The organism is Pseudoalteromonas sp. SS15, assembly GCF_049257195.1.
Classification (GTDB): Bacteria; Pseudomonadota; Gammaproteobacteria; order Enterobacterales; family Alteromonadaceae; genus Pseudoalteromonas.
This window is the reverse complement of sequence record NZ_JBMMUD010000002.1, coordinates 1-57,671: the sequence shown is the minus strand read 5'-3', so window position 1 is coordinate 57,671 and position 57,671 is coordinate 1. Positions and strand designations below refer to the sequence as shown.

Annotated in this window: 45 protein-coding genes and 11 tRNA genes; 39 read left to right on the top strand and 17 right to left on the bottom strand. The window is 41.9% G+C overall.

Features of this window, described 5'->3' with window-relative positions:
- The first annotated feature begins 188 nt into the window (after positions 1–188).
- The 4 genes from AAEU28_RS04495 to AAEU28_RS04480 all read left to right on the top strand — a co-directional run bounded on the left by AAEU28_RS04495 (position 189) and on the right by AAEU28_RS04480 (position 2,713).
- On the top strand, positions 189–758 hold the full coding sequence (locus tag AAEU28_RS04495; RefSeq protein ID WP_421963129.1) for an elongation factor P hydroxylase: 570 nt from the start codon (positions 189–191) through the stop codon (positions 756–758).
- Positions 748–1,875 carry an ATP-NAD kinase family protein gene (locus AAEU28_RS04490; protein ID WP_421963128.1) on the top strand — a complete coding sequence of 376 codons (1,128 nt, stop codon included), beginning with the start codon at positions 748–750 and terminating at the stop codon, positions 1,873–1,875. The genes AAEU28_RS04495 and AAEU28_RS04490 overlap by 11 nt, the downstream gene beginning before the upstream one ends.
- Positions 1,876–1,883: 8 nt before the next feature.
- Positions 1,884–2,159: a YfcL family protein gene (locus AAEU28_RS04485; protein WP_058030579.1), complete on the top strand. Its 276-nt coding sequence runs from the start codon at positions 1,884–1,886 to the stop codon at positions 2,157–2,159.
- A 104-nt stretch (positions 2,160–2,263) separates the two neighbouring features.
- The gene (locus tag AAEU28_RS04480; protein WP_421963127.1) at positions 2,264–2,713 is read left to right on the top strand and encodes an MBOAT family O-acyltransferase; all 450 of its coding nucleotides are present in this window, start codon (positions 2,264–2,266) and stop codon (positions 2,711–2,713) included.
- Between the two features lie 83 nt (positions 2,714–2,796).
- Here the strand turns inward: AAEU28_RS04480 and AAEU28_RS04475 are convergent, their stop codons facing one another.
- On the bottom strand, positions 2,797–4,770 hold the full coding sequence (locus tag AAEU28_RS04475; protein WP_421963126.1) for a collagenase: 1,974 nt from the start codon (positions 4,768–4,770) through the stop codon (positions 2,797–2,799).
- A gap of 176 nt (positions 4,771–4,946) precedes the next feature.
- Positions 4,947–5,801, bottom strand: a complete 855-nt coding sequence (locus tag AAEU28_RS04470; RefSeq protein ID WP_421963125.1) for an HDOD domain-containing protein — start codon at positions 5,799–5,801, stop codon at positions 4,947–4,949.
- A 190-nt stretch (positions 5,802–5,991) separates the two neighbouring features.
- On the opposite strand from AAEU28_RS04470, the gene AAEU28_RS04465 reads away from it, so the two are divergent.
- The gene (locus AAEU28_RS04465) at positions 5,992–7,542 is read left to right on the top strand and encodes an AbgT family transporter (protein WP_421963124.1); all 1,551 of its coding nucleotides are present in this window, start codon (positions 5,992–5,994) and stop codon (positions 7,540–7,542) included.
- 106 nt (positions 7,543–7,648) lie between these two features.
- Complete coding sequence (locus AAEU28_RS04460) at positions 7,649–8,332, top strand: hypothetical protein (RefSeq protein ID WP_421963123.1); 684 nt, start codon at positions 7,649–7,651, stop codon at positions 8,330–8,332.
- On the opposite strand, the gene AAEU28_RS04455 is transcribed toward AAEU28_RS04460, so the two are convergent.
- The 6 genes from AAEU28_RS04455 to AAEU28_RS04430 all read right to left on the bottom strand — a co-directional run bounded on the left by AAEU28_RS04455 (position 8,329) and on the right by AAEU28_RS04430 (position 17,210).
- On the bottom strand, positions 8,329–9,108 hold the full coding sequence (locus AAEU28_RS04455) for a nucleoside-binding protein (protein ID WP_421963122.1): 780 nt from the start codon (positions 9,106–9,108) through the stop codon (positions 8,329–8,331). The two genes, AAEU28_RS04460 and AAEU28_RS04455, sit on opposite strands and share 4 nt — an antisense overlap.
- A gap of 343 nt (positions 9,109–9,451) precedes the next feature.
- Positions 9,452–10,765: a Na+/H+ antiporter NhaC family protein gene (locus AAEU28_RS04450; protein ID WP_138478064.1), complete on the bottom strand. Its 1,314-nt coding sequence runs from the start codon at positions 10,763–10,765 to the stop codon at positions 9,452–9,454.
- Positions 10,766–10,959: 194 nt separating this feature from the next.
- Positions 10,960–13,179 carry a TonB-dependent receptor gene (locus tag AAEU28_RS04445; protein WP_421963121.1) on the bottom strand — a complete coding sequence of 740 codons (2,220 nt, stop codon included), beginning with the start codon at positions 13,177–13,179 and terminating at the stop codon, positions 10,960–10,962.
- A 5-nt stretch (positions 13,180–13,184) separates the two neighbouring features.
- A complete protein-coding gene (locus AAEU28_RS04440) occupies positions 13,185–14,483 on the bottom strand; it encodes a lysine N(6)-hydroxylase/L-ornithine N(5)-oxygenase family protein (RefSeq protein ID WP_421963120.1) in 1,299 nt (432 codons plus the stop codon).
- Entirely contained in the window at positions 14,477–15,430 is a 954-nt protein-coding gene (locus AAEU28_RS04435) for a GNAT family N-acetyltransferase (RefSeq protein ID WP_421963119.1), read from the bottom strand. The genes AAEU28_RS04440 and AAEU28_RS04435 overlap by 7 nt, the downstream gene beginning before the upstream one ends.
- A 10-nt stretch (positions 15,431–15,440) precedes the next feature.
- Complete coding sequence (locus tag AAEU28_RS04430) at positions 15,441–17,210, bottom strand: IucA/IucC family protein (RefSeq protein ID WP_421963118.1); 1,770 nt, start codon at positions 17,208–17,210, stop codon at positions 15,441–15,443.
- Between the two features lie 40 nt (positions 17,211–17,250).
- On the opposite strand from AAEU28_RS04430, the gene AAEU28_RS04425 reads away from it, so the two are divergent.
- The 6 genes from AAEU28_RS04425 to AAEU28_RS04400 all read left to right on the top strand — a co-directional run bounded on the left by AAEU28_RS04425 (position 17,251) and on the right by AAEU28_RS04400 (position 26,042).
- Positions 17,251–18,396, top strand: a complete 1,146-nt coding sequence (locus AAEU28_RS04425) for a hypothetical protein (RefSeq protein WP_421963117.1) — start codon at positions 17,251–17,253, stop codon at positions 18,394–18,396.
- A 75-nt stretch (positions 18,397–18,471) separates the two neighbouring features.
- Complete coding sequence (dapB, locus tag AAEU28_RS04420) at positions 18,472–19,278, top strand: 4-hydroxy-tetrahydrodipicolinate reductase (protein WP_421963478.1); 807 nt, start codon at positions 18,472–18,474, stop codon at positions 19,276–19,278.
- A gap of 211 nt (positions 19,279–19,489) precedes the next feature.
- Positions 19,490–20,623, top strand: a complete 1,134-nt coding sequence (gene carA, locus AAEU28_RS04415) for a glutamine-hydrolyzing carbamoyl-phosphate synthase small subunit (RefSeq protein ID WP_138568079.1) — start codon at positions 19,490–19,492, stop codon at positions 20,621–20,623.
- Positions 20,624–20,639: 16 nt separating this feature from the next.
- On the top strand, positions 20,640–23,858 hold the full coding sequence (gene carB, locus AAEU28_RS04410) for a carbamoyl-phosphate synthase large subunit (protein ID WP_421963116.1): 3,219 nt from the start codon (positions 20,640–20,642) through the stop codon (positions 23,856–23,858).
- Positions 23,859–23,972: 114 nt separating this feature from the next.
- A complete protein-coding gene (gene greA, locus AAEU28_RS04405; RefSeq protein ID WP_421963115.1) occupies positions 23,973–24,449 on the top strand; it encodes a transcription elongation factor GreA in 477 nt (158 codons plus the stop codon).
- Between the two features lie 330 nt (positions 24,450–24,779).
- Positions 24,780–26,042, top strand: coding sequence for a hypothetical protein (locus AAEU28_RS04400; RefSeq protein ID WP_421963114.1), 1,263 nt, complete (start codon positions 24,780–24,782; stop codon positions 26,040–26,042).
- Positions 26,043–26,054: 12 nt separating this feature from the next.
- Here the strand turns inward: AAEU28_RS04400 and AAEU28_RS04395 are convergent, their stop codons facing one another.
- Positions 26,055–26,495 carry a VOC family protein gene (locus AAEU28_RS04395; protein WP_421963477.1) on the bottom strand — a complete coding sequence of 147 codons (441 nt, stop codon included), beginning with the start codon at positions 26,493–26,495 and terminating at the stop codon, positions 26,055–26,057.
- 158 nt (positions 26,496–26,653) lie between these two features.
- On the opposite strand from AAEU28_RS04395, the gene AAEU28_RS04390 reads away from it, so the two are divergent.
- The 6 genes from AAEU28_RS04390 (at position 26,654) to ihfA (ending at position 33,440) form a co-directional block, all read left to right on the top strand.
- Complete coding sequence (locus tag AAEU28_RS04390) at positions 26,654–27,847, top strand: diguanylate cyclase (protein WP_421963113.1); 1,194 nt, start codon at positions 26,654–26,656, stop codon at positions 27,845–27,847.
- Between the two features lie 65 nt (positions 27,848–27,912).
- Complete coding sequence (locus tag AAEU28_RS04385; RefSeq protein WP_421963112.1) at positions 27,913–28,968, top strand: DUF2066 domain-containing protein; 1,056 nt, start codon at positions 27,913–27,915, stop codon at positions 28,966–28,968.
- A complete protein-coding gene (gene hda, locus AAEU28_RS04380; protein WP_390442390.1) occupies positions 28,965–29,675 on the top strand; it encodes a DnaA regulatory inactivator Hda in 711 nt (236 codons plus the stop codon). Before AAEU28_RS04385 ends, hda begins: the two co-directional genes overlap by 4 nt.
- 83 nt (positions 29,676–29,758) lie before the next feature.
- On the top strand, positions 29,759–30,739 hold the full coding sequence (gene pheS / locus AAEU28_RS04375) for a phenylalanine--tRNA ligase subunit alpha (RefSeq protein ID WP_058030551.1): 981 nt from the start codon (positions 29,759–29,761) through the stop codon (positions 30,737–30,739).
- 14 nt (positions 30,740–30,753) lie between these two features.
- Complete coding sequence (pheT, locus tag AAEU28_RS04370; RefSeq protein WP_421963111.1) at positions 30,754–33,141, top strand: phenylalanine--tRNA ligase subunit beta; 2,388 nt, start codon at positions 30,754–30,756, stop codon at positions 33,139–33,141.
- A 2-nt stretch (positions 33,142–33,143) separates the two neighbouring features.
- Complete coding sequence (gene ihfA, locus AAEU28_RS04365; RefSeq protein WP_058030549.1) at positions 33,144–33,440, top strand: integration host factor subunit alpha; 297 nt, start codon at positions 33,144–33,146, stop codon at positions 33,438–33,440.
- 244 nt (positions 33,441–33,684) lie between these two features.
- On the opposite strand, the gene AAEU28_RS04360 is transcribed toward ihfA, so the two are convergent.
- From AAEU28_RS04360 to AAEU28_RS04345, 4 genes are all read right to left on the bottom strand, one after another.
- Positions 33,685–34,539, bottom strand: coding sequence for a Tim44 domain-containing protein (locus AAEU28_RS04360; protein WP_421963110.1), 855 nt, complete (start codon positions 34,537–34,539; stop codon positions 33,685–33,687).
- A 123-nt stretch (positions 34,540–34,662) separates the two neighbouring features.
- A complete protein-coding gene (locus AAEU28_RS04355; RefSeq protein WP_421963109.1) occupies positions 34,663–35,550 on the bottom strand; it encodes a substrate-binding periplasmic protein in 888 nt (295 codons plus the stop codon).
- A 124-nt stretch (positions 35,551–35,674) separates the two neighbouring features.
- Positions 35,675–36,643: a cysteine synthase A gene (cysK, locus tag AAEU28_RS04350; protein WP_130256988.1), complete on the bottom strand. Its 969-nt coding sequence runs from the start codon at positions 36,641–36,643 to the stop codon at positions 35,675–35,677.
- A 141-nt stretch (positions 36,644–36,784) separates the two neighbouring features.
- Positions 36,785–39,124 carry a DUF5916 domain-containing protein gene (locus AAEU28_RS04345; RefSeq protein ID WP_421963108.1) on the bottom strand — a complete coding sequence of 780 codons (2,340 nt, stop codon included), beginning with the start codon at positions 39,122–39,124 and terminating at the stop codon, positions 36,785–36,787.
- Positions 39,125–39,334: 210 nt separating this feature from the next.
- Here AAEU28_RS04345 and AAEU28_RS04340 point away from each other — a divergent pair, with 210 nt between their 5' ends.
- The 15 genes from AAEU28_RS04340 to AAEU28_RS04270 all read left to right on the top strand — a co-directional run bounded on the left by AAEU28_RS04340 (position 39,335) and on the right by AAEU28_RS04270 (position 45,273).
- On the top strand, positions 39,335–40,483 hold the full coding sequence (locus tag AAEU28_RS04340; RefSeq protein ID WP_138478035.1) for a dicarboxylate/amino acid:cation symporter: 1,149 nt from the start codon (positions 39,335–39,337) through the stop codon (positions 40,481–40,483).
- Positions 40,484–40,667: 184 nt separating this feature from the next.
- Positions 40,668–41,318 carry a UvrY/SirA/GacA family response regulator transcription factor gene (gene uvrY, locus AAEU28_RS04335; protein ID WP_058030543.1) on the top strand — a complete coding sequence of 217 codons (651 nt, stop codon included), beginning with the start codon at positions 40,668–40,670 and terminating at the stop codon, positions 41,316–41,318.
- Positions 41,319–41,327: 9 nt separating this feature from the next.
- Positions 41,328–43,151 carry an excinuclease ABC subunit UvrC gene (gene uvrC, locus AAEU28_RS04330; protein ID WP_421963107.1) on the top strand — a complete coding sequence of 608 codons (1,824 nt, stop codon included), beginning with the start codon at positions 41,328–41,330 and terminating at the stop codon, positions 43,149–43,151.
- 41 nt (positions 43,152–43,192) lie between these two features.
- Positions 43,193–43,738, top strand: a complete 546-nt coding sequence (gene pgsA / locus AAEU28_RS04325; protein ID WP_421963106.1) for a CDP-diacylglycerol--glycerol-3-phosphate 3-phosphatidyltransferase — start codon at positions 43,193–43,195, stop codon at positions 43,736–43,738.
- Positions 43,739–43,906: 168 nt separating this feature from the next.
- Positions 43,907–43,982 (top strand) — tRNA-Gly (locus AAEU28_RS04320).
- 13 nt (positions 43,983–43,995) lie between these two features.
- Positions 43,996–44,069, top strand: a tRNA-Cys gene (locus AAEU28_RS04315).
- A 34-nt stretch (positions 44,070–44,103) separates the two neighbouring features.
- Positions 44,104–44,190 (top strand) — tRNA-Leu (locus AAEU28_RS04310).
- Between the two features lie 99 nt (positions 44,191–44,289).
- Positions 44,290–44,365, top strand: a tRNA-Gly gene (locus AAEU28_RS04305).
- Positions 44,366–44,396: 31 nt separating this feature from the next.
- Positions 44,397–44,483 (top strand) — tRNA-Leu (locus tag AAEU28_RS04300).
- A gap of 22 nt (positions 44,484–44,505) precedes the next feature.
- Positions 44,506–44,581 (top strand) — tRNA-Gly (locus AAEU28_RS04295).
- Positions 44,582–44,612: 31 nt separating this feature from the next.
- A tRNA-Gly gene (locus tag AAEU28_RS04290) sits at positions 44,613–44,688 on the top strand.
- Between the two features lie 110 nt (positions 44,689–44,798).
- A tRNA-Gly gene (locus AAEU28_RS04285) sits at positions 44,799–44,874 on the top strand.
- A 104-nt stretch (positions 44,875–44,978) separates the two neighbouring features.
- Positions 44,979–45,054, top strand: a tRNA-Gly gene (locus tag AAEU28_RS04280).
- Between the two features lie 18 nt (positions 45,055–45,072).
- Positions 45,073–45,146, top strand: a tRNA-Cys gene (locus AAEU28_RS04275).
- A gap of 40 nt (positions 45,147–45,186) precedes the next feature.
- Positions 45,187–45,273: transfer RNA gene (locus AAEU28_RS04270), tRNA-Leu, on the top strand.
- 179 nt (positions 45,274–45,452) lie between these two features.
- Here the strand turns inward: AAEU28_RS04270 and AAEU28_RS04265 are convergent.
- Positions 45,453–45,785 (bottom strand): ribonuclease E inhibitor RraB, encoded by a 333-nt coding sequence (locus tag AAEU28_RS04265; RefSeq protein WP_421963105.1) that lies wholly within the window; start codon positions 45,783–45,785, stop codon positions 45,453–45,455.
- A 138-nt stretch (positions 45,786–45,923) separates the two neighbouring features.
- On the opposite strand from AAEU28_RS04265, the gene AAEU28_RS04260 reads away from it, so the two are divergent.
- Genes AAEU28_RS04260 through AAEU28_RS04245 form a run of 4 tightly spaced genes read left to right on the top strand, consistent with a single transcriptional unit; the run spans position 45,924 to position 53,143 of the window.
- Entirely contained in the window at positions 45,924–47,645 is a 1,722-nt protein-coding gene (locus AAEU28_RS04260) for an autotransporter assembly complex protein TamA (RefSeq protein WP_421963104.1), read from the top strand.
- Positions 47,645–51,424, top strand: a complete 3,780-nt coding sequence (locus AAEU28_RS04255) for a translocation/assembly module TamB domain-containing protein (protein ID WP_421963103.1) — start codon at positions 47,645–47,647, stop codon at positions 51,422–51,424. The genes AAEU28_RS04260 and AAEU28_RS04255 overlap by 1 nt, the downstream gene beginning before the upstream one ends.
- Complete coding sequence (locus tag AAEU28_RS04250) at positions 51,421–52,251, top strand: substrate-binding periplasmic protein (protein WP_421963102.1); 831 nt, start codon at positions 51,421–51,423, stop codon at positions 52,249–52,251. The genes AAEU28_RS04255 and AAEU28_RS04250 overlap by 4 nt, the downstream gene beginning before the upstream one ends.
- Before the next feature lie 4 nt (positions 52,252–52,255).
- The gene (locus AAEU28_RS04245) at positions 52,256–53,143 is read left to right on the top strand and encodes a peptidylprolyl isomerase (RefSeq protein ID WP_421963101.1); all 888 of its coding nucleotides are present in this window, start codon (positions 52,256–52,258) and stop codon (positions 53,141–53,143) included.
- Between the two features lie 10 nt (positions 53,144–53,153).
- Here AAEU28_RS04245 and queF read toward each other — a convergent pair whose 3' ends face one another.
- Positions 53,154–53,999, bottom strand: a complete 846-nt coding sequence (queF, locus tag AAEU28_RS04240) for an NADPH-dependent 7-cyano-7-deazaguanine reductase QueF (RefSeq protein WP_421963100.1) — start codon at positions 53,997–53,999, stop codon at positions 53,154–53,156.
- Positions 54,000–54,059: 60 nt separating this feature from the next.
- Between queF and syd the strand changes: the two genes are divergently transcribed.
- Positions 54,060–54,599 (top strand): SecY-interacting protein, encoded by a 540-nt coding sequence (gene syd / locus AAEU28_RS04235; RefSeq protein ID WP_421963476.1) that lies wholly within the window; start codon positions 54,060–54,062, stop codon positions 54,597–54,599.
- A gap of 71 nt (positions 54,600–54,670) precedes the next feature.
- On the opposite strand, the gene AAEU28_RS04230 is transcribed toward syd, so the two are convergent.
- Together AAEU28_RS04230 and AAEU28_RS04225 are read right to left on the bottom strand one after the other, a co-directional pair.
- A complete protein-coding gene (locus AAEU28_RS04230) occupies positions 54,671–55,444 on the bottom strand; it encodes a Zn-ribbon-containing protein (protein WP_421963099.1) in 774 nt (257 codons plus the stop codon).
- 2 nt (positions 55,445–55,446) lie between these two features.
- Positions 55,447–55,731, bottom strand: coding sequence for a hypothetical protein (locus AAEU28_RS04225; RefSeq protein ID WP_421963098.1), 285 nt, complete (start codon positions 55,729–55,731; stop codon positions 55,447–55,449).
- A 245-nt stretch (positions 55,732–55,976) separates the two neighbouring features.
- Between AAEU28_RS04225 and AAEU28_RS04220 the strand changes: the two genes are divergently transcribed.
- Positions 55,977–56,627: a GNAT family N-acetyltransferase gene (locus AAEU28_RS04220; RefSeq protein ID WP_421963097.1), complete on the top strand. Its 651-nt coding sequence runs from the start codon at positions 55,977–55,979 to the stop codon at positions 56,625–56,627.
- Positions 56,628–57,671: the final 1,044 nt, after the last annotated feature.

Genomic DNA, 57,671 nt, shown 5'->3' with positions numbered 1-57,671 from the left:
TAAGTTATACAAACAGTTATTTCCCTACATTGTTTTGAATCTAAAGGCGTCGTCAGACGCCTTTTTTCGTATCAGCAGAAATGGATGAGGCTTAACCACTTACTTTTACTTTCACGGTAAAAAACCTTACAATGCGGCGCAATTATCGACACCAGCATTTTGGATCTCTAGCCCCTTTGATACACCCAATGACAAACCCAATATCACACCATATTTCGGATCTGACGCAAATCTTTGATGACCTGTTTTCTGAGGCGTATAACACGCGCTTGATAAAAGGTGAGCATGAGCCGATTTATCTACCTGAAAATGCCGACACCTCATACAACCAAGTGGTTTTTGCCCATGGCTTTTATGCCAGTGCGCTGCACGAAATCGCCCATTGGTTAGTGGCAGGAGAGCGTCGCCGTGAGCTTGAAGATTATGGGTATTGGTATTGTCCTGATGGTCGAAGTGCAGAGCAACAATATGAATTTGAAAAAGTTGAAATCAAACCGCAAGCCATTGAATGGGCGTTGAGCGCAGCTGCCGGGTTTGACTTTAATGTGTCGGTCGACAATTTAAATGGTGAGCAAACCTGTCGTTTTAGCTTTCAAAAGCGCGTACAGGCGCAAGTGTTCGAGCTATTAGAAAAGGGCTTTAACATTCGCACCGAACAATTATTAAAAGCACTGAGTGACTTTTATAAAACCCCATGGCCGTTAACTGAAGCGCAGTTTGATTGGCAGTGTCCAGAGGAGTTTTTAGATGCAGTTTAAACTAGGATTGATCATTAACCCAGTTGCCGGATTGGGTGGCAGTGTGGCGCTTAAAGGTAGTGATGGTAGTGATACTGCAGCCAAAGCGATGGCATTAGGCGCTGAGCCAAAAGCCAATGCGCGTACTGCATTGGCCCTGGAACAACTAAAAGAAAACCAAGCAAACATTCATATTTATACCGTTAATGGTGAAATGGGCGAGCGACTGGCTAAAGAAATGGGCTTTGAGACGCATGTGGCTTATCAAAGTGCCACTCCGACAACCCCTGAAGACACTGAAGCCGCTGCAAAAGCGCTGTTAGCCGAAGGTGTTGATATGATCCTATTTGCAGGGGGCGATGGCACTGCACGTAATATTTGTGCTGCCGTTGATGATTCAATTCCTGTTTTAGGTGTACCAGCTGGCTGTAAAATTCACTCTGGGGTATATGCAATCACACCAAAAGCTGCGGGCCGTGTTGTCGATATGCTTGTAAAAGGCGAGCTTGTCACGCTTGGTGAAGCCGACGTGATGGACATTGACGAAGATGCGTTTCGTCAAGGTACGGTAAAAGCAAAACGCTACGGTGAGATGCAAGTACCGAGCGAGTTGCGCTATGTGCAAAGCGTTAAAAATGGCGGTAAAGAAAGCGATGAATTAGTGCTTGCTGATATTGCCGCTTACGTGATCAGCGAGATGGAAGATGACGAGCAATATATTATGGGCTCAGGTTCAACAGTCGCAGCGGTTATGGAAGAGCTCGGCCTTGAGAATACCTTACTAGGTGTTGACCTTATCTGTGATCATGAGTTGATTGGTCAAGACATGATCGCCGCAGATTTATTGGCTGCCGCAGAAAAAATGCCAACCAAATTAGTGATCACCTTAATTGGTGGGCAAGGTCATATATTTGGTCGCGGTAACCAGCAATTAAGCCCAGCGCTTATTCGCAAAATTGGCAAAGAGAATATCATGGTCATTGCTACAAAGACCAAGCTGCAAGCGCTGAATGGCAGACCGCTTATCACCGATACAGGCGATGAAGCATTAGATAAAGAATTAAGTGGTTACATCAAAGTGATCACAGGCTATAACGACCATGTAATGTATGCCGTTGGCCACGAAGAATTAAACTAGGAGATAAGATGTTATTTCAACAATACGTAGAGTCAGCGCAGCAGTTTTTTGATGATTTAGTAGATAGAGCCAGTGATGATGAACTATTCGCTGGTGGTTACCTACGTGGTCATTTTGATTTGGCTGTCGGTTACGCACAGGTTGAGGGTGAAGATTTAACACCTGAAGAGCTAAACGAGCAAATCGAAAAAAGTTTGGTCAAAGCGTATCGCAATGGCGAACTCACAGAAGATGACAAAACCCATGTTGTAAATATCTGGGAGCAGGTAAAAGCCCTAGCTTGATCTGAGTTTTAACTGTCAGATTAAAATAAAAAACTGCGATCATTTCGCGGTTTTTTAGTTTTGCGATAGGGTAGGGTCTGTAATAGAGCCTAGTAGGGGACTAAATGGCAACTAAAATCACTTTGGCGCAGTTTGTAAAACTACGTAATGGCGTACCCTTAGGCCATACTGACTCATTAAAAAACATGTTATCTCGCTCTCTCGGGGCAGGCTCTTTTGCTCAGTTCTGGCAATATTGGAATCCAGTGTGGGGTTACTACTTATCTCAATGTGTTTATCAGCCAATTAAACGTTTCTTTGGAAAGTCAATTGCGGTCGTTGCGACTTTCTTCGTTAGTGGCTTTTTACACGATTTGGCCATTATGCTGGTCAAGCAACAAAGCAGTATTTTGCTGACGGCCTGGTTTACTTTGATGGGGTTAATCGTCGTGCTGAGTGAAGCCGTAAAACTGAGATATGGCGCATTACCTTGGTTTGTCAGAGCACTAATAAATGCAGGCTTTATAGGTGCTAGTTTTTATGTCGCTAAGCAATTATTGAGTTGGGTGCTTTAAAAAGTAAAAAAGGCCATCTACTTGCGAAGATGGCCTTGAATACACTGTAATGAACAATGTTAACTCAAAGGGAAATTGAGACCTTAATCTTGTTGCTTAGCTTTTAGCGCATTTTCATGCCAGTACTGCCAATGCATATGTGCTTTGTCTTCAACTAAATGCTTAGGTTGTAAGTAGTCTTTATACGTATAGCGATAAAACTGACGCGGCTTTTTCGGATCTGTTTTCGCTTCGTCTTTTGTTTGCTCTGTTTTGTGTGCTTGCAACCAAGTTTTGAATTCAGCGCCATATTTTTTACCAGACTCATCTAGCAGTTTTTTATAGCCATCGAAGAAGTCAGTTCGTAAGAAGTGCGCCAGCTTTAAATAATCGTCACGGTGCTTTTCAAACATAAAGCGTACCGCCAAATAGCCCCATTTATACACGCGGTCTTGCCCATCTTTATATTCAGTATCGAATACCTCTTGTAGGCTCGGCCAGTCTTTCTCATCAAGCTCAAATGCTTTTTTAAATGCACGTGGATTATTGTCGCCTTCAGCAATATATTCGGCCAGGCCTTCAGACCACCAAACCATGTTGCTTGGGAAGTGGTTAAACGTGTCGTATTTATTGAAGCGGCCATCTAAATAATGCACAAACTCGTGATTTAGATTCCATACCGCAAACTTAGGGCGCACCCAGAAGTGCTCAAAAGTATAGAAGGTTGCGATGTTATCTGGGTTTTGGGTTGTGCCTTCGATATACATCCCGCCGTTGTCAGTATGAATATCAAAGATAAGTTGACCCCAGCGGTTGTACTCGGCGTGGTTATCAAAAATAACGATACGAAGCTGGTCGTTGAAATCATTCGCGACCGGTTGGCGTTTAGTTGCGAGTTTCTCATGGAAGGTATCAACTTGCTCGTTTAAGCGCTGGCATGAATCATTCAACTCTTTTTTGCTCATCGCTTGCGCTAAGATGTAAGCACTTTTTGAGCACTCATGCTTAATCGGTAATACATCGGCAATTTTAGGTTCAATACAACGTCCTTCTAACGGCGTTTCACCGCACTCTGACTTACCTCTAAACGACGTCACCACATAAGGAATGCTGTAAAGAGTCTGCTTTTCAAGCTCTGTAAGCGCGCTGTCTTTGCCAAGTGCTTGCCATACTTGGTTGTCGAGCTGCTCTAGTTCCGCTTCAACAGGCAAGCTGGTTTTATCGTCGTTTAGGCTCTTTTGGGCTTCTTCGTCTAAGGTGTAGTATTCGTTCCAATATTGCGTGACGTATAAGTTGTAATGCTGTGCCAATGCCCATAGTGCATGTTGCTTAGGCCAGTCATCTCCCTCTCGCACTGCATTTTTGCTGCTAATAAAATTAACTAATGCAGTTTGTAAATGGTTTTGTTGTTGAACGGCTGCTGAAAATGCTTCTTTGTTTTTACGTCTTGCTTCATAAGGCAGTACCGCACCGGCTCTAAGTACTTCCCACATCGCATAATCGACGGCTTTGCTTTGAGATGTATTGCCTTGAGGTAACGCACTTTCACCATAAAGCGCAATCAACTGAGAGAGTGGTTGAATGTGCTCGGCAGTTTTACTTTGTAGCGCCTCATTGAAGTACAAGCGAAATAACGCCGTTGCGTAGTTCTCATGAATGCGAGCAACCGTCTCGTCGATGGTGTAAAAGTCACTATGCTCAGCAATGGCAAGCAAAGCTTGGTTTAATGATTCAGCAGTGCCTGCTTGCCAGTCTTTAGCAGGGCCAAAGCTGCTAAAAATGCGAAGATAATAGGTTAAACGCTCTAACTTTTGGCTCGCTAACCCGTGTTGTTTCACTTCTTCACGAATGGCTTCTGAGACAGCAAGCAACAAACCTGCTTGGTGATGATCAAATTGAGTGGTCCATAAAGTATCAAGCTCGGCGTTAACAATGTTTTGCACCGCAACTTGGGCTTCATCACTTACGGCGACAATAGGCGTTTTTGATTCATCTGATGTGTTTTTAGTATCAAGGGTATTACAGCCAACAAGGCCAAGTGCGACACTGGTCGCTAAAGCAAGTGCTCTTATTTTCATTGTTATCTGCTCAATAATAAATATTGAATACAATATACATATTTTTATGGTAGTAGGAAACCTTGTTGGGATAAAACAACTAAAGTTCTGGTTAAATGAATTTAATATATGGGAAGGAAAAGACTAGAGCTAACTGAATTGTCAGCTCTAAACATTGAAATAATTAGCTTTTAAAACTAACCAAACTTCTCTTGAAAATAATCTTCAACATCTTCTTTGATGTCTTGATAATCATCTTCATCTAGTTGCAGCGCATTTAATACTTTGTCTTTAATAAACGGCCAATCTGGGTCGGCAATAAAGCGCTTTTGCGTATGCACAAGGTTTTCGGCCATCTTTAAAGTTGCCAGCGTCATGTGCTCTTCGTCTGTGTGCTTTTCGGTAAAGTATTCGGCATCATGGTGTCGCAAAATAAGCTGACAAGTGCTTTTGGGTAAGTGCCAACTACTCGCTAAGAAGAAGCCAATGACGGCATGGTTAGTTTTGTATGTTTCTTCTTCGTGTTGTACAAGGTTTTTGTCATAGTCACGATTTGCCGCACCGAGCACTTTGACATAGTTGTTATATTTTACTGCCAGAGCAGGAATGCCAGCATCATGGAATAACCCCAGCATATGCAGGTTTTCGGTAGGCACTTTAGATTTTATTTTCTTGCCAATTAATGTTGCGACATCAGCAATTTCTGTCGCTGTATCCCAAAAGCGTTCAAGTTTGATACAACAACTTTTTTGGTCGAACGCTTGTTTTAGCAAGAAACCCGTCACTAGCGTGGCGATACTGTTTAAACCTAAAAACATCACCGCTTGGCGAATATCAGTGATGGTTCTCGCAAGGCCATAGCTTGGTGAGTTAATGACTTTTAATACCGCTGCTGATGTCGCAACGTCAGTTGAGATTAAATTTGCGATGTCATTCAAATCAGGCTCTGGATCTTTGAGCGTTTGCTGAAGCTGAGTCAGTAGTTCTGGTTTAGGTGGTAGATTAAAACCAGATTTAATGTCTTTAAGCACTGAATCATCAATATCTATCATGGTAAGTCGGATCCCTTTAATGATTTGTGCATATTTTAGTGGAATTTTTATTCTTAATTATTGCGATAACGCAAAAAAATAATTTTATGGTTATTAACTAAGCGGATCGTATGGCCTTTGGGGACGTTATCTTGCTTGAGAGTAGCAATCTAAGTTAAGGTTAAGTAATTTTGTTTTATTGGAAGAAAGCATGACTCAACAAGCGAATACGGCTCAGCCAACCGGTGCTGTGGCCAAGTTTCTTAATGGCATTGAGCGGGTAGGTAATAAACTGCCAGATCCAGCCATTATCTTTTTATCTGCCATGTTACTTATATGGTTACTCTCTTGGTTATTTTCAAGTACGACGTTCGATGCAATCGATCCGCGTACTGGCGAAGCAATCGTTGTACACAACCTGTTAAGTGGTGATGCACTGGCAGGTTTCTTAGCCTCAATGGTTAAAACTTTCACAGGCTTCGCACCATTAGGTGTAGTGCTAGTAGCTATGTTAGGTGTGGGTGTTGCTGAGCACTCAGGCTATATCAATGCTGGCTTAAAAATGATGCTTAAGCGCACGCCGCAGGCATTACTAACACCGTCAATTATTTTAATCGCGATTGTGAGCCACACAGCCACTGATGCAGGTTATGTATTGGTTATTCCAATTGCGGGTGTAATTTACTATGCCATGGGTCGTCACCCTCTTGCGGGTATTGCTGCGGCATTTGCAGGCGTAAGTGGTGGCTTCAGTGCCAACTTCGTACCATCTGGTATTGACCCGTTACTGCAAAGCTTCACACAAAGCTCAGCACAAATCATTGACCCAACGATTGCGGTTAACCCGTTAAATAACTGGTTCTTCACCTCTGCGTCGAGCGTATTTATCATCCTACTAGGTTGGTACATTACTGATAAAATCATTGAGCCACGTTTACAATCAACAAAAGTAGATGGCGACACTGACAACCTTCCTTCTTTTGATGAAGTCACTTCTAAAGAGCGTAAAGCATTCTTGGTTGCGTCTTCGGTGATGATTGCAGGTCTTGCATTATTAGCGTACGCATCAAGTGGTGAAGATTCAGCGCTTCGCAGCCCGAATGGGTCACTGACTGACTTTAGTGCACCATTAATGCAATCAATCGTGCCACTTATCTTCTTACTATTTTGGATCCCTGGTGCCATCTTTGGTTTCATGGTTGGTACTTTCAAGTCGTCTAAAGACATGATTGATGCAATGAGCAAAGCAATGGGTAGCATGGCTTACTACATTGTTATGGCGTTCTTCTGTGCCTTGTTTATCTCTGCGTTCAGCCAGTCAAACCTTGGTGCATTATTGGCAATTGAAGGTGCGGAAGTACTTAAAGCACTTGCTTTACCAAGTTACATTACTGTGATTGGTATCATTTTCTTAACTGCATTTGTTAACTTATTTGTTGGCTCAAGCTCTGCAAAGTGGGCGTTACTTGGTCCAATCTTTGTACCTATGCTAATGCAACTTGGTATTTCACCAGACTTAAGCCAAGCGGCTTACCGTGTTGGTGATTCTAGCTCAAATATCATTACACCGCTGATGCCTTACTTCCCGCTGGTGGTTGTATACTGTCAGAAGTATGTGAAAGACACAGGTATCGGTACATTGATTGCGATGATGCTACCTTACTCTATTGCTTTCTTAATTGGTTGGAGTTTGTTCTTATTGGCTTACTGGGGTCTTGGTATTCCACTAGGTCTGCAATCAAGCTACACCTACCCAGGTTAAAGTTTAAGAGATAAAAAAACGCGCCAATCGGCGCGTTTTTTGTGGCAATAATACTTAGAAAGTTTAAGGGCTATGCTATGGTTAAGCAGAGAATAAAGGAAGGTGTATGTTTTATTGGATTTTAATTGTTATTAGCTGCGCATTGTCTTTTAAGAGCTTTGCAAGTACCCATAAAGTAGATGTAATAGCGATTGATTATCCGCCCTTTATTACGCAGACAGAGACCCGCCATGGTATCACCTATGAGCTTTTAGAAAGAAAATTATCAAACCTAAAACTTATTAAGTTACGTCCTCGATTTCTACCACCTGCAAGAGCGCAAACTGAGCTGACTAAATCGGATTGGTGTCTAAGTTTTTACCCGCCGGCACCGAGCGAATTTATTGAACGCATTCCCCTCAGTGAAGATAAAGTTTTGCTCGGTTTTGTTAGCAAACAACAGCAGGTTGCTTGGCAGGATTTCAAATACTTTAAACACAAACGGTTAGCCATGTTACGAGCAACGATTACCGAAGGTATACAAGGGCAATTGAAACAAGCAGGTGCGGTTATTGTGCCGGTTGAAACCGTTGAACAGGGCATAAACCTGTTGCTAAAGAGACGTGTTGATTTTGCATTTACAGATAATATGAGCTTTTTGGAAAAGCAAAAGACCAATAAAGAATATGCTCAGCTCGCTTTTGCAAAAACGCCCTTGTTAGAAGTACAAGTAGGTGTGTATTTTAATCGCCAATGTAACTATGCGGGGCTGCTTGCCCCACATCTTCGTAAATTAGAAGTCAAAAATTAGAAATGCCAAACCACATGGAGTTGCGGTGAAGACTCAGTGATATCTGTGCCAAGTTTGTTACGCCACCATTGCCACTCAACGCCAAGCATAAGCTGTTTTTCTTTGCCCATTAAAGCATGACCTATATCCCAGCGCACAGCAGGCTGAGCTAAGATCCAACCTTTTACATCATTGCCAAATTCATCTTCACGACTGGCAATGTATTCCACATGACCGGTAAAGTAAAACTTATGTTCAGCGATATTAAATGGCATGCCCCAAGCAACATCGAACATCCAGCTGTTGGTTTGAGTAGGCGCGCCGCCTTTTGCAACGCCTTCACTGTCATCAATATACGCCGTAAAAGTCGTTGAAAGAAAATCAAATCCTGATGCCTTCCAGTTTAACTTTACGCCCGGTAAATACTTAATGACTTTAGCATCGCCAGACACATTAATACCCGCCACAAAGCTGGCACTTTGCATTGCTGAATTCGCATTTGGTTGCCACGCTTTTGGCATTAAGAAGCTTGAATACCACTCGCCATAAAAGTCGTTGTTATTAAAGCCGTCATCTAAATCATCTTTAGTAAAGTCGATAAAAAAGAAGTTATCACCATAGTCATATCCAGATGCATGTTGCACTGAATAAATTTGCGTTTGCACACTTTGCTGACTAAATGGGTTTTTTACATCACCAGAGTTAAAGTGAAATTGCGTGTCGCTCCAATTCGCCGCAGTAGCAGAAAAAGAACCACATAGTGCGATAGAGGCTAATAAGCGGATGTTTTGATTCATAATAAATTATTCGCAGAGGGTAGATAATGTGAATTATATACCCAAATTACTTCAAGTGACGAGGTTCAGCGAGAATTGATTGGCTTTAAGACAAGGAATCTATTTGATGATTTAGTGGTTCTAAATCGAAAATAGATGACGCAGTATGAAAGTCAATCAAACTCGTCCAAAGAAGCGCTTATTCACTTATGTTAAGTATTAAAGAGCATTGAATGTAGAAAGGCATTGCAACTTCTAGAGCTAATAAGAAGCGCTCTGAACATTGTTTTGAGGTATTTTGGGTATACATATAGCCCCAAAGAAATTGGGGCTATAAATCAAGAAAAGTGGTTTTTAATCGTCTTTATGCTTTATTTCTGCGCAAGCAGATAACTGTGATGGCGGTGAATGCCAAAATGAAGCAGTAGAAAGATGATGTTGAGACATCCCACGGGCTGATCTTGAAGGTCGCGCCAAGTAATAGTGCTTGCGCACCATAAGGTAACGAACCTTGCATTACACAAGCAAAAATATCGAGTAAGCTTGCTGAGCGTTTCGCAGAAATTTTACCATCTTCAGCTAGCTTCTTAGCGACCGGGCCTGCAACAATGATACTTACTGTATTGTTAGCAATACATAGGTTAGAGGTCAGTACCAATGCAGCAATGCCTAATTGATCAGCTACTTTACGGTGAAACTTTGCAATAAACGCCGTTAAACCTTGGATTTTATGTGCAAGATAATCAAGACCGCCATTCACACGGATAAATTCAGACAGACCGCCAATGAACATAGATAGCAAGAAGATCTCTTGCATATCGCTAAAGCCTTTGTAAACATCTTTAGCGAAACTGCCAACTTCATAATTGGCTGTGAAGCCCATTGCTGCAGCGAAGATAATGCCACTAAATAGCACCACGAATACATTCAGACCGGCAACCGCAAGCACTAAAATAAACGCATAAGGCAATACTAATAACCAATCAAAGTCTTTGGTTTCTACTGCTTGTGGTTCAGGAGTTAAGAAAGTCAGTAGGGCGATAGTCAAAATAGCTGCGGGGATGGCAATCTTTAAGTTTTCTTTAAACTTATCTTTCATTTCACAGCCCTGCGTGCGCGTTGCAGCAATGGTGGTGTCAGAAATAATCGATAAGTTATCACCAAACATAGCTCCTGAAACTATGGTGCCCGCCATAAGTGCTGGGTCGATACCTGTTTTAAGTGATACGGCATATGCAATCGGACCGATAGCACCTATGGTACCCATTGATGTACCCATGGCAGTTGACACTACGGCAGCAATTAAAAATAGGCCTGGTAGTAACATTGAAGGTGGAATAAGCGATAAACCGGCATTTACAACCGCATCAACACCACCCGTTGCGCCAGCAACAGCAGAAAACGCACCTGCAAGTAGGTAAATTAAACACATGGTGATGATGTTTGAATGACCCGCACCTTTTATAAAGGTTTCAACACTGTCATTGATTGGTTTGCGGTTAACCCAAAATGCGATAACGATGGCAGGTAAAATCGCTACAGGCGCAGGCAACTGGTAGAACGCATAATCTACGCCTTGCGATTGTAGGTATAAGCCTGCACCTAAAAAGAGTGCCACAAAGGTTAGTAAAGGCAGTAGCGACAACTTGGCTGCTACCTTGTTTACAGACGCCTGCATGTAAACCTCATATTAAGAAATAGTTATTTTTATTATGCAACCATTGTTCACACAATTGCGTGCATAATTCAAGCGATAAAAAAGGATGTGTGAATGTATAGATGGCTAGATGTTTTGTCAAACTTAATCCATGAAAAAAGCCGCAGAGTGCGGCTTTTATCTCTTTCTCTCATTAAAATAGAGAAAATTTATGCTTAGAAATTATATTGGTACGTCAGAGCAAAGCTTCTGCCACGGCCTTTATGGTCATATAAGCTCTCAGGGCCATATTTCGGGCTATAGAAGTAAATTGCACGTTTACCCCATTGTGTCGTGTAAGTTTTGCCGAACACGTTGTTAACAGCAAACTGCACTTTACCATTAGCCAATGGGTAGTCGGCGGTTAAATCTAATAAGGTGTAACCATCGATTTGACCGTCAGCATCGTCTTCTAAATCAAGCATGGTTTTGCTTTGTAAACGCACGTTTAAATCGTTACCTTGCCAAGCTAAATAACTAGTAAATTTAGAGCTTGAAGCTTGTGTTACACCAACTTTTTTCCAATCGCCTTCTTTGTCTTGTGCTTCTGAAGAAATTAAGTGCGTTGAAATACCCGCTCGCCAAGCGGCGTTAATATCGTAGTCAAGCTGCGCTTCGATACCTTGAGTACGAGTTTTTGAGTCTGTTACTGAAATAAGTAATGTTTTCTTATCATAAGAAATCTTATGATCTGAGCTGCTGTAGTAAGCTGCAATTTGTGCGCTGAAAGCGCCTTCACTAAAACGCCAGCCTAGTTCCATTGAATCAGTTTTAATACCAGCAAGTGCGGAGTTATTCACATCAACTACCGTACCTTCAACTAAGGTTAGGCTGTTTGCACCACCTTTTTGCTCATAACTTCCTTTTCCATAGAATTTAGCTACATTTGGTAATTCAAAGGCTTCGGCTGAGTTGAACCAAATTTGCTGGCTGTCATTTAAGTCATACACTAAGCCAAGGTTGAACAAGTTAACACTATAATCTGTACTGCCGCCTTTAATGGCCTCAGCAGAAGATACCGCACCTGTTGTTACTTTTATTGCTGCGCTAGTACCGACAAAATCATGTACTGTGTTATCCATATTTTGACGGCGGTAACCGGCCGAAACTGCAAGGTTGTCTAACGCTTGATATTGAAGTTGCGCAAATAAAGCACTGGCATCAACTTCAAAACCTGGATAACGGTCTACAGCATAAATAGACTTCATTACAAGACCACCAGAGTTTTGTGCAATGTCAGTGTCGTAATATGTCTGTAATGCATCAAACTCTTCAGTGTCGTAATCAAAGCCATAAGCGAAGCTTAATTTGTCAGCCTGACCTGATAACACAAATTTAAAACCTGATGCATCGGTGTTTTGTTCTGAGCTTGAGAAATTCGCAATCGTACCTTTACTTAAACGTGGGCGAGGATAAAAATCAAAAATCTCTTCACGAGCAAATGCTTGAATATTCAGCGTCTGTGAGAAAAAGTCGCTGTTAACATAGTTAAGGTTGATTAAAGTACGTTCAGTTTTTGGCGTGTGTGCAGAGTCTAACCCTTTACGGATCTCAACGCCTGTCATATCACCAAGCAACGCATTGGCCTGTGGTCCAAAATACAAGCCATGTTCGCCATCGCTTTCATTATTATATTTTTGCACCATGGCTGATACAGTTTGTGAGTCAGTAAATTTATGGGATATGGATGCCATCAAATCTAAGCTATCAGTGTATTGCAAGCCACTTTGTGTGGTGTCCATAACAATCGCGTCGCCGTCGCCATCGTATAGTGCATTCACTTTAGTATAAGCAAGTGACACACGGGCTTTGGTTTGGGCGTTTGCAAAACCATAGGCGCCTGCAATTGACGTATCGAAATCATCACTGCCAGCAAAGCCAGAGTGAATACCTACTTTTAGAGCATTATCTTCATTACCCTGCTTGGTGATGATGTTGATTACACCACCGGTACTACCGCCACCGTAGATTGCAGTGGTACCAGAAAGTACTTCAATACGAGAGATATTAAATGGGTCAATGGCATCAAGATGACGACTAATACCGCGTGAAGAGTTCAGCGAAACACCGTCGATCATCACGACCATCTTTCTGCCACGCATATTTTGGCCATAGTTGGTTCTTGTCGTACTTGCTAAGTCTAAGCTTGGGATCAATTGCGCCAACGAAGTTTTAAAGTCATGACCTGAATTGATTTGTGATTGAAGTTCTTCAAGATCGACCAGCCATACTGTGCCTGCAATATCAGAGATTTTTTGCTCAGTACGGTTAGCGGTAACTAAGATACGCTCATGATCATGGGTAGCTTGGGCGTCATCCGCAAGTACCGCATTAGAGTTAAGCGCACATAAAAGGCTAGAAGCGATAAGAGTTAAGGTCGTTTTTTTCATATCCATGTTTATTAAACTGCTGTAGTTAAGGTTAAAGGTTGGGTGGATTCGGGCAGTGTCCAATCAATGAAATTCTGCGTTTCACTTAAATCGAACACATTTTTCCCTGCTAAATGGTTAATAATTTTGGCACTTCGCCATGCCATCAGGCTTAGCTGCGGCTCGGCAATACCATGACTGCTTAAACCTGCATTCACGGCATAGATCTGATTGCCAGCTTGGTGTTGCCATTGCACGTTAAAGTGACGGTCAAGTTGCAGACCGCCGTCTTTACTTAAATGTAATAGAGGTTTAAGTGGCTCAAGATATTGCGGCAGCACTGACTCAAATCCTGTGGCTAAGATCACATAATCTGCATCAAGCACTTCTTCGCTTTGGTTTAATGAGTTGTAGCACTGCACCGCATAGCCATCGTTATGTGGCGTCAATTGTTGAGCGGTACGATTCGGTAATAAATGCACCCATTTACGTTCACCATTTACTTCGAAATGCTGATACAAATATTGATAAATCTGTTTTAAACATTCTGTTGTGATGCCATCACTGGCCAGCTTTTGTGCTTTTACTTCGCGCTTTTTACTCAACTCAGGGAGCTCAAAGAAGCACTCAGTATATTGTGGCGTGAAGAATTCGTTGGTGAAGGTCGCTTCATCCAATGGCTGGTAGTTTGGTCTGCGAGAGATCCAATAAAGCGCTTTAGGTTTACCCCAATAATGCTGTAAAGCATTAAGCACAATGTCAGCACCTGTTTGACCACCACCAATCACTGCAACACGCTTGTTGGTTAAATCGAGATCTTTGCCCATGATCTCGCATGCGTGAAACACTTTGGTACCAAGTTGGGCCTTAAACTCTTCAGGCACATGTGGCTTTTTACCAGTACCAAGACAAATGTTCTTAGCTTGATACTCACCTTGCTCTGTGGTGATAACAAAGTGATCTTTGTGGTAATGAATGCTTTGTACACCTTCATTAAAATTCAGATTTTGTAATTTGCTCGCCGCCCACGCCATGTAATCTGAGAACTCGGTGCGGCTGATCATGCTGATGTCAGTAGATAAAAAACGATAAAAGCGTTTTTTATCTACCAAATAGGAGAGAAAGCCAACACGACTAGTCGGTACAACCGCAGTTACTAGGTCTTTGAGGTAACAAGTTTGCATATGTGCTTCCGGTAGTAGTAAACCTGGATGCCAAGCAAATTCAGCTTTGTTATCAAAGAAGCGATACTCTAGTTCATTGGTTTCATTGAGTAGGGCAGCAATACTTAAATTAAATGGACCAATTCCGATCCCAGCAAGATCTAACATTGAAAATTCTCCTTGTAGAATTTAACTTTTTCGATTGAAACAAGCGCAGCGCGCTTATGTGGAAACTCGAATTCATATTCCTTTATGAATCCCAGCTTTGTAATTTGATTAAGTAGTCTTTGATTATCGTGTCTTGGCTCGAGCACAATTTTTTGTGTCTTTGGACAATCTAAAAATATGAAGTGACTGATAGCAGTGCACCAAGCCTTAAAGTAACGGCTACCTCTAAAAGCTTCATTACCGACCAATAAGTGCAAACCTCTGTCGTGGGCTTGCCATGGATAATAAGGTGCAATTCTGTCTTCACCTGCCCAGTACACCTCAAAATAGCCAAAAGCTTGGTCGTCGAAATAGCCGATTAATGGCAAGTTAAAGGGGGTATGAAGTTTGTTAGCCAAATAACTTTGCAGTTTTTCTTTTGACCAGTCTTGCTCCCAAAATTTGCTGACTCTTGGATTGTGCATCCAGGTGTGGAATACATCTAAATCAGTAAGGGGATCGGCTACTTTAAAACTGATGAATTTGCCAATATCGTGATTAAAGCGGCGATACACCTCACCACTTAAATTTACTGGGCGAGTAGGGCAAGCTCTATCTTCAAAGCGCTCTGTAAATAGGGCTCTTGTATGTTCTTTTAATCCATTAATGGGGTTTGCGTAAAACTCAAAACGAGAAACGCTTTCACTGTTGAATGCGTTAATCAACCCTTGCCAAGCTTGTGAAGCATGCCATTGAGACGTTGGCAACTGAATATGTTGAATACTTGGGTGGTGGTAAAACACTCCATCGATTAAAAATAGCAGATGCTCTAAGCTATTAATTCGCTCATCGAATTGCGCCACAAAGCAATGACCAAAGGCAATTTCACCTTGTAAGGCGAGTTTTTGGGCGTGACTTATGACACCCGACTCAGACTTTTGGAGCGGGAAACTATGTTCTAATAACATCTCAATTCACCTATTGCTGAGTCTGGGCTAGTAAATTTGCCATGTCGAAATAAATCACAGCAGGATCTTCTATGGTGTTCTCGTTATCACCAGTGAGATAGCAATAGAAATTACCTTTACACTGGAAAGCAGCTTGCTCGAGAATTTGTTGTAAGCATTGCTTGTCTTTTGCTGTGCTTAAAATGCTCGATAGCGTTGAATGCAACTGTTGGCACCAAGTATGTTCATCTTTAAAGCCTAGCTGGCTCAAAGCGGCAATCACGGCATAGCCACTATTGATAATCACATAGTAAGGAAAATATCGGGTGATCTGTGCTTGGCTCCAGTGGTGCTCGATATCACTGTGAATGTCTTTACACTGGGCGGAGAACTGCTTGATCCCAAGTTCAGAAAAACCAAAGCCTTGGCAATCACGAATGAAGGTTTTACTGGGTAAACCTTGTGCAAATTCAATGACAATATTTTGCTGATGAGCCAGGCAAACAAGGCCTAGATTGGCTTGCAGGTCACATAATGGCAAGATGACTTTTTGACTAAAATCTTTAAACCACAGTTCGGCAGCTTCTTCTAAAGTCACTTGATAATTCTTGCTAACGCGTTTGAGTTGCTCGCGTAATAAGTGACTTTGATCATCAATAGGAAGCTGACCAAGCGTAGCAAGCACTAAGCTCTCGCTATTTTGGTTAAGTTGTTGGTTTTCTCTGAATAAGAAAATGCTTTCTTCTATCACTTCATCATTAAAGCTCAGAGCGCACCAAGCAGGCTCTTGCAATACCACAAATTCAGGGTAGTGTGACTGCCAGTCTTTAAAGGTGTCAGTTTGGCAGGCATCAAAAACGCGTAGACCGCGTTTACACTCTTTGACTGATAGGGTTCTGACAGAATTAGTCAGCTTAATATTTAAAGAGTATTTCAGCTGGTAGTCTACTTCGGGTTGGCAGATAGCACGAACTGATGATGTCGCTGACCAGGCAAGACCATGTTCACCTAATTCACTGATTAACTTATCGCTTAGCAGTGTTTGAATACTGCTTAGACCCCGCAGGTATTGCCATTGCCATGGGTGCATAGGCATGACAGCAAAATCGTTGTTTACCTTTGCAGCTAATTCAGGTGCGCTTTGTGTAACAAGAGTATCTAAATAACTTTCAAGTGCTTGACCTTCAGCATCACCCACTAACACAGCGCGAGAGACCTGCAACCAAACTAATTGAAATTTCGCGCCAAACTCAGGGCTATATTTGGCCCATTCATCATGTGCTAATTGCTGACGACTCTTTGCTGCCGGATGAAAATTATGTCCAGCGAGCAGTCCTTGCTCAGCTTCTATAAAATTCAAAGGGCCAGTTGTTAAGTGCGAGATATTTGGGTGATTTTGTAATGAGGCCTCGATAAACTTTTGGCTTTGCAATACCTGTGCACTGAACTGTTCAATTTGCGGGCGTGAGAAAGCTGCAATTTTATCTGCATGAGGTAGCAGTAAGTGCAGGGCTTTTTCAAATGAGATGGTTTCAATTGAAGCAGAGTGAGCATCTTTTAGTAGGATCTCTCCAGTAAAATGATGAATGCCAACTTCTGAAAAATAATGAATGGGTAGCAAGATGTCATGATGATCATCAAGCGAAATCGTAATAGCAGGATGCTGCTGAAATTGGGTGTGCGCCCAATTGGTATTTTCTCGTAAATAGGCGTTGGCAAAACTCGACCAACTAAAGCTTTTATTTAACACCGTTTCAATCCTTGGGTTATAAAACTGGTTGCGAATGATAACGGTTTGCATTATCGTGTCAACAAAAATTTGACCCTAAGTTAAGAACATAATGAATAAACAGATTTCATGGCTAGTCGTCGGGGGCGGTTTGCTGGGTGTCAGTCAGCAAATTGCGCTGGTGGTTTTACCTTTACTAGCCGACATCATGTCGGTGCCTTACGAAACCTTGGTTAATTGGCAGGCAGCAGGGTCTTTCTTATTTCTATTCTCAAGTGTCTATTGGGCCAAAATCATGGCCAAAAAAGGCGTCTCATATGTGGTAAAGCTGACAACTGCAGGCTTCTTATTGAGTAATCTTATACTGCTGTTTTTATGGCTTGAATATGACTGGCTATCAGTGGAAGTAATGTTAGGGATATTTATTGTCAGTCGTATCGTGCATGGCATTTTTAGTAGTGGAATTGTGCCGCAGTTACAGATCAGTGCCCTGATGTTGTATCCACAAAACACCATTGGTGCACTTGCTAAGGTGAGTCTAGGGGGGACACTGGCAAGATGTTTAACGCCCTTAGCTTGTATCGGACTCCTTATGATTTCACCGACCTGGGTGTTTGCATTGCCTTTAATACTAGGCTTGTACGTGCTTTTAACTACCCCAAGTTTGTCAAAAGGCAAAAGCAAAGAAAAAGTAAGCGACTCACCACACCAGCATTGGGGGTTGCTTGTTGTGGCGTTTATCTGCGCATTTAGTTTGTGCTTTGGTCAGTTTAGCTTGGTTCAAGTGCTCACACGCTTCATTCCAGATAATAGCGCACAAGTCAGTCAATGGGTGGCGATTAACCTAGCTATCACTGCCTGTCTCAGTACCCTTAATCAGGTTTACTTTATTAAAAAACAAAAAGTAGATTCAGAACGTTTACTGGTACTGAGTTTAGCCGTTGCATTTGTCATGGCTGGGGCGAGCAGTATGGCAAGCCATATAGTGGTTATGTGTATCACAGTCTCTTTGATCTTCGTAGCGCTTAATAGTGCAACCTTGGCCTATACCAATGTAATTGTGGCAAAAGCGGGTAAACAATATACCAATTACATTACTACCACACACACTTTAGGTTATGCACTAGGGGCTGTGTTTGTGAACTTTTCTCTTACTCTGCCTTATGTATTAGTTTGTGCAGCCTTGTTTATTGCGTTTAGTTTTATTATTCGTCGATTTATCCGCTATGTATATCCAAAACAAGCTGAAACAACTTAATTGTATGGCATATGAAATTTTTAAAGATGATTTATGGCTACAAAATCTGTATAAACACAGGAAATTTGAATGGGGATGAATATGACTAACATCGCAATTTTTGGCGCTAATGGCCGAATGGGCAAAGTGTTGTGTGAAGCAGCGCTTATTTCAGGTAATACTTCACTCGCGGCGGCTTATGTACGTGACCAACATGATTTAATTGGCACTAAAGTGCAGCATTTTATTAATCAGGGTGAAACGAACGTTGCTTTCTCAACAGAAGCTGTGATTGCCGAAGACGTCGATGTAGCCATTGATTTCACTTTACCTGCGGGTATGAAAAAGCACTTAGCAACAGCGCTAGCGCGTAAAACGCCTTTAGTTATTGGCACAACAGGTTTAACCGCTGAAGATATGGCTGAGCTTGAACAAGCGGCGAAACATATTCCTATCGTGTTCTCTCGTAATTTCTCTGTGGGTATCAACTTATTAGAAAACCTTGTAAAACAAGCTGCAAAAACGCTGAGCGATGATGTAGACATTGAAGTGTTCGAGTTGCACCATAGACATAAAATAGATGCCCCATCGGGTACTGCTTTAATGATTGGTGAAGCGATTGCTGAGGCCAAAGGCTGGGATCATGATGAAGTAGCTGTTTTTGATCGTAGTCAAGATGAGCATGAAAAATCTCAAAAAGAGATTGGCTATTCGGTGATGCGTGGCGGTGACATAGTAGGTGAACATACAGCTTATTTTGCTGCAGAAGGCGAAAGACTTGAATTAACGCACAAAGCAAGTTCTAAAATGACCTTTGCTAAAGGTGCTGTAAGGGCTGCAGCTTGGTTAAAGGACAAGCCTGTTGGACTTTATACTATGCAAGATGTGCTAGGATTCAGATAGAAAAGTTACTTTTTTAACCGTTTCAAGTAAAAAAACAGTTAAAGGGGATATTTTTAATTTTTTAAGGTTTTCTCATAGACCTTTCTCAAGTTTTCATCTAAAATACTTGGAATTTGCCAAATTTTTATAAGTGGCGTGTTACCAAGCGCTTTTTAAACGGGTATTCCGGCTTTGTTGGCTGGGTCCCGTTTTTTACCATTAGGAGGTTAACTTGACTAAATCCGCTCTGTTAGTCCTAGAAGACGGCACAGTGTTCCGCGGTACAGCTATCGGTGCTGACGGTATGTCAGTTGGTGAAGTTGTATTCAACACTTCGATGACTGGTTATCAGGAAATTTTGACTGATCCATCGTACGCAGAACAGATCGTAACTCTGACTTACCCACATATCGGTAATACGGGTACTAATAGCGAAGATGAAGAAGCGAACAAAATCTGGGCGAAAGGCCTAGTAATTCGTGATTTACCTTTGCTTGCTAGTAACTTCCGTAACGAGCAATCACTAGATGATTACTTAAAGCAGCGCAATATTTTAGGTATCGCAGATATCGATACACGTAAGTTAACGCGTATTTTACGTGATAAAGGCGCGCAAAACGGTTGTATCATCGCTGGTGATATTGACGAGCAAAAGGCACTTGAAGCTGCACAAGCTTTCCCGGGCCTAAAAGGTATGGATTTAGCCAAAGTTGTGTGTACAAAAGAGCAGTACACATGGAACGAGACAAGCTGGACGCTTGGCGAGGGCTTTAAAACACTTGCTGATGAAGATGCAAAATTCCACGTTGTTGCTTATGACTTCGGTGTGAAGAAAAACATCCTTCGTATGCTAGTAGACCGTGGTTGTAAACTAACAGTTGTTCCTGCAGAAACCTCCGCTGCAGACGTGTTAGCACTAAACCCAGATGGTATCTTCCTTTCAAATGGCCCTGGTGACCCAGCGCCGTGTACTTACGCAATCGAAGCAATCAAAACTTTCCTTGAAACAGACACGCCAATTTTTGGTATCTGTTTAGGTCACCAGCTTTTAGCACTAGCTTCAGGCGCGCAAACGGTGAAAATGAAGTTTGGTCACCACGGTGGTAACCACCCGGTTAAAGACCTAGACCGTAATGTTGTTATGATCACTGCACAAAACCACGGTTTCGCAGCTGATGAAGCAAGCCTACCAGAAAACTTACGTGCGACGCACGTATCGTTATTCGATGGCACATTACAAGGTATTCACCGTACTGATAAGCCAGCATTTAGCTTCCAAGGTCACCCAGAAGCGAGCCCAGGTCCTCACGACGCTGCGCCACTGTTCGACCATTTCATTGAACTAATGCAAGCACGTAAAGCGTAATTAGAGCGGAGTAACCATGCCAAAACGTACCGACATACAAAGTATTCTAATTTTAGGTGCAGGCCCGATCGTTATCGGTCAGGCGTGTGAGTTTGACTACTCAGGCGCGCAAGCTTGTAAAGCACTTAGAGAAGAGGGTTACCGAGTTATCCTAGTAAACTCAAACCCTGCAACTATCATGACTGACCCAGAAATGGCTGATGCGACTTATATCGAGCCAATTCACTGGGAAGTTGTTGAACGTATCATTGAAAAAGAAAAGCCAGATGCTGTACTACCTACTATGGGTGGTCAGACTGCGCTTAACTGTGCACTTGACCTAGACAAGCACGGCGTACTTGCAAAGCACGGCGTTGAGCTAATCGGTGCAACAGCAGATGCAATCGACAAAGCAGAAAACCGTGAGCGCTTTGATGCAGCGATGAAGGCCATTGGCCTTGAGTGTCCTCGCGCAGAAATCGCACACACAATGGATGAAGCACGTGACACGTTAACGCGTATCGGCTTCCCATGTATTATTCGTCCTTCTTTCACTATGGGTGGTACCGGTGGTGGTGTTGCTTACAACATGGAAGAGTTCGAAGAGATCTGTACTCGTGGTCTTGACCTTTCACCTACAAGCGAGCTTCTTATCGATGAAAGCTTACTAGGTTGGAAAGAGTACGAGATGGAAGTTGTTCGTGACAAAAACGACAACTGTATCATCGTATGTTCTATTGAGAACTTCGACCCTATGGGTGTTCACACAGGTGACTCAATCACAGTAGCTCCAGCGCAAACGCTAACAGACAAAGAATACCAGCTAATGCGTAATGCATCGATGGCGGTTCTTCGTGAAATTGGTGTTGAAACAGGTGGTTCAAACGTACAGTTTGGTGTAAACCCAGCTGACGGCCGTATGGTTATCATTGAGATGAACCCGCGTGTATCTCGTTCATCTGCACTTGCTTCAAAAGCAACGGGTTTCCCAATTGCAAAAATCGCTGCAAAATTAGCAGTAGGTTACACGCTAGACGAGCTTCAAAACGACATCACAGGTGGCGCAACACCTGCATCGTTCGAGCCGTCAATTGACTACGTTGTAACTAAGATCCCTCGTTTCAACTTCGAAAAATTTGCAGGTTCTAACGACCGTCTAACGACTCAGATGAAGTCGGTAGGTGAAGTTATGGCAATCGGCCGTAACCAGCAAGAGTCACTTCAAAAAGCACTTCGTGGCTTAGAGGTTGGCGCAACCGGTTTTAACCCAGTTGTTGCATTAGATGACCCTAGCGCGAAAGAAAAAATCGTACGTGAACTTCGTGAGCCAGGTGCAGAGCGTATTTGGTATGTTGCTGATGCAATGCGTCACGGTATGAGCGTTGAAGATGTATTCGAACTGACTAAGATTGACCGTTGGTACTTAGTGCAAATCGAAGACATCATCAAAGACGAAGCGAAAATCGTTGAAGGCGGCATGGCTGGCCTGAACAAAGACTTCCTACGCCGCTTAAAGCGTAAAGGTTTTGCAGATGCACGCATCGCTGAACTACTAGGTGTTAGCGAGTCTGAAGTTCGTAAAAAGCGTCATACACTAGAAGTATTACCAGTATACAAGCGCGTAGATACGTGTGCGGCAGAATTTAGCTCAGATACTGCTTACATGTACTCATCATACGATGAAGAGTGTGAAGCAAACCCGTCTGACAAAGACAAGATCATGGTAATCGGTGGCGGCCCTAACCGTATCGGTCAAGGTATTGAATTCGATTACTGTTGTGTACACGCAGCCCTTGCAATGCGTGAAGATGGCTACGAGACTATCATGGTTAACTGTAACCCTGAGACTGTTTCAACTGACTACGACACATCAGACCGTTTATTCTTCGAGCCAATCACGCTAGAAGATGTACTTGAAATCGTTCGTGTTGAAAAGCCAAAAGGCGTTATCGTGCAGTACGGTGGTCAAACGCCACTTAAACTAGCGCGTGAACTTGAAGCGAACGGCGTGCCAATCATTGGTACTTCTCCAGATGCAATCGACCGTGCAGAAGACCGTGAGCGCTTCCAGCAAATGGTTGAGCGTCTAGACCTTCTTCAGCCTGAAAACGCAACGGTTACTTCTCTAGAAGAAGCGGTAGCAAAATCTGCTGAAATCGGCTTCCCACTGGTTGTACGCCCTTCATACGTACTAGGTGGTCGTGCGATGGAAATCGTATATGATGAAGACGATTTACGTCGTTACATGACAGAAGCGGTACAAGCGTCTAACGAAGCACCAGTACTACTTGACCGTTTCCTAGATGACGCAATTGAAATCGACGTAGATGCTATCTGTGACGGTGAGCAAGTGATCATCGGCGGTATCATGGAGCACATTGAGCAAGCAGGTGTTCACTCAGGTGACTCAGCATGTTCACTGCCAGCTTACTCATTAAGCCCTGAAATCCAAGATCGCATGCGTGACCAAGTAACACGTATGGCACTAGAGCTTGGCGTTGTGGGTCTAATGAATACACAGTTTGCTGTTAAAGATGGTGAAGTATACCTAATCGAGGTTAACCCTCGTGCAGCGCGTACTGTACCATTTGTATCTAAGGCAACGGGTGTTGCACTGGCTAAAGTAGCTGCGCGTTGTATGGCGGGTCAGTCACTTGCAAGCCAAGGCGTGACGAAAGAAATCATTCCTCCTTACTACAGCGTAAAAGAAGTGGTACTTCCATTTGCTAAATTCCCTGGCGTTGACCCAATGCGTGGTCCTGAAATGCGCTCAACAGGTGAAGTAATGGGTGTGGGTGACACATTCGCTGAAGCATTCGCTAAAGCACAGCTTGGTGCAGGTAACGTAATGCCACGTGGTGGTCGTGCGCTACTTTCAGTTCGTAACAGCGATAAGAAGCGTATTGTTGAGCTTGCTCGTACGATGCGTGAATTAGGCTTTGAACTAGACGCAACTGGCGGTACTGCGAAAGCATTAGAAGATGCAGGTATTGAAGCGCGTCGCGTAAACAAAGTATTTGAAGGTCGTCCTCATATTCTTGACCGTATCAAAAATGGTGAATACAGCTACATTGTAAACACCACTGAAGGTCGTCAAGCAATCGAAGATTCTAAAGTACTTCGTCGTGGTGCACTACAGGGCAAAGTGAACTACACAACAACGCTTAATGCTGCATTTGCTAACTGTAAAGCAAACTCTGCAGATGACCGTGCAACGGTTTCTTCAGTACAAGAGCTACACAAGCGTGTAAATTAATTGTCGAGGCATTGCCTAGTCTATGCATCGTGATATAGACTTAGTCAATTAATTGAAATATTAAAGCCCGGTTTTACCGGGCTTTTACTTCTGTACTTCTGGGAAAGAATGACAATGCAACAAACTCCGATGACAGTACGTGGTGAGCAACTACTACGTGAAGAGCTAAACGAATTAAAAACAGTTCGTCGTCCTAAGATCGTGGCTGACATTGCGGAAGCCCGTGAACACGGTGACTTAAAAGAAAACGCGGAATACCATGCTGCACGTGAAGAGCAGGGGTTCTGTGAAGGTCGTATTCAAGAAATTGAAGCAAAACTATCGACGGTACAAATCATTGACGTGACTAAGATGCAAAATAACGGCAAAGTTATTTTCGGCTCAACAGTGACAATCGTGAACTGTGATACAGACGAAGAAACAACGTATAAAATCGTTGGTGATGACGAAGCAGACATTAAGAGCAATCTAATCTCGTTTAATTCACCGATTGCGCGTGGCTTAATTGGTAAAGAATTAGATGATGCGGTAACAATTCAAACACCAAATGGTGCGGTTGAGTTTGAAATTATTGAAGTTGAGTATATCTAACTTTAATAACTTCTTGCTGTACATACTTTAAAAAAGCCAAGCATTAGCTTGGCTTTTTTATGCCTGTAATACCGTGTAATTGCAAAGTCTGCATGATAATTTAAAGTTATCTTATAAAAGAAAGGTTCAATCATTTTTAGGGATTAAAGCGGTCACTCATAGTGTTAAGAATTGCCTATTTAAGACTGTATGGATACAGAAGATAGAGCAATGTAGCAGTAATTGCTAAGAACAACGAAATAGCAAAATTGTACTTTGCTAAAGACTTTTTTTCTTTGCTATGTATTGCTTACTTATTTAAAACAATTGGTACAGCAAGGAGCGTTAATTATGGTTGCAAATACTCATCTTCAATTTTCATTGCAGCATCAATTCTTTGATGCGTTGTTAGACAAAGTATCTAGTTTGATTTCATTCGAATCCCTTACTCATTCTCACCAGCATAAATTTATTAATCAACACCAAGAAAAAAATGGCTGGGGTGCTAGGGTGCTTCATGGTGGGAAGTTTTATAAAACATTGAACAGTGCTGGAGCGTCGTATGAGGCGCTATTGATAAACGAACAAACTGAACATTGGTTTGCTTCGCTGGAAGAAATACAGTCTTACTTAAATAAGCATAATATGAATGCCACTTTTATTGAATTGACACCAAACCAAACAGTGATCCCTAGTTTTCAAAAAAAGAACATGAACTTAGTGACAGCTTCATTGTTACTGCAATGGTTTAACTTTGGTCCATTTGGTTTTCATATTGAATGGCTTAAAGAAATGCCGAACTATAATGGCAGTTATATTACTAGGGCATTACTTTATCTAGATAAAAGTTTATCTGAAAAAGAATGGTTACTTGGTTATGGACTACATTCGAACATAATGCCTATTTCAGGCAATCAGCCATCGATAAATCAAATCATGAACAGCTTAGACATATGCCGACCAATTTGTATTTTGGACGCACATTTACCGATAGCTTATATTAATGACATCACAGCTGATCTGGTTTTTAATGGGTTAAAAAAGAGAGGGGATCAACTCTATACAGATTTTGCTGCGTTTAAGAATCAATTGGATGAACAAGGTGGATTGTTTGATAAGCAATTGCTGTGGCTGATTGATGTTCTTCCAGATGAGCAGTTACTTCAGCAAGTATCTCATTTGCTGGCAACCATAGATGATACTTTGCGTAAAAGTGAAGAAGCTGGGTTCAGTTCGGTATTGGTGAATGACACACACATATTCTCTAGAACGATTATTGATTATTACCAAGACGACTCATTGCCTGTAAAAATAGTGCATGTTGAACCGGCAATTCATAATGAGAACTATAAGACTAAAATGGCCCCAGAGTACCCAATTGAGCCTTTATCTCCGTTTAGAGAACTTTTCTCGCTGATGAAGGCCCAAGAATGGAATAAAGAACAACGGGTAAGTATGAAAGCTTTTTGCACTGAGACTTCAGGGAGTGGGGGGGATTTTCAAAGCTACGTTATTTTGAATGAGGATCCACTTGATGCCTATAAAGAGGACTTACTATCAATTCAAGTACTCGGCAGGACAGATACAATAAAAGGGGGTCAGTTGACCCCATAAGGCGAATTGCAGTTACCAGCTACCAGTATTTTCCATATCGACCCAGGGTTGCTGAGGAGGTAGAGAGTCGCCTTTTTGTAATAGCTCGATAGAAATACCATCGGGTGATTTAACAAATGCCATATGGCCGCAACGAGGTGGACGATTTATGGTGACGCCTGCATCCATGAGTTTTTGACAAAGGTCATAAATATTCTCAACTGCAAATGCTAAATGCCCGAAATTCCTGCCGCCTGTGTATTCTTCGGTATCCCAATTATAAGTTAGCTCAATCGTTGGGCTAAAAGTTTGCTTAGCCGTTTCAAGCTGGCCAGGTGCCGCTAAATAAACTAACGTAAACCTGCCAGCCTCACTGTCATAACGTTTCACTTCATGAAGACCTAATAGACCACAGTAGAATGCGAGTGATGCGTCTAAGTCTTTAACGCGCACCATAGTATGTAAAAATTCCATCATTGCTCCTAATCAACTTTGTGACAGACCTCATTAAACGAATAAAGTCTCAGGTTGGTTTGAAAATTCAGTTAAATGTTCTAACTTAAATAAAATACGCGTAGCTTAACGGACTATACTTATCTAGGGTAGCCCAGATGAGTATGCAAGGGACATAAATGGCCAAATTAACCATTACCAGTGATAACAATGTCATAGATAGTATGACTGACATTGTTGCATGCTTAAATACCAGTGACTCAATTCAAAGATTCCTACTCGACATCCATTGTATTTTACAAAAAGTGACTTACGCCGATAATTTCTATGTGGTGCTATTCAAAAATAATGGTGAGCTGTCTTTTCCGTACTTTCATGATGTCAAAGATGATATTCGTGCTGAGGACTTAGAAGATATTAAGTTTGAACAAATCAAAAAGACACTTACAGCCTATGCATTAGAGCAAAAGACAATCTGTAACTTTACTGATGTAGAAATACAGCAGTTAATTGATGCTGGCACATTACAAGTGTTAGGCACAATTCCTCAACAGTGGCTTTGCTTTCCTCTGAAAAATAGAAATCACTTTCTCGGCGCCTTCATTATTCAATCCTACCGCCGTAATGATGAATACTCTGGCGTTATTGTTGATGTACTCTATACGATTAGTCATGTTATTTCTTCTGCGCTAGATGCATTTAATAACCAACAAGCGTTGCTTGAAGCTAACCAAACTTTGCAAGATTACCAAGCCGAATTAGAAAAGCATGTTGCAGCTAGAACACAAGAGTTACAGCAAAGCTTAGAAGACTTACAGCATGAGGTTGAGAAAAGTGAAAAGCTGCAATCACAACTAGAATATGAATCTCTGCATGACAACCTCACAAACTTGGCGAATCGGAAGTATCTATTCAAAGAGCTGTCACGATTAGCCTCAAAATCTGAACGAAACAAAATTGAAGTATATGTGTTGTACCTGGATTTAGACGACTTTAAACCGATAAACGATGAGTTTGGTCATAAAAGTGGTGACTTGGTTTTAAGAACAGTTGCACAAAGACTGACCAGTGAAGTGAGAGGGTATGACTTGGTTGCCAGAATTGGTGGTGATGAGTTTGTGGTTTTGCTGATGGAGCCGTTACACTTTGGCGTACTCGATCAACTTTGTCAGCGATTGTTACGCAGTATTCAACAGCCGATACAATTAGAGTCTGAACAAGTCGTTAATTGTGGCTGTAGTATTGGTGTAGCAGGAAATTATACTCAGCAATTTACTGCTGAAAATTTACTTCATCAAGCTGATCAGTCTTTGTATGCAGCTAAAAACAAAGGCAAAAACCAAGTTCACTTTGCTATGAGTCATGAGCAATAGGTTTAACTTGCTTTATCTTTTAGTTGCTTTAGGATCAAACTCAAACGTTTTTTAAATATCTTGATATGATCTTAAGACTGTTACTTCTATGTTGTTTACTCTCTCCAAGCCTAGTTAAGGCGATAGAGGTTTTAGACCTTTATGAGAGTACGCTCTATATCGATGATAAAACGCGCGCCAGTCGCGTTGATGCCAGTAAAGCGGCGCTTACCAATGTGATTAAAAAGCTCACAGGTAAGTCAGAAGTAGATTCTCATCCTTTAATTCGCCAAGCGATGCGCTCAATTTCTGACTATATGTTGAAGTATGAGTATCTAGAAACGCGTGATGGTGAACTACAGATCAAAGTAAAATTCGAAGCGCAAAAAGTCGAAGAGTTGGTGCAAGATGCAAATTTACCTTTATGGGGTAATAGGCGACCAAAGATAGCCATTTGGCTTGCGATTGAAGATGGTTTTCGCAGAGACTTCGTCACCCAAGAAAGCTACCCTCAGTTAGAACGTCTCATTTATGATACGGCCCAAGATTGGGGCGTACCAGTGGTTGTGCCACTAATGGATTTAGAAGATAGAAGCAAAGTCGGTATAGCTGAAGTGTGGGGCAATTTTTCAGAACCAGTTGAAATTGCGTCGATGCGTTATCAAGCCGAGCGCGTGATCACAGCAAGAATGTTCAAACCAGAAGCCAGTGATTTCTGGCAACTTGAGTGGCGCTATACCGATGCTGAATTATTTGAATCGAATCAATTGGTAGGCGACAAGCAGCAGGTACTGATTCAAATGGTTAATAATTTTTCTGATGCTTTGGTTAAGCAGTTTGCTATTGATCCAAATAAAACTTATGCATCAGCTAGCTCAGTACTGACAGTCGATAAACTCTCTGACTTTGTGACCATAGAGCAGGCGAGAAGGCAGCTTATTAGTATCAGTACCGTTGTTGAAGTGGACGTCATCGAACGTACTAATGATGCGGTAAAGTTTTTAGTTGAACACACTTCAGATGTCACAGACTTAGTTAAAGCGATTAAACTTGAACAAAGCTTTACACCGTTTGTAGACCCAAGAGCTTTTTATCAACTTGAAGATAGCCATAACCTCAAGTATTCATGGGTAGGCGAATAATGCAGTTAGAGCCAATGCAAATGGCTTTGCCGGTGACTTTACCTGATGATGAAACATTCAGTGCCTATTTTGGTGGGGAAGAATCACTTGAGGTAAATCACCTAAAGGCGACATTAGAAAATCGCAATGAAGATTTTCAGTTCACTTATCTATGTGGCTTAGCTGACTCGGGAAAGTCTCACCTACTTTATGCCACCTGTATTGCGGCACAAGAGTTAGGCTTATCAACCATGTTATTAAGCCTTCGCGAAGTGATTAGTTTTGGTCCAGAAGTACTCGATGGTTTAGAGTCTTTGGATGTACTGTGTATAGATGACGTGCATTTAGTAGCTGGTGTTGATGTGTGGGAAAAAGCGCTATTTAACTTTTTCAATCGTTTTAATGAAAAAGGTAAGTGTTTAGTGGTCACGGCAGATTTACTGCCTGATATGCTACATATCAATTTGCCTGATTTAGAGTCTCGTCTAAAGTGGGGCACAACTTTCCAAATTCGCTCTATGAGTGATGATGATAAAGCAGAAGCTTTAGTTAAACGCGCTAACATGCGCGGTCTTGAGTTAACCGACGAATGTGCGCGTTTTTTACTGACTAGATTAAGCCGTGATATGCGCGCTTTACTCGATATTTTGGACAGACTCGATCATGCATCCATGGCTGCACAAAGAAAACTCACAATTCCTTTCATAAAAGCCACTTTAAAACTGTAGAAGGGCTAGAATCCAGCCCTTGCTTTCAGTTATCATTGTCGATTAATAAACAGCAAATTACCTCAATAAAGATCAGGTAGAAAATGAACTTAGAGAATATCTTAGCCGAAGCGCTTGAAGCCGTTTCGAGCGCGAGCGAAATTGCGCATCTTGAAGATGTACGCGTAAAATACCTTGGTAAAAAAGGTGAGATCACAGGTCTTTTAAAGACTTTAGGTAAATTGGCACCAGAAGAGCGTAAAGACGCCGGTGCAGTGATCAACAAAGCTAAAACGCAAGTACAAGACGCAATCAACGAAAAGAGAGAAGCACTGGTTGCTGCTGAGCTTGAGAAGAAACTAGCCGCAGAAACAATTGATGTGACTTTACCAGGTCGTGTAATGCCGACAGGTGGCATTCACCCAGTAACTCGTACAATTGAAAGAATTGAAACTTTCTTTGGTGAGTTAGGTTTTGCTGTTAAATCTGGTCCTGAAGTTGAAGACGACTTCCACAACTTTGATGCACTGAATATTCCTGAGCATCATCCAGCACGAGCTGATCACGATACTTTCTACTTTAACCCTAAGTTGGTTTTACGTACGCAAACAAGTGGTGTACAGATCCGAACTATGGAAACTGAACAACCGCCACTACGTATTATCTCTCCAGGCCGTGTTTATCGTAACGACTACGACCAAACACACACGCCAATGTTCCACCAAGTTGAAGGCCTAATGGTTGATACTGACGTGAGCTTTACTGAACTGAAAGGTATTTTGCACGACTTCTTACGTAACTTCTTTGAAGAAGATATGGAAATCCGTTTCCGCCCATCTTACTTCCCGTTTACAGAGCCTTCAGCTGAAGTAGACGTAAAAGGTAAAAACGGTAAATGGTTAGAAGTATTAGGTTGCGGCATGGTGCATCCAAACGTACTTAAGTCTGTTGGCATTGACCCAGAAAAATACACTGGCTTTGCATTCGGCATGGGCGTTGAGCGTTTAACTATGCTTCGCTACGGTGTGAACGACTTACGTGCGTTCTTCGAAAATGACATGAAATTCCTTAACCAATTCAGATAAGAGCGAAAAGAAATATGAAATTTAGTGAAAAGTGGTTACGTGAGTGGGTAAATCCAGCTATCGATACCGAGGCTCTTTCTGAACAACTTTCAATGGCTGGCCTTGAAGTTGATGGTGTAGACGCTGTTGCTGGTGACTTCAGTGGCGTTATAATTGGTGAAGTGGTTGAGTGTGGTCAACACCCAGATGCTGACAAATTACGCGTAACAAAAATCAATGTAGGTGAAGATGAGCTGCTAGACATCGTGTGTGGTGCAGCAAACTGTCGCCAAGGTCTAAAAGTTGCAGTTGCTAAAGTTGGTGCGGTATTACCGGGCGACTTCAAAATTAAAAAAGCAAAGCTTCGTGGTCAACCTTCTCACGGCATGTTATGTGCGTTTGAAGAGCTAGGCATGGCTGAAAGCTCTGACGGTATTTTAGAACTGCCAGCAGATGCACCAATTGGTCAATGTATTCGTGAATACTTTAACCTTGATGACGTGACAATCGATGTTGACCTAACAGCGAACCGCAGTGACTGTTTAGGCATTAAAGGTCTTGCTCGTGAAGTTGGTGTATTGAACAGTCAAGACGTGACTGAAGTTGCTATTGCAGCCGTTGAGCCAACAATTGAAGACACGATTAATATTGAGCTAGTGAACAGCCAAGCTTGTCCTCGTTACTTAGGTCGTATCATTAAGGGTATCAACCTTGAAGCGACAACACCGCTTTGGATGGTTGAAAAGCTTCGTCGTTCAGGCGTACGTTCAATCGACCCAGTTGTTGACGTGACAAACTATGTGTTACTAGAGCTTGGTCACCCAATGCATGCATTTGATTTAGCAGCTATTGAAGGTGGTATTAAGGTTCGTAACGCAAACGAAAATGAAGAGCTAGTGTTACTTGACGGTAATACTGCAAAACTTAACCCATCAACGTTACTTATCGCTGATGAAAATAAAGCGCTAGCAATGGCGGGTATTTTTGGTGGTGAAGGCTCAGGCGTTAAAGAAGGCACGCAAGACATCTTACTTGAAAGTGCATTCTTCGCACCACTGGCAATTGCTGGTCAAGCGCGTAGCTACGGCTTACACACAGATGCATCACACCGTTACGAGCGTGGTGTTGACCCTAAATTGCAACGCGATGCCATGGAACGCGCAACAGCATTACTTCTTGAGATTGTTGGCGGTGCAGCAGGTCCAGTAGTAGAAGCTGTATCTGAAGCAGATCTTCCAGCTGAAAAGTCAGTAACACTGCGTCGTGAGCGTTTAGACCGTGTTATCGGTTATCACATTGAAGATGCTAAGGTAACAGATATCCTAACTCGTTTAGGTTTAACGGTTGAATTTGCAAACGACACTTGGAGCGCACAAGTGCCAAGCTATCGTTTCGATATCAGCATCGAAGAAGACCTTATCGAAGAAGTGGCGCGTGTATTTGGTTATAACAATATTCCAAATGTAGCACCGACTGCAGCGCTTAAGATGACGACACACCAAGAAGCTAAGCTTCCGGTTGCTAAATTCAGAAATGAGCTTGTTGCACGTGGCTACCAAGAAGCAATTACGTATAGCTTCGTAGACCCTAAAGTACAGCAGCAGCTTCACCCACAAAGCGATGCATTAGTATTACCACACCCAATTTCGATTGAAATGTCGGCAATGCGTGTAAGCTTACTGACAGGTTTAATCAATACGGTTGTATATAACCAAAACCGTCAGCAATCACGTTTACGCTTCTTTGAGCACGGCTTAAAGTTCTTAAAAGATGAGACTGCAGAAAACGGTGTGAGCCAAATCGCGGTTCTTGGCGGTATTATTTACGGTAATACACATAACGAGCATTGGTCAATTGAGTCTAAGCCAGTTGATTTCTTTGACGCTAAAGGCGATGTAGAAGCGCTTATCGCTTTAACAAATGACGTAAGTCGTTTCTCGTTTAAAGCTGAAGCAAATGATGGCCTTCACCCAGGTCAATCAGCGTCGATTTACCTTGATGACAAGAAAGTTGGTTTTATTGGTGCTGTACACCCTCAGCTTCAAAAGTCTCTTGGTTTAAACAATGCGGCGTTTGTATTTGAAATTGAAGCAGATGCATTAGCCGCTCGTAAGCTACCAGAAGCGGTTAGCGTGTCAAAATTCCCATCAAATCGCAGAGATATTGCTATTTTAGTTGCGGATGACGTAAAAATAGGCGATATTTTAAATAGCATTGAGAAAGTTGGCGGAAATCAATTAGTTGACCTAAACTTATTCGATGTGTACAAGGGCAAAGGTATTGAGCCGGGCTTTAAGAGCCTAGCGATTGCTCTTACATTGCAAGCCGCTGATAAAACGCTCGAAGAGAATGATATCAATACGCTTGTAGAAAACGTGGTGGCAGAACTTGCCAACAAATTTAATGCATCGTTGAGGGACTAGATATGGCGCTTACTAAAGCAGACATAGCTGAACACCTATTTGAAAAATTGGGGATGAACAAAAAGGATGCCAAAGACATAGTTGAAGCGTTTTTTGAAGAAATCCGCTCAGCGCTGGAAAAAGGAGAGCAGGTAAAGCTTTCTGGTTTTGGCAACTTTGATCTAAGAGACAAGAAAGAGAGACCAGGACGTAATCCTAAAACTGGAGAAGATATTCCAATCTCTGCGCGTCGTGTTGTAACTTTTCGCCCTGGGCAGAAGTTGAAGACACGTGTAGAAGTGGGAACAAGCAAAGAATAGCTTATCTAGTCTCACCTGATTTATAAAGAAAACCCTAGCGTGAGCTGGGGTTTTTTATTTTGAAAAGCTAAAAGCTAAAAGCTAAAAGCTAAAAGCTATAAGTTAAAAGCTAAAAGCTAAAAGCTAAAAGCTAAAAGCTAGAACATAGAATAACTAACTGTAAGAGTTGAATGACTAGAACAGACCTAGAATTCCGGCATAAAAAACGCCTCATTAAGAGGCGTTTTCAGTATTGTTTGATAAATTAATCAATCAGGTCTTCAACACCAACGATTAACCAAGGTGCATCACCTTGAGTTTGGCGCTCTAAGTGCCAAATCTCATGAATTGGCTCTTCTTGATTATCACCAAGGTCACGGTATTTACCTTTAAACATAATGCTCACTTCCCAAACATGTGGGTGCGTGTCTGCACGAACAAGTTGTGCATCAACAAACATTACTTCAGTTGCAACACTGTCATGTTGTTCACGTTCAGCTTTAAATTCTTCAACTAATGCTGGGCTTAGGTACTCAGCCATTTTGTTGTAGTCTTTGTCATTCCACGCTTGTTGTACTGTGTGGTAGTGGTCACGAGCGCCTTGTAAGAAGCCGTTAACATCAAAATCTTTAGGCAGGTTAAATGGCACATCATTTTGCTGTCCGAAACCACCTGAAGACTGAAGAGGCTGCTGCGATTGGAATTGCTGTGGCTGCTGTTGGAATTGTTGCTGCTGACCAAACTGAGGGCCACCTGCCATTTGTGGCTGCTGGCGCTTTGCCATCATGCCTTTGATCAGCTTGAAAATAACAAATGCGGCAATCGCCAGTAGGATCATTTCTAAGAACTGGAAGCCTTCAAAATCATCACCCATCATGGCTGCAATTAAACCACCTGCTAATAAACCACCAAGTACACCGGCCATAATGCCTTTTTTACTTGATTTACCAGCTGTTTTTGCAGGAAGGCTTTTTGTGTCAACTTGTTGTTTTTGCTGAGTAGTTGAAGTGCTGTGCGTTTTTCCTGATTTCTTTTTACCGAACTTTTTACGTGCTTCAGCATCGAAGCTAGTTGCGAATAAAAGTGATATCAGTGAAAAAATAACGAGAAAGTTTTTCATACTATTCCTATTAAACTGAAATTTTGGTTAGTTTAAATAATGAATAGTGAAAGTTAAATAAAATTTTATAAAAAAGTGTCAAGTGACAGTTTTTATCGAACTAAATGTCAACAAATATGGAATTCAGTAACACTCAGTGATCCCCATATCGACGATCCGATCTGTTTCACCACTGTTGTTGAATTGATATAGACTTTTATTGATGTCGCCCAGCAATGTTCGCCAGCGAGAAGATTGCTTGCTCAATGCAAAATAGAGGTTATTGTACTGAAGCGAATGGGTTTCTCGCTCTATATTACGTAATAGAGTCGCTTTTTCAGGTCGTGGCAGTTCAGAGTAACTGACGGTGAATTTAAGTACTTTGGGGTCGCCAATGATTAGGTCGACACGTTTACCGACCAATAACTTAACCAGTTGCAGGTCGTCTACTGCTTCAATAATGGTAAATTCGTTGTTGTCCATCATAGCATCAAATTCAGGGGTGTTTTGATACCCTCTGACAACCCCAATTTTTTGCCCTTTAAGTGACAGTAAGTTGCCGTTAAACCTGTCAAGGTCGCCTTTGCGTTTTAAAAAGCCAATCTCCCCGCCGGGGAAGGGGTTTGAAAGCGCGAGGAGTTCTCGCCTAGTTTTGCCCTCAACAGTGTCTGAAGGGGCTGAGTCTTCAATGTAGTACTCTGGCATGAGAATATCAGCTTTGCCGAGCTCAGCAGCTCTTACTGCCCTCGCCCAAGGTAAAAACTCGATATAAACACTGTAACCTCTCTCAACAAGTAAAGCGACGGTGAATTGAAACACCCAGCCTTTATTACATAGTTGGTTACCAATATAAGGCGGCCAATCAAGTGTTACGATGTGAACAGGTTCTGAGTCATTAGCATTAAACAGTAAACCATTTTTGTATTCTTTACCTTGAACAACTTGATACATCGAATTTTTGAAATAACCAACATTCATGCTGGCAACAGCATTGGCGCTAAAAAAGAGAAGTATAAAAATAAATAGTCGCATGAAGGCGTTAGTTTGATAAAAACTTAATTCTAAGTTTAGGAAGCTCAGGTGAAAACGCAAAGGCAAAAACGAAGAAAGCCGACAATAGTCGGCTTTCTTATGTGTCAAAAAGTCAGTAATTGAATTACTGAACTAATTCTTGATCGCTGAACTTGTCTGCAAATAGAGGGCTTGATAGGTAACGCTCTGTTGCACTTGGTAAAATAACAACAATGTTCTTATCGGCGTTCTCAGGCTTCTCAGCAAGACGTTTAGCTGCAACAACAGCAGCACCTGAAGAAATACCCACTAGGATACCTTCGTCACGCATTAGTTGGTGTGCCATTTCAATTGCATCTTCATTTGAAACTAGCTCAGTACCGTCAATAAGTTCTAAGTCAAGGTTACCTGGAATGAAGCCAGCACCAATACCTTGAATTTTGTGAGGACCAGGCTTAACTTCTTCACCTGCAAGTGTTTGCGTGATAACTGGAGAATCAACAGGTTCAACCGCGATAGCTTTTACATCAAGACCTTTCTCTTGCTTAAGGTAACGTGTAGTACCAGAGATAGTACCGCCTGTACCAACACCCGCTACGAAGAAGTCAACTTTACCTTCCATCGCTTCAAAAATTTCAGGACCCGTTGTTTCGAAGTGAATTTTCGGGTTAGCAGGGTTCTCGAATTGCTGAAGTAATACGTACTTTTCTGGATCGCTCGCTAGGATCTCATTCGCTTTTTCAATCGCGCCTTTCATGCCTTTAGCACCTTCAGTCAGAACTAAGTTAGCACCTAATGCTTTAAGTAGCTTACGACGCTCAAGGCTCATTGTGTTTGGCATAGTTAGCGTTAGTTTATAACCACGAGATGCAGCAACAAACGCAAGTGCGATACCTGTGTTACCAGATGTTGGCTCGATGATTTCTTTGCCTTCAGTCAAAGTGCCTGCTTTTTCAGCTTCCCAGATCATTGAAGCGCCAATACGACACTTAACACTGAAGCTTGGGTTACGTGCTTCAACTTTAGCGAAAACGTTACCACCCGTTACACGGTTTAATTTAACAATCGGAGTATTGCCAATAGTTAGGCTATTATCTGCAAAGATTTTAGACATTGTGTTCTCTTTCATGATCTAGATTTAATTAGTGTTCACTTTACTGAGGTCGGACAAAAACAGAAGGAAAGATTGGCTATAAGATATATCAAATATGCTTATAGCCGAAAAGTATAAAAAGTTTGTTTTATATGCTTTACATTACATTAACCAAGCATAGCTAAACTTCATAAAGAAAGTCTTTGAATCCTTTGTTATTTCTTCTAATTCATCGTCTTGATACCCGCTATCAGAGAAGCCAGCGAAGAACACCGTTTTTGGGTTTAATTTATAAGAATAAAGCAGTTGGGTGCTCAAACCTTTATAAGTGGCATCAACCGAGTCAATGTAATTACTTGGGTTGCGTTCAATGTCTGTTCTAATCACAGCCAGTCTTAAATAGCTATTTAAATTAAACTGATAGGTCATTCGTACATCAGTCAAATTGGCAGTGAATACATCAGCGCCATCAGCTTCTAATGTTTGATAAGTATGTCTGAATCGCAGTTCAAAGTGCTTGCCTAAATTCAGATTAATGACAGGACGTACCCTGAATTGTTCACCTAAACGGTTGTTAGCAAGGTCAACTTTATTGCCATTGCTAATATTAAGACTGGTAAACACACCAGATACCGGCTTCATTTCCATGTAGGTCCACAGGTTGTTTTCGGTAAACAAGTCTGTGTTTCCGTCAATGGCAAGACTGGCTTCGTTATGGCGAAGACCGGTGCGTTTTCTGTGTTCTACACCTGTATTAATATGACTTTGCAGTGGGCCATTGATAGAGAAGTTAGTTTGTACTTCCTTCTCTAACAACTCGTCTTTGTCGTTATGCGTAATGTCCCAATCCGTGTACCAATTAGCACGGTTCCACCAAGTGTTCTCATCGCCATACCAACGATACTCGTAACCGGCTAAAAACTTATTGAAGTCGATTTGGGACATAAAGCCTAAATCAGAACGAAGGCCTTTATCGCGGTTTTGGTAGCTGGTAAAAGCACGCCAATGTTTTTCGTTATGTTCATAATTTAATAAGTAACCTAGACCTTTAGTATCTTCTTTATTAAGCACTCGTAATGTACTTTCATTTAAATCACAGTCTGAATTGATTTCACACTCTGGCTGAGATGGCTTTTGACAGTCACCTTGTTCACCATTACAGAGTTCATCAACAAAAGCTTGTGTATAGTCGGTATCAGAAAGCAACACTTGTGCTTTAAAAATATCGTTATTGGTAAGCTTATATTTGCTGTCAAAGCTAACCACTTGGTTACTATAATCATCACTTTGCCTTGCCGTTGTCGTGGTACCGACAGATAACGCATTATTAAAGTCATAGCGGTATCTTAATGCTAAGTTCTCGCTTTTTTGGTCAAATGAAACAACGCGAGAGCCTAAGTTACCCGGGATCATCACATTTAGCTTTTCATCGTTAGCGATGAAGGCACCAACAGTATGACCTTGCTTATTACTGGTAAACTTCATGCCATAATCAGGTGCAGCAATGTTTCTAGTGTGAATAAGGTTTAAATGTGACGAGAAGTAGTCTGCATTATCTAAAAAGAAAGCCCGCTTCTCAGGGAAGAATAAACTAAAGCTATTATTAACACTTAACTGGCCTGTATCAGCTTCTACTTGAGAAAAATCAGGATTTAGAGTCGCGTTAAGTGTCATATCAGGGGTGATAGCCCACTTTACATCTAAGCTTGGCTCGACATTATCGTCATCAATCCATTCTCCAGCTTCATTACCATCAATATCACGTGTTTGTTGTTTTCCGGCAACCAGAGAGGGAATAAGTGCAAAATTGTTGCCTTGTTTGGCTTGCTCAAAGCCTGTGTATTCAGGCATTTGGCAGATCCAACAGTTATTGGCATGTTCAATTTGCATACTCGAAATACGAAGACGTTGGTCTCGTGGGTAGAACCTTAAAAACTCCATCGCCATGGTTTTTGTATCTATGCTGTCATCAAAGTTCAAAACCCTTAAAGGAATTTCAACCTCCACGTAATAGCCATCTTCATGGATGGTGCCAGCGCTATCCCAAATGCCATTCCAAGAGCTGTTTTCGCTTTTCGTTAGTTCATTTTCGATAGAGTCTTGTTGTACACCGAGCGGGTTAATAAATAATTGATAAGCACTCAAACTATTGTTGAAGGAATCAATTTTGATACCAACTAGATCATCGTTCCATGCACTATCACGGTCTCGATAGAAGGCGCGGATAAGTTCAGGGTTTGGGTCTTTTGCATCGAAAGCAATGAATAGGGATGTACCATTTTCAAATACATAAGCCGTTGTTTCAATTGGACTCGCAATGTTTTCTTGCGGCCATGTAACATTATTAATGGTTATTTTTTTAGCTTGTTGCCAAACAGCTTCGTTAAGTTTGCCATCTATTTCAGCCGTAGCGTTGATAAAAGGCAGTGATTCAGAGGCAATTGATTGACCAGAAGCAGCGAGTAATGCAGCACTGAAAATAGACAGAGAAGTTTTTAACATTATTGCGGTAATTTGTAACACCAGAAATTAGCATAAATTAAATAGCACTCGAGGTTTGTTAACAATGCATAATCGTTAGAGGCACCTTTTTTTAAGTTAAGTGTCTCGGCGTGTACCCTATATGGTGATTCTGATGAAGAATAACGAATTTATAACAAATCCTCTGTAAAACATGTTAAAACGGCGCATCGTTTTTATCAGGGATAATTTATGTCGTTAATTTTGAAGTTACTTGCCGGTATCGCCGCAGGTATTGTGGTGGGCTCATATCTACCTTTACCGCTAGTAGAGCTACTTTACACATTTAAAGTGATTGTCGGTCAATTAATTAGTTTTACCATTCCTTTAATTATCTTGTTTTTTATTGCCTCAGGTATCGCAGGTTTACCTAAAGGTGCAGGACATCTTTTAGGTAAAACAGTCGGCTTTGCTTATGGCTCAACTATTTTAGCGGGCACCTTAGCCTTCTTGTTAGTAAACGCATTTGTGCCATTTTTCGAAGGCACAACGACTTACCAAGCCGTTCAGGCAACTGAATTAAAAAGCTTCATTAATATTGAAATCCCCCCTTTGATGGGCGTAATGACTGCACTAGCAGCTGCATTCATATTTGGTATTGGTATTAGTCAACTGGCATTGAAAGACTTACAGAATGTGGTTGATCAAGGCCGTGATGTCATTGATGCTCTGCTAGCTAAAGTGATTATTCCAGCGCTTCCTTTTTATATTGCGGGTGTATTTGCTGAAATGGCGGTTGCAGGCACAGTGGCTGATACTTTAAGCACGTTTGGTATCGTTTTAGTTGCAGCGGTAGTAATGCATTGGTTGTGGTTATCTGTTTTATTCATTGGTTCGGGTATTTTGTTAAAGCGTAGCCCAATTGAATTAGTCAAAAACATGTTACCGGCTTATTTTACTGCGATTGGTACTATGTCGAGTGCGGCAACTATTCCTGTATCTTTGCGAGCGAGTAAAGCCAATGGTGTAAAAGATGAAGTTGCTAACTTCTCTGTGCCTTTATGTGCAACTATTCACCTTTCTGGCTCAACGATTACGATCGTGACTTGTGCGATGGCGGTGATGTTACTATCACCAGAGATGTCAATGCCAAGCATTACAAGTATTTTGCCATTTATCTTTATGTTAGGTGTGGTGATGATCGCAGCGCCTGGTGCACCGGGCGGCGCGGTAATGTCGGCTCTGGGTTTACTGACTTCAATGCTTGGTTTCTCAGAGGGAGCAGTTGCACTTATGATTGCACTCTACCTTGCTCAAGATAGCTTTGGTACGGCTTGTAATGTCACCGGCGATGGTGTGATTGCCTTATGGGTAAATAAGTTCTCAGAGCAGAGTAAATAATCTAACAATTATTTGTTTTGGACACCAAAAGGTCAGGAGTCACATTCTGGCCTTTTTTGGTTCTTTAGTATGGTTTTTTAACTAATACAAAAGTTTAATCGTTATTTTTTACATAATTATGTGTTAACCTCGAATTGCTATTTTTAGTGATTGCGATTACCAAATTTTCTGTGAGGGTGTGCCATTGATTAATGTGTTATTAGTTGATGATCATGAGTTAGTTAGAACCGGCATCAAGCGAATTCTCGATGATGTTCGTGGCTTTAAAGTCATCGGCGAAGCTAAAACGGGTGAAGAGGCAGTTAAATTCTGTCGTGACAATAACCCTGATATTGTATTAATGGACATGAATATGCCGGGGATTGGCGGTCTTGAGGCGACGAAAAAGATTTGTCGATACAACCCTGATATTAAGGTAATTGTATTAACGGTTCATTGTGAAGATCCGTTCCCAAGCAAAGTGATGCAAGTGGGTGCACAGGGCTACTTGACCAAAGGAACGGGCTCTGATGAAATGATCAACGCGATACGTGCTGTAAATTCAGGACAACGATATATCGCGCCTGAAATTGCTCAACAAATTGCGCTTGCGCAGTTTAGTGGTCGTAATGATGAGAACCCATTTCAGTCTTTGTCTGAACGTGAACTGCAAATCATGCTGATGATCACCAAAGGTGAAAAAGCACAAGATATTGCAGACAGACTTAACTTAAGTTCGAAAACGGTGAACAGCTATCGTTATCGAATGTTTGAAAAATTAAATGTTGGCGGTGATGTAGAGCTGACACATTTGGCCATTCGCCATAAAATGATCGATATAGACACATCGAACTAATCATTTTTAATGGCAGTATTTGATTCAAAAGCCTTTTTAAAAACATTATCTACAGAGCCTGGTGTTTACCGTATGTACGATGCGCAGCATCAGGTTATTTATGTTGGTAAGGCGAAAAATTTAAAAAAACGTGTTTCGAGTTACTTTCGTAGTAACATTCCCGACGCTAAAACCCGAGTACTGGTAAGTAACATTGCCAATATAGAGGTAACGCTCACTAATACTGAAACCGAAGCACTGCTTCTCGAAAATAATCTCATTAAACAGTATCAACCTAGATACAACATTTTGTTAAGAGACGACAAGTCTTATCCTTATATTTTCTTAAGCGGGCATAAACACCCAAGGTTGGCTTTTCACCGAGGTAGTCGAAAACAAAAAGGGGATTATTTCGGACCATATCCTAGTAGCGCCGCGGTGTCTGAAAGTTTGCGCTTAATGCAAAAGATTTTCCCTGTTCGTCAATGTGAAGACGCTTATTATCGAGCACGCAGTCGTCCGTGTCTGCAATACCAATTAAAGCGTTGTTCTGCGCCTTGTGTGGGTAAAGTCTCTGATGGTGAATACAAAGAGCAGGTTGAGCTGGTAAAACAGTTCTTGTCAGGCAAATCACACCAAGTTATCGCGACCTTAGTTGAAAAGATGGAACAGGCCAGCATGGACTTGAACTTCGAGCTCGCCGCAAAAGTGCGAGATCAAATTGCGATTTTGAGACAAATGCAAGAGCAGCAATTTGTGGCCGGCAACCTTGGTGAAATAGATATTATTGGTTTCCAGCAGCAAAACGGCATTTGTGCCATTCACTTATTAATGGTGCGAGACCATAAAGTACTGGGGAGCAAGACCTACTTCCCTAAAGTGCCTAAAGACTCGCAACAAGACGAAATTGTCACGTCATTTATTGGTCAATACTATGTAGGCGCGGGTACACAACGTCAGATCCCAAAAGAAATCGTGTTGCCTTTTGAACTACAAGAGCAAAACGAACTCATTAATGCGCTATCTCAACTGGCAGATAAAAAAGTGGAGCTAAAGGCATCGGTGCGTTCTGAACGTGCACAATATCTCGCACTTGCAAATAAAAATGCATTAAACAGCATTGTTGTAAAACAAAACGCGCAAGATTCGATTACTAAACGCTATGCGTTATTAAAAGATGCATTACAACTGAGCGATATCAATCGCATGGAATGTTTCGATATCAGTCATACCATGGGTGAAAATACCATTGCTTCATGTGTGGTATTTGATGGTAGTGGACCAAATAATAAAGAATACCGTCGCTACAACGTCACGGGGATCACACCTGGTGATGATTATGCGGCAATGGCGTTTGCTTTGAATAAACGTTATGGCAAGTTAAAAGATGAAGAAAAAATTCCAGACGTTATCTTTATTGACGGTGGTAAAGGGCAGCTTAATAAAGCAGAAGCATTTTTTGAAGATTGGCTGCACAGCAAAATGCCATTATTAGTTGGTGTTGCGAAAGGCACAAGCCGAAAGCCTGGTCTTGAGACTTTACTCATAGATGGCGGCAGACGAACCGTGAATCTTGATTCTGACTCGCCTGCTTTACATTTAATTCAGCACATACGTGACGAATCACACCGTTTTGCCATAGCTGGACATAGAAACAAACGGCAAAAACAACGAACTCAATCTCTGTTAGAAGAAATAGAAGGAGTAGGGCAGAAACGCCGACAAGCCTTGTTAAAATACTTAGGTGGTATGCAAGGTGTAAAATCGGCTACTATAGCGCAGTTAAATCAAGTGCCTGGGATCAGCCAAGATATGGCTGAAAAGATATTTAATCATTTGCATGACAAAGCCTAATTGATCATGCAACACTATAAAAAAAGATACACAAAGTAGTTATGTGGAATATTCCTAATACCTTAACAACATTTAGATTGTTACTTATCCCTGTTTTTGCAGTGGTGTTTTATTTGCCTTACTCATGGGCTTTTTTTGCTGCCGCCTTTATTTTTTGGCTAGCATCGGTAACCGATATTCTTGATGGCTACTTGGCACGAAAACTCGATCAATCAACGCCTTTTGGTGCGTTTTTAGATCCTGTTGCAGATAAAGTTATGGTCAGTGTGGCTCTCGTTGTTTTAGCCACTCACTATCAAAACATCTTTATTACTTTGGCTTCGATTATCATTATAAGCCGCGAAATTGTAATATCTGCACTGAGAGAATGGATGGCCGAGCAAGGCAAGCGTGGCAATGTGGCAGTGAGTAATATGGGTAAGTTTAAAACTGCTGCACAAATGTTAGCCATTATTGGTTTGATTTGGCAATATGCGCCTTGGATGACCATGTTAAGTTATGTCCTTTTGGCAATTGCAACACTACTAACAGTGACCTCAATGCTGGCATATTTGAATGCGGCAAAGTCTGAATTGATTAAATCTTGATATTTTACGGCTATATAGGCAGCAGTTTAGATAAAAATTGAGCAAACGGTTAAAAACATTCATTTTTTATATTGACGCATTATTAAAGATCTGTAGAATGCGTCCGTGTTGAGAGGGCAGTATGCCTCAAAACGATAAAAGAAGTGAGTGAATAACTTACTTTGGAATGCGAGTATAGCTCAGCTGGTAGAGCGCGACCTTGCCAAGGTCGAGGTCACGAGTTCGAACCTCGTTACTCGCTCCAACTTTTATATGTTGGCGGAATGGCAGAGTGGCCATGCAGCGGATTGCAAATCCGTCTACCTCGGTTCGACTCCGGGTTCCGCCTCCATTTCTCAACACTCCACATGCGTAAGCAGCCCGATGCCCGGGTGGTGGAATTGGTAGACACAAGGGATTTAAAATCCCTCGTCAGTAATGACGTGCCGGTTCAAGTCCGGCCCCGGGCACCATTGATTTTAGAATCAATTTGATGTGAGTATAACTCAGCTGTTAAAAGTTAAAGGCTCAACCTTTATCTCTTTCAGTTGAATTAAAAAGCAACATGGAACGCGAGTATAGCTCAGCTGGTAGAGCGCGACCTTGCCAAGGTCGAGGTCACGAGTTCGAACCTCGTTACTCGCTCCAATTTGATTTTATCTGCAACGCAAAACCCGATGCCCGGGTGGTGGAATTGGTAGACACAAGGGATTTAAAATCCCTCGTCAGTAATGACGTGCCGGTTCAAGTCCGGCCCCGGGCACCATTGATTTTAGAATCAATTTGATGCGAGTATAGCTCAGCTGGTAGAGCGCGACCTTGCCAAGGTCGAGGTCACGAGTTCGAACCTCGTTACTCGCTCCAAATTGGTTTTAACGTTAAAGATTTATGGAATGCGAGTATAGCTCAGCTGGTAGAGCGCGACCTTGCCAAGGTCGAGGTCACGAGTTCGAACCTCGTTACTCGCTCCAACTTATCTTTGACATTAAAAATGTTAAAAAGAATGCGAGTATAACTCAGCTGATAAAAAGAAAGGCGCGACCTTGTTTTATCTAATCTGAATTAAAAAGCATCATGGAACGCGAGTATAGCTCAGCTGGTAGAGCGCGACCTTGCCAAGGTCGAGGTCACGAGTTCGAACCTCGTTACTCGCTCCAATTTAACATTTACTCTAAATAATGTAATGAGAGCATAGCTCAACTGATAAAGGTAAAAACGCGAACTCGTTATTATCTTAGTTTAGTTAAAAACATTATGTGACGCGAGTATAGCTCAGCTGGTAGAGCGCGACCTTGCCAAGGTCGAGGTCACGAGTTCGAACCTCGTTACTCGCTCCAATTTATTTGGAATATTTAGGCGGAATGGCAGAGTGGCCATGCAGCGGATTGCAAATCCGTCTACCTCGGTTCGACTCCGGGTTCCGCCTCCATTATCGAAAGATAACTCTCCACATGCGAAAGCAGCCCGATGCCCGGGTGGTGGAATTGGTAGACACAAGGGATTTAAAATCCCTCGTCAGTAATGACGTGCCGGTTCAAGTCCGGCCCCGGGCACCATTTATTTTCTAAACTTCTGTTGTTTAATCCTGATAATTTCTAATTTCTAATTTCTAATTTCTAATTTCTAATTTCTAATTTCTAATTTCTAATTTCTAATTTCTAATTTAATCTCTATCGCATTTTAGGCAATAAAAAAGGCGCTTAACGCACCTTTTAAATTTATTTAAAGTCATCAATTATTCAGCGTCAGCCATAATGCCCCAGCCATCGCCATAGCCTTCATGTGAATTGGCAATGCTTTCTAGGTATTGTTCAGTTTGGCTTAGAAGCTGATGATCTGGCACCATTTCAACCGTTGTTACAACTTCCCATACACCAGTGTCTTTACACTTTTGTAGTTCGGTCTTTGGCGCAAGCTCATCTTCAGAAATTGCTTTGGCAAAAGACTCAGCTTGATCTTTTTGTTCAAATAAAATGAAAAAGTCGACCATGTGCATTTGGTTTAAGTTAATGCCTTCAGCAGCCATTTCAGCTAATAATTGGCCGTTATCGTCATCAGGAAATTGCATAGTTTTACCCAGTATTTTTAACTGGGTGTATTGTCGGTGAAATTAGCAAAAATAAAAAGCTTTAAAGCGAGATTTATTGTTCATCTATTGTTGATTTGAAATATGCTACACTGGCGCTTCGGTATGGGAGGGAAGTATTTGAAACTGTTTGCGATTGTTGTTATTTGTTGGTGTTTAACTTTTTCTTTATCAACACAGGCTGAAACCCAATGGCAAGTTGAGGCCATTGAATTTGGCGAAATGCCAGATGAGCTGAGTAAAAATATCAATGGCACGTTGAAGCCGTTACTCAATCAACCTTTTACACAGTCGTTAGAAAGCAAATTACTTTCTCAGACCGAGCGAGCTTTACAGGCGCTTGGCTATTATCAAGCAAATATCACCTTATCTCGTGTAGAGCAAAGCAGTAGGCTCAAAATAGATGCAGAGGTTGGTGAGCCTATACGCTGGAAGTCGATCCAAATTGAAATAAAAGGCGAGGCCAATAAAGACTCATTTTTGCAAAAAGTGTTGTCTGGCATTCCTATTGAAGCCAATGACATAGTTAATCATGACAATTATGAGCAGACAAAAAGTGTGCTTGAATCAAGCCTGATCTCGAAAGGGTATTTTGATTTTAAATGGCTTAGTCATCGCCTAGAAATTCATAAACAAAAAAACTTTGCGGTAGCTAAACTAAAACTAGACTCGGGTAATCGTTATCGTTTTGGCAAAGTTGAAGTGAGTAGGCAAAGTTTGGCGAAAAAATATATTCAATCTCTCGCACCATTTGATGAAAACACCTTATACGATGAAACTTTACTGTCTGAATATAACCTAGCACTCAATAAAACCCCGTATTTCAGCGCCATTAAAGTGTATCCACAATTACAAAACCGCAAGAATAATCTAGTGCCTATTCGCATTGAGGTGGTCGATAAGCCTGCCAATACGTTCGAAGTGGGGGGCGGTTTTAGTACAGAGATAGGGGCAAAAGCGCGATTTAAGTGGTCAAAGCCTTGGATCACCGAAGACGGTCACTTTTTTGATGGCAATTTATTTGTTGCTGAAAAACAACAGCGTGTCACAGGCAGCTATAGTATTCCGGTGAGTAACCCAAACGATGACTTATGGCGAGTGACAACAGGTTATGCCCTTGAGGATGAACTGACAGAGGGCGTTGACAGTAAAATCTGGAACGTACAGTTACAACGCCAATGGTTAACGAGTAGTAATTGGGTACGCACTGCATTCATTAAAAGAGAACACGAAACAACAACTCAAGCTGGCGTAACCGATAAAACAGAGATGTTAATACCAGGTATTAGCTATGCCAAAAAGCAAGCGGTTGGCGGTGTTACGCCTTCGTGGGGGCAACAGACTTTGATCTCATTAGAGTTTGCCAGCGATGATTTAATCTCTTCTACGACTTTGTTTAAAGCACAGTGGGAACAAGCTTGGCTGAGAAAGTTTGCACTTAAGCATTGGTTTATTGCAAGGCTAGATGCGGGTGCCATTGTCACTGACGATATTAACGAAGTGCCATTTAACTTGCGATTTTTTGCTGGGGGCGATCAGAGTATTCGCGGTTTTGCCTATCAATCAGTCGCGCCTTTTGAAGAGGGCAAAATTGTCGGTGGTAAATACCTTGCAACGGCTTCGGTAGAATATAACTATCAATTTATGCCGAATTGGCGACTGGCTTTGTTTGTTGATTCGGGCACTGCAACCAATGACTTCTCTGAATCATGGGCCGTGGGTGCGGGTTTCGGTATTCGTTATATTACGCCTGTTGGGCCTGTTCGGTTAGATCACGCCTGGGGGCTTAGTAAAGAAAGTAAAAGCACACGTCTAAGTATTATTATTGGGCCGGAGATTTAATGCGCTTACACCCTATAACAAAAAGAATTCTAAATATTGGTTTAGGCACGCAGGTTTTTCTATTTTGCATAGTGTTTACCAGTGTTGGACATCAAAGCCTTCTATGGGTTTTGAATAAGTCGGTCGATGGCTTAAATATTAAACTCGAGCAAGGTCGTTTACTCGCAGGTGAAAGACTCGATGTCACTTGGCGCAGCGAGGGGCTTAATTTATCGCTGAGCAATTTTAGGCCGCAGCTCAATTGGTTTACCTGTGCAACTGTTTGCATCGAAATAACCGCTGACAGGGTCGATGTAAAACTTGCCAATGCGCCTACAGAAAAAGTCACTGAAGAAATCGCAGCCGAAAGCTTAGACGAAACAAAAATTGAGCAGGACGCAGAGTCAGAAGATGCGTTTACATTACCCGTGAATATCGCCATCGCTAAGTTAAATGTGGCTAATATCAAGTTTCAGCAAGGCGACTTAAAAGTTCAAATATCGGACATAAAATCATCAGCTCAATTATTCGACGCTGCAGCAAGGTTGCATGATACTTCAATAAAGCGCATTCATATTACTGATGAAAGAGAAAAAGAAACGCAAAGCCAAGCGCTTACTGAGTTGGCGGCCTTGCCTGCTATTGTTTTGCCAGAAGGTCTCGATGTTCGAGTATCACAACTGGCTCTGGGGTCTTTTGAGTACGAAACGCCAACTGGCTCGCAACACATTAAACACTTTAATGTCGCGGCAAACATTACCTCTCAACAACTTGAGTGGCAAAATCTATACTTAGAATATCAGCAGTTCGTTTTACGCAGTTTTGGTGAGCTGAAAGCCGAAGCTATCAAGCAGCCATTAGCGTCAATAAAATCAATTACTACGCTGACCACAGAAGAAGAACTCGTCAGGTTACATTTAAGTGGCAACTTTTCAGATTTAAATATTGATTTAAAGGCCGAAGGTCAACATCAGGCTGCCGTGTTAGGTAATCTAAATCTTAACCAAACAAACTGGCCGTTTGATGTATCGGCGCAGGTCAACAATCTTCCTTTTTCGTACAAAATTCGCGGACAAGACTACGATGCCTTGATGGAACAGGCTCGAGTTCAGCTCATAGGTAATGCCGATGATTATCAGTTGAAGCTTGATGTCATTGCCGAGCAAAAAGAGCTTACAGAGCTTAGTGCAAAAGTGTCGGGAAAAGGCAGTTTAACGGCAATTTCAGAGCTTGCTGGTCGTTTGAACGCGTCAGAAGGCAGCGCCAATTTGACCGGCAAGCTGGCGTGGGCCGAGGGCGTTGATGCGCAATTACGCTTAGTGATGGACGCGTTGCCGCTGTTTTTTATCGACCAGCAGTCAGTGTTAAACGGCTCAATGAGTGTGTTGGCTAAACAGCAAACTGAGGGGTGGCAAATTGATATCCCCGATGTTGATGTCGATGGCAAACTTACAGAGCTTCCTTTAGCACTCGATGCTAGTTTTAGACTGAACGAACAGCTGTTTGGTCAAGTCGATAAGCTAAACATGCAACTCGGCTCGAGCAATTTGCAGTTGTCGGGCTCACTGCAACAAGCGCTAGATTTATCTGGGCGCTTTGCTATTTCACATAATAACTTTTCACACAACAGCCGTTCACAAAATGCGAAAGCGTTACTGCCTTTTGATGTTGACGCGCAAGGCGAGTTGCAGATTAAAGGGGACCATAATCAACCTAAAATCAGCTTTAACTCAACGATTTCAAAGTTCGAAAATAACGACATTAGCCTCAAAGGGGGCAAGCTCGATACCAGCGTTGATTTGGCCAATAACTGGCAAACAGAGACTTTATTATCCATTGAGCAACTCGCAGTCCTAAAACATCAACTAAGTCATATCGAGTTGCGTTTCACGGGCAATCAAACTGCACATCGCGCTCAGTTATCAAGTCGCGGAGACGTAAAGGCAGAGCTAGATATTCTAGGTGGTATAAACGCACAAGCCTGGCAGGGCGAAATCGCATCAGGGCAAATTATTTATAAGCAACTTGAGACAAGTTTAAAGCATCATTCAAAGCTGAAATATGCCAGTGCGCAGCAATGGCAAACCGGTAAAATATGTGGTGAGTTAAATCAGTCACCTTGGTGTTTGCAAGCCGAGCAAAAAGGTAAGCAAGGGCAGTTTGATATGAACATCCAAGGCTTTGATTTAGCATCACTACAAACCTTTTTACCTGAACAGCTGAAACTAGATGGTAAAACCAGCATCAATTCAGCACTGTCATGGCGAGATAAAAAGCTCAGTGCGATCAATACAAAAGCGACTTTGCAAAATGTTGCTGTCGCCCTCACCGAAGCGAATACTGAAACCCTTAGCGATGTTCAAAGTGAGGCAATAGTTCCGATTGAACAAATCGAGATTAACCTTAGCGGAGATAGCCAAGCTATTTTAGGACGCTGGCAACTCGCCTCGTCATTATTAGGTGATGTATCTGGTGAAGTGGCTGCACAAGTACAAGACAATCAATTGTATTCACCAACTGCCCATGTTGAACTCCATGCATTGGCTTTGAAACCAATTGGCGAATTGGCAAATCGCTTTTTACCGCAACCAATTAGTCTTGACGGGCAGTTATCTTCAACACTGGCCTTATCGGGAGATATAAAACAACCCAATGTCGTGGGTGAGATAAACTTATCTTCATTAGGCATAGAACAGTCAGCACTGCCAATCAGTTTTGCCGACTCTTCATTGAAACTCGATTTGAATGGCCAAACAGCCAGTTTAAATGGCGCATTAAATACCAATGAAAATGGCGTACTCAATCTTGTTGGTAAGCTCGATTGGCAACAGCAATTAAGTGCTGACGTATCTGTGTCTGGCGAGCAAATAAGAGTCAGTCCGCAACAAGATATGAGCTTCGCCATCTCTCCAGACTTGTCTTTAAAGTTTAAAGATGCGCACTTGTCGTTAATGGGGCGTGTTGATATACCACAAGGTCGCATTAAAATTTCGCAACTGCCTGAACAAGTGACTACGGTTTCTGATGATCAGGTTATTGTTGATGCACAAGTTCAAGCGCAGGGCAGTCTTCCGTTTTCCTATACTCTTGATTTAGATGTCGCGCTTAAAGACGATTTTAGAGTGTATGCTTTCGGCCTCGATAGCTATGTATTTGGCCAGATCAGCTTAGATAAAACACCGAGCACGCCATTACTAGCCAGTGGGGAGTTTGGTTTGCGAGAAGGGGTATATAAAGCACTTGGTCAAGACTTACTCATTCAACAAGGTCAAGTTGGCTTTAATGGGCCGTTATCGCGTCCTTATTTGAATGTAAAAGCAATACGTAACCCAGAAGTGACCGCCGATGATGTTATTGCTGGTATCGAATTAACGGGCAGTGCGAGTAATCCTAGTTTGAATATATTTTCGCAACCGGCCATGGACCAAGCCCATGCGTTATCGTATTTATTAAATGGCCAGCCGCTCGATAAAAGTGAAAACAATAACAACGCTCTACTGTCTCAGATGCTGCTCGCACAGAGTATTAATTTTAGTGAAAGCTTTATTAATAAAGCGGGTAAAAAAATCGGCATTGAAGATGTCAGCGTGAGTGCTAAAGGCAGTGGTGATGACACGCAAGTTGAATTATCAGGCTATATAACGCCTAGCGTGCAAGTAAGTTATCGCGTAGGGGTGTTCGAAGCCATGAATGAAATTGCCATTCGTTACAGGGTGTTCACAAAATTATACATTGAAGCAACAAGTGGTTTATACGATAGTATAGACTTGCTATATCAATTTGATTGGGATCCTGAATGAAGTCTTGGATTATTGCCCTCTGTTTAAATGCCTGTTTTTGTTTCTCTGCGTGTGCGGAACAAACAGTGCGTATCACTTCTGGGGCTGATCCTTATGTCATTGAATTGTTGAAGCATACCCTAAGTTATCAAAGAGAAGTGCATACGCTAGACTTTGTTGAAAATATCCCAACTCAAAATCGCGCGATCCGTTTACTCGGTGACAAAAATGGCATTGACGTATTCTGGTCTGTCACCTCTGATGAGAGAGAAAAACAAGCGTTAGCTGTGAGAGTACCAATTGTAAAAGGGGTGTTAGGTTACCGTCTTGGAGTAATTAAAAAGTCTCGTTTAGACTATTTTGCAAAATTAAAAACGGACGGTGAGCTACGAGGTTTAAGGTACGGTCTTCGAACTGACTGGCCTGATAGCGTCATTTTCAAAGACAATGACTTTAATGTTTTAGAGTATTCCCAAGAAAATGCGGGTTATGAATTACTCGAAGCCTCACGTATTGATGTATTGCCTATCGATGCCTTATATGCCAATGATATTACTGATATGACAGGCTTAGCGATCGATCCGGCTCATGTATATTATTATCCTTCAGCTGTTTATTTTTTCGTAAATAAACATAACAAAGCTTTGTATCAAAAGCTCAAGTCAGGCTTAGATAAAGCCATTGAAGACGGTTCATTTGATACTTTATTTAATCGCCACTTCGAAAGCGAGTTAGCTGAATTAGCATTAGACAAGCGACAAAAAATTACTCTCGTAAATACTTTACTCCCTGCCAGTGCTCCTATTCATACAAAAAAATACTGGTATAACCATAATCAAGGAAAATAAACAAATGCTTTTACGCGCTTTTGGCCTAACAGCTTGTGTATTGCTCGCTGGTTGCAGCAGCACGCAAAATACTGAATCAGCACCAAACAAATCTGAAGTTCGTTCACCAAGTACCATTATTAGCTCAGCGTCAGCCGATGTGTGGCAGCAAGTAAACAACGATGATGTATTAAGAATTGATTTACCAACAGGCCGCGTTTATGTGCAGCTTAACCCGCAACTTGCACCGGGGCATGTCGATAATATTAAAAAACTCGCGCGTGAAGGCTTTTATGATGGCTTAAACGTGTACCGTTTTGTTGAAAGCTTTGTAGCACAAGGCGGCGATCAGTCCGGTGAAAAACAGCCAACGCAAGGCAGCAAAGGCATTGCGGGCGAAATGTTCTTAACCACAGAAAGCCCACTTGAGATCACTCCAATTAATGCGGTTGACGGCTATGCTGATAAAACCGGTTTTTTGAATGGTTTTGCAGTGGCGCAAAACAGCGATGGCAAAAAGACTTGGATGACCCATTGCACGGGCACATTCGCAATGGCAAGAAGTAATGAAATCGACAGTGGCGGTACAGAGTTTTATATCACTTTAGCGCCGCAGCGTTATCTTGATAAAAACACCACGGTATTTGGTCGAGTGCTTGAAGGTATGGAGCATGCACAGCGTTTATTACGTACACCTGTAGAAGGGCAGCCGTTTAACCCAATCAGCCAAGTGCGTGTGTTAAGTGATATTGCGGGTGAAGATAACAGTGCTTTTACGGTATTTGATACCAGCTCAGAAGATTTTAAAGAGTTGATTGAATCTCGTAAAAATCGCCCAAGTGAGTGGTTCATTGATAAGCCAAATCACACAGACGTTTGCTCGGTATCTATCCCGACCAAACGCCTGAATTAAAAGCAAATGTTTACTGACGGTTTGTACGAATGTTATAAGCCGTCTTATCGCTTTCACTGCTGCGGTAAGGGTTAATGTCTAATCCACCACGTCTTGTATAGCGCGCATATACCTCTAGCTTGCTCGGCTTTAATTCACGCATTAAGTCACAGTAAATTCGCTCCACACACTGCTCATGAAACTCATTGTGATCTCTAAAAGAAATAAAATACTTAAGCAGTGATTCTTTGCACACAGGCTTGCCCGTGTAACTTATCACAATACTTGCCCAGTCAGGCTGAGAAGTAATTAAACAGTTCGACTTAAGTAAGTGGCTATGCAGTGTTTCAGTCACTTCATTGCCATCTTTTACCACGATTAAGCCTTCTTGCGGACTGTAGGTATCAACCTCAATATCAAGCTCATCAATACACTCGCCCGGCATGGCCGTGAATGGAATACAGTCAAAGTCATCAGCTTTGAATAACGTCACGTCGACGTCAGTCTGAGCAGCTTTGCTTAAATCATTGGTCAAAATAGTTTGTACTTCGTCAAAGCTGGCAAACTTAGTTTGGTTAAAACTATTTAAATACAGCTTGAACGACTTTGACTCAATAATATGCGAGCATTGGCATGGGAACACAAACGTCGCCACCGCCACTTGTGGCTTACCTTTGCTATTCAGCCAAGATAGCTCATAGCCAGTCCAAGTATCTTCCCCTTTAAATGGCAAGTTCTGCTCATCTACCGCAATTTGGTCGCGGTTTAGCTTTCTTGCAATTGGGAATAATAAACTTGCATCGTATTGTGATGCGTACTCGGTCGTTTTACCTAACACTGACTCTTTCAGCTCAGGTGCATTGTTGTAATCTGTCATGTTTCACCAATAGTGGTTACAATGGCGCGTATTATAGCGTATCGCACACAGGTTAACAGTATGACAATTAAGCCGCTTTTATCAGAGCTTCACGACAAGTTTAAATCTCACTATCAGCAACAACATGGCACTTTACCGTGCATGTATCACGATGCTGACTGGCCAAGCCCATGCGAAGTTGGCGAAGTGCTAAGCGAGCAACAAATTCAGTGGCAAGCAGTGCCACAGCCAGCAAAAAATAGCCTAAGTGATTTAGCAAGCGCGTTAGAGTGTCGTTTTCCTGAGGCGTTGAATGAGTTCTACAGCAGCTTTTATGCAGGCAACATCATTGGCAACGTAGAAGGCCACCAAATCGAGTTATTACAAGCGTGGAATGAAGATGACTTTGTGCGTTTACAGCAAAACATCACAGGCCATGTATTGATGAAGCGTAAGCTCAAACATGCAGATACGGTGTTTATTGGGTTAACCGAGCAAGATGATTTGTTGATCACCGTTGAACTTGAGACTGGCAAAGTCTGGTTAGAGTATGTCGGCAAAAGGCCACACCATGTTTTGGCTGATAGTCTGGAAGCATTTTTGCAAGCGGTTGAGTTTTAATACTCATACCTTAATCAATACAAAAGCGCTCATTTAAACATTCTGAGCGCTTTTTTATTTTTAGCGAACGATCACTGAAAATCCCAAGAGATATTCGAAACCAGCTCACAGCTGTCACAGCGAAAATCAAATAAACCAAACCAAGGTTCATCTAACTTCCAATCACCGCCACAGCTTGGGCATTTACGTGTTTGCTCAGCTGCTAGGTTTTCACCACCTACGCGATACAAATAGTAATACACAGGCTTTTTGGTGAGATAGCGAATACGTTTAGACAAGTCCATACCCCGGCGGAATAAATCACTTTCGGTGCTAGAGATCTCTTCTAACGCCGCAAATTCACAGCGGGTGGCACCGTTGATCTGAATCTGATCGCATGCCTGCCAATCCTCTTGCCACTTAATTAAGGCCTTGTAATCGCCATTGGCAATGGCTGGAATTTTATAAAGTGGCACAGGCTGAAAGTCATCGCCGCAATAAAGCGGGCTGCACGTATGCACATAGGTGGTATATAAAATATAAGAAGACGGAGCGTCGCACAGGTCGGCGCCATTGGCATGAATATCCTGACCGATCACCTTTACTTTCGGTGCCAACAAGCCTGCATCTTGTAAAAGCTCAATGGCCTTTTTTACAAACGGGCTGTGATTAAGTGGGTGTAGCGCATCCTCAAGCGGGCACATAACACGGGTAATAAAGTAGCCGTCTTTTAATACGGTCGGAAACTCATCCCCGATGATCTGTCCGTTAAAACGTAGGGCATTCACCACGCGATTAATGGCGCGCTCAGCATCATCTAGGGTGGTGTCTTGGTAACAATCAAAAGTTAAATCTACAACGAACATAATTAGTTATCTTTTTCTAATAGCGCGAGTAAGCGGTCAAGTTTTTGTTCAATGCGGTCAAGTTTTTGTTCAATGCGGTCAAGCTGACTTTGCTCCGTAGCCTTGGCTTTTGGGGCTGCTGCAGGCTGAGTGTTGATGCAATTTGGATCATTTTTGTAGGCGGTCAACCCAGCAATAACCAAAGGCATAGGTACTGGCTCTGATAATTTAGATTTAGTTAAAGCCACAGTCGGGGTTTTGTTTTCAGCGACTAAGGCTGCAATAGCAGAATGAACAGCGGGATGCATGCGTTTTACTCAACAAAATAAAACGCATTCTAGCATAAATCTTTAAAGCGCATAGCTGTGCGCTCTACCATACTAAACGATTTGTTTTACATAATGCACAGTGATCGATTCGTTCTCTCAATGCCTATGTAGATAACGAGGGACTATATTGTACTGATGACATTAACTTGTCTTTTTGCTTAAAAAACACTCAGTAACTATAGTTGACTAAGTTTTCTAGTAAAAATTAGGTAACAGGAAAAATAATGAAAATAGTAGAAGCAGATCAACTGAGCCTAAAGTATTTGGAGCCGGAAGAAATAAACATTGCAGCAAGCCTTCTGTTTCAAGCTTATCAGAGTGATGAATTACTAAAGCAGGTGTTAAATGCAGATTCTGATGACGACTTTGCTAAAAAGTTACGCGCACTTATTCGCGAAGAGTTACAGACTTTTTCGCAAAGTGGTCAAGCCATGTTAGGCGCGTTTATAGACAAACAACTAGTTGGCGTTGCATGTGCAATCGCGACCAATGGACCTTTGTCTGCACAACGTTTTTGGCATTGGCGTTTAAAACTCATGCTCAGCGCAGGGTATGTTCAAACCAAGCAATTGGTCGCCAAAGAGCAAGCGATAAGAGCGGCTTTGGAGCAATATGGCGAATGTTTTTATTTGTCATTAATTGCCATTCACCCGAATGCGCAGGGACAAGGCCTTGGTCATTATTTATTGAATGGCGTTGAACAGCTTCATCTAGCCGAAGAAGAGATCACTGGCGTAGCAGTTTTCATTACGCAAACAGCGCAAAAAACCTTTTTCTTAAAGCACCAATATGAGGTGATTGAGCAAATGACCTTCGGCGAAGTGTCGGGTGAGCTGATGTATAAAAAATTAAACACGGACGGATCGGAAAATTAGTTGTGAGACATTTCCCACATAGTTGTGGGTTTTGGTGTTTTAAGACCTTCGTTTTGACTATGTTTTTTTGTTAAGTGTTTGAAAATAATTAACTTATCTATTTTTAAAATAAAATGACAATAAATAAATTGCCGTAAGTCGCTTTAGCAATCGGCAAATAACCGTAAACTTAATCATGTCAGGAAGGCAAAGGGATAGGAAAAACGGAATAAGCACAAGGTTATGGATTAGTGCTAGGGCAAGAAGCTCAACAGGATACTCAGGATAAGGTGTAACGGAGTTGCACACAGGAATAGGATACACACAGGAGTGTGAGGACAGCCCAAAGAAGGGTGAAGCGGAAACCAGGATGGTTTAAGGTGTTAGGATAACACCTAGGATGAGGATGGAGTACAAGGTGTACTAGGAGCGCATAGGATTTTGCGAAGTGGATTTAGGATAGTAGGAACACAGGATGTGTATAGGATTTTAAATGGAGTTTTGGTTGTCGATGGAAGACGACCATTCAGCGGAAGATAAAACAGGATATAGGCTTTGGAAGCTCTCATGGATGTTGTCAACTCTAGGCGCGACTTATGTTGCGCCTTAGTTCTTTCTGGCGTTTGGCTTTTTCTGCTACACCGACTTTATGTCGGGTTTCTCACCTCAAATGACTTTTTCTGTAGTTCAGACTTATCGTGCAAAATATACGCTGCGGAGCAAGGTTACTTTTGCGCAATATGAAATGAGCAATTTTAACCGCTTTTGTTAGGTTGTCATTTATGGCGACACTTTGAGTTTTGGCTTTGTGCTTTGTCGGGCTAAAGCCTCGACCTACATTTAATGCAGGCACTGTTGTAGGCGCGATTTTATATCGCGCTTTTAATGTCGTCTTTTGAAGCAGGCCTTCAATTTTACACTTTGTCGCGTTGGCCACTCTTTTGTAGATACCATCTCTCCTAACCAGTCTCAAGTTTGATTTAAACAACTTGAGACTGATATTCAGTTTGATTCTTCACAACACCAAAGCAGATATGAGCAAGCTTTCTCATAGCTGCACCGATA

Excerpts from the sequence above, each read along its gene's own strand:
- pheS (WP_058030551.1), top strand. The coding sequence starts at position 29,759 with ATGAACTTAGAGAATATCTTAGCCGAAGCGCTTGAAGCCGTTTCGAGC.
- AAEU28_RS04385 (WP_421963112.1), top strand. The coding sequence starts at position 27,913 with ATGATCTTAAGACTGTTACTTCTATGTTGTTTACTCTCTCCAAGCCTA.
- AAEU28_RS04450 (WP_138478064.1), bottom strand. The coding sequence starts at position 10,765 with ATGCAGGCGTCTGTAAACAAGGTAGCAGCCAAGTTGTCGCTACTGCCT.
- AAEU28_RS04250 (WP_421963102.1), top strand. The coding sequence starts at position 51,421 with ATGAAGTCTTGGATTATTGCCCTCTGTTTAAATGCCTGTTTTTGTTTC.
- AAEU28_RS04245 (WP_421963101.1), top strand. The coding sequence starts at position 52,256 with ATGCTTTTACGCGCTTTTGGCCTAACAGCTTGTGTATTGCTCGCTGGT.
- AAEU28_RS04340 (WP_138478035.1), top strand. The coding sequence starts at position 39,335 with ATGTCGTTAATTTTGAAGTTACTTGCCGGTATCGCCGCAGGTATTGTG.
- ihfA (WP_058030549.1), top strand. The coding sequence starts at position 33,144 with ATGGCGCTTACTAAAGCAGACATAGCTGAACACCTATTTGAAAAATTG.
- pheT (WP_421963111.1), top strand. The coding sequence starts at position 30,754 with ATGAAATTTAGTGAAAAGTGGTTACGTGAGTGGGTAAATCCAGCTATC.
- AAEU28_RS04400 (WP_421963114.1), top strand. The coding sequence starts at position 24,780 with ATGGTTGCAAATACTCATCTTCAATTTTCATTGCAGCATCAATTCTTT.
- AAEU28_RS04445 (WP_421963121.1), bottom strand. The coding sequence starts at position 13,179 with ATGGATATGAAAAAAACGACCTTAACTCTTATCGCTTCTAGCCTTTTA.
- AAEU28_RS04480 (WP_421963127.1), top strand. The coding sequence starts at position 2,264 with ATGGCAACTAAAATCACTTTGGCGCAGTTTGTAAAACTACGTAATGGC.
- carB (WP_421963116.1), top strand. The coding sequence starts at position 20,640 with ATGCCAAAACGTACCGACATACAAAGTATTCTAATTTTAGGTGCAGGC.
- AAEU28_RS04455 (WP_421963122.1), bottom strand. The coding sequence starts at position 9,108 with ATGAATCAAAACATCCGCTTATTAGCCTCTATCGCACTATGTGGTTCT.
- uvrC (WP_421963107.1), top strand. The coding sequence starts at position 41,328 with ATGGCAGTATTTGATTCAAAAGCCTTTTTAAAAACATTATCTACAGAG.
- AAEU28_RS04475 (WP_421963126.1), bottom strand. The coding sequence starts at position 4,770 with ATGAAAATAAGAGCACTTGCTTTAGCGACCAGTGTCGCACTTGGCCTT.
- AAEU28_RS04460 (WP_421963123.1), top strand. The coding sequence starts at position 7,649 with ATGTTTTATTGGATTTTAATTGTTATTAGCTGCGCATTGTCTTTTAAG.
- AAEU28_RS04490 (WP_421963128.1), top strand. The coding sequence starts at position 748 with ATGCAGTTTAAACTAGGATTGATCATTAACCCAGTTGCCGGATTGGGT.
- AAEU28_RS04495 (WP_421963129.1), top strand. The coding sequence starts at position 189 with ATGACAAACCCAATATCACACCATATTTCGGATCTGACGCAAATCTTT.
- AAEU28_RS04230 (WP_421963099.1), bottom strand. The coding sequence starts at position 55,444 with ATGTTCGTTGTAGATTTAACTTTTGATTGTTACCAAGACACCACCCTA.
- AAEU28_RS04360 (WP_421963110.1), bottom strand. The coding sequence starts at position 34,539 with ATGAAAAACTTTCTCGTTATTTTTTCACTGATATCACTTTTATTCGCA.
- AAEU28_RS04425 (WP_421963117.1), top strand. The coding sequence starts at position 17,251 with ATGAATAAACAGATTTCATGGCTAGTCGTCGGGGGCGGTTTGCTGGGT.
- AAEU28_RS04265 (WP_421963105.1), bottom strand. The coding sequence starts at position 45,785 with ATGCAATTTCCTGATGACGATAACGGCCAATTATTAGCTGAAATGGCT.
- AAEU28_RS04435 (WP_421963119.1), bottom strand. The coding sequence starts at position 15,430 with ATGTTATTAGAACATAGTTTCCCGCTCCAAAAGTCTGAGTCGGGTGTC.
- queF (WP_421963100.1), bottom strand. The coding sequence starts at position 53,999 with ATGACAGATTACAACAATGCACCTGAGCTGAAAGAGTCAGTGTTAGGT.
- AAEU28_RS04355 (WP_421963109.1), bottom strand. The coding sequence starts at position 35,550 with ATGCGACTATTTATTTTTATACTTCTCTTTTTTAGCGCCAATGCTGTT.
- AAEU28_RS04395 (WP_421963477.1), bottom strand. The coding sequence starts at position 26,495 with ATGGAATTTTTACATACTATGGTGCGCGTTAAAGACTTAGACGCATCA.
- syd (WP_421963476.1), top strand. The coding sequence starts at position 54,060 with ATGACAATTAAGCCGCTTTTATCAGAGCTTCACGACAAGTTTAAATCT.
- dapB (WP_421963478.1), top strand. The coding sequence starts at position 18,472 with ATGAATATGACTAACATCGCAATTTTTGGCGCTAATGGCCGAATGGGC.
- AAEU28_RS04465 (WP_421963124.1), top strand. The coding sequence starts at position 5,992 with ATGACTCAACAAGCGAATACGGCTCAGCCAACCGGTGCTGTGGCCAAG.
- AAEU28_RS04345 (WP_421963108.1), bottom strand. The coding sequence starts at position 39,124 with ATGTTAAAAACTTCTCTGTCTATTTTCAGTGCTGCATTACTCGCTGCT.
- cysK (WP_130256988.1), bottom strand. The coding sequence starts at position 36,643 with ATGTCTAAAATCTTTGCAGATAATAGCCTAACTATTGGCAATACTCCG.
- AAEU28_RS04485 (WP_058030579.1), top strand. The coding sequence starts at position 1,884 with ATGTTATTTCAACAATACGTAGAGTCAGCGCAGCAGTTTTTTGATGAT.
- pgsA (WP_421963106.1), top strand. The coding sequence starts at position 43,193 with ATGTGGAATATTCCTAATACCTTAACAACATTTAGATTGTTACTTATC.
- AAEU28_RS04220 (WP_421963097.1), top strand. The coding sequence starts at position 55,977 with ATGAAAATAGTAGAAGCAGATCAACTGAGCCTAAAGTATTTGGAGCCG.
- AAEU28_RS04225 (WP_421963098.1), bottom strand. The coding sequence starts at position 55,731 with ATGCATCCCGCTGTTCATTCTGCTATTGCAGCCTTAGTCGCTGAAAAC.
- AAEU28_RS04390 (WP_421963113.1), top strand. The coding sequence starts at position 26,654 with ATGGCCAAATTAACCATTACCAGTGATAACAATGTCATAGATAGTATG.
- AAEU28_RS04440 (WP_421963120.1), bottom strand. The coding sequence starts at position 14,483 with ATGTTAGATCTTGCTGGGATCGGAATTGGTCCATTTAATTTAAGTATT.
- AAEU28_RS04430 (WP_421963118.1), bottom strand. The coding sequence starts at position 17,210 with ATGCAAACCGTTATCATTCGCAACCAGTTTTATAACCCAAGGATTGAA.
- greA (WP_421963115.1), top strand. The coding sequence starts at position 23,973 with ATGCAACAAACTCCGATGACAGTACGTGGTGAGCAACTACTACGTGAA.
- AAEU28_RS04255 (WP_421963103.1), top strand. The coding sequence starts at position 47,645 with ATGCGCTTACACCCTATAACAAAAAGAATTCTAAATATTGGTTTAGGC.
- AAEU28_RS04470 (WP_421963125.1), bottom strand. The coding sequence starts at position 5,801 with ATGATAGATATTGATGATTCAGTGCTTAAAGACATTAAATCTGGTTTT.